Source organism: Dyella sp. 2YAF14, from assembly GCF_052114725.1.
Taxonomy (GTDB): Bacteria; Pseudomonadota; Gammaproteobacteria; order Xanthomonadales; family Rhodanobacteraceae; genus Dyella.
In genome coordinates this window covers 1-56450 of the sequence record NZ_JBFRFH010000021.1, presented here as the reverse complement: position 1 = coordinate 56450, position 56450 = coordinate 1, and the positions used below count along the sequence as shown (strand labels likewise).

45 protein-coding genes are annotated in these 56450 nt (G+C 63.9%); 6 read left to right on the top strand and 39 right to left on the bottom strand.

The genetic code is table 11. From position 1 onward, the window contains the following. Nucleotides 1–411: 411 nt before the first annotated feature. Nucleotides 412–1032 carry a hypothetical protein gene (locus AB4Y82_RS19645; protein WP_441605283.1) on the bottom strand — a complete coding sequence of 207 codons (621 nt, stop codon included), beginning with the start codon at nucleotides 1030–1032 and terminating at the stop codon, nucleotides 412–414. A 316-nt stretch (nucleotides 1033–1348) separates the two neighbouring features. On the opposite strand from AB4Y82_RS19645, the gene AB4Y82_RS19640 reads away from it, so the two are divergent. After that, complete coding sequence (locus AB4Y82_RS19640; protein WP_441605282.1) at nucleotides 1349–2158, top strand: SDR family NAD(P)-dependent oxidoreductase; 810 nt, start codon at nucleotides 1349–1351, stop codon at nucleotides 2156–2158. Nucleotides 2159–2321: 163 nt separating this feature from the next. Beyond that, nucleotides 2322–2699, top strand: a complete 378-nt coding sequence (locus AB4Y82_RS19635; RefSeq protein WP_441605281.1) for a DoxX family protein — start codon at nucleotides 2322–2324, stop codon at nucleotides 2697–2699. 54 nt (nucleotides 2700–2753) lie between these two features. On the opposite strand, the gene AB4Y82_RS19630 is transcribed toward AB4Y82_RS19635, so the two are convergent. The 15 genes from AB4Y82_RS19630 to AB4Y82_RS19560 all read right to left on the bottom strand — a co-directional run bounded on the left by AB4Y82_RS19630 (nucleotide 2754) and on the right by AB4Y82_RS19560 (nucleotide 25391). Next, nucleotides 2754–5222, bottom strand: a complete 2469-nt coding sequence (locus AB4Y82_RS19630; protein WP_441605280.1) for a tetratricopeptide repeat protein — start codon at nucleotides 5220–5222, stop codon at nucleotides 2754–2756. Nucleotides 5223–5338: 116 nt separating this feature from the next. Then, on the bottom strand, nucleotides 5339–6679 hold the full coding sequence (locus AB4Y82_RS19625; protein WP_441605279.1) for a BatD family protein: 1341 nt from the start codon (nucleotides 6677–6679) through the stop codon (nucleotides 5339–5341). Next, nucleotides 6676–8295: a VWA domain-containing protein gene (locus tag AB4Y82_RS19620; protein WP_441605278.1), complete on the bottom strand. Its 1620-nt coding sequence runs from the start codon at nucleotides 8293–8295 to the stop codon at nucleotides 6676–6678. Before AB4Y82_RS19620 ends, AB4Y82_RS19625 begins: the two co-directional genes overlap by 4 nt. A 1-nt stretch (nucleotide 8296) precedes the next feature. Continuing rightward, nucleotides 8297–9319 carry a vWA domain-containing protein gene (locus AB4Y82_RS19615; RefSeq protein ID WP_441605277.1) on the bottom strand — a complete coding sequence of 341 codons (1023 nt, stop codon included), beginning with the start codon at nucleotides 9317–9319 and terminating at the stop codon, nucleotides 8297–8299. Continuing rightward, nucleotides 9306–9806, bottom strand: coding sequence for a DUF4381 domain-containing protein (locus tag AB4Y82_RS19610; RefSeq protein ID WP_441605276.1), 501 nt, complete (start codon nucleotides 9804–9806; stop codon nucleotides 9306–9308). The genes AB4Y82_RS19615 and AB4Y82_RS19610 overlap by 14 nt, the downstream gene beginning before the upstream one ends. 3 nt (nucleotides 9807–9809) lie before the next feature. After that, complete coding sequence (locus tag AB4Y82_RS19605) at nucleotides 9810–10760, bottom strand: DUF58 domain-containing protein (protein ID WP_441605275.1); 951 nt, start codon at nucleotides 10758–10760, stop codon at nucleotides 9810–9812. Between the two features lie 16 nt (nucleotides 10761–10776). Continuing rightward, the gene (locus AB4Y82_RS19600) at nucleotides 10777–11757 is read right to left on the bottom strand and encodes an AAA family ATPase (RefSeq protein ID WP_441605274.1); all 981 of its coding nucleotides are present in this window, start codon (nucleotides 11755–11757) and stop codon (nucleotides 10777–10779) included. A gap of 28 nt (nucleotides 11758–11785) precedes the next feature. After that, nucleotides 11786–14308, bottom strand: coding sequence for a fused MFS/spermidine synthase (locus AB4Y82_RS19595; RefSeq protein WP_441611583.1), 2523 nt, complete (start codon nucleotides 14306–14308; stop codon nucleotides 11786–11788). A 202-nt stretch (nucleotides 14309–14510) separates the two neighbouring features. Next, a complete protein-coding gene (locus AB4Y82_RS19590; protein ID WP_441605272.1) occupies nucleotides 14511–16181 on the bottom strand; it encodes an arylsulfatase in 1671 nt (556 codons plus the stop codon). Between the two features lie 98 nt (nucleotides 16182–16279). Further along, entirely contained in the window at nucleotides 16280–17317 is a 1038-nt protein-coding gene (locus AB4Y82_RS19585; RefSeq protein ID WP_441605271.1) for an HAD family hydrolase, read from the bottom strand. A gap of 353 nt (nucleotides 17318–17670) precedes the next feature. After that, entirely contained in the window at nucleotides 17671–19107 is a 1437-nt protein-coding gene (locus AB4Y82_RS19580; protein WP_441605270.1) for a DUF1254 domain-containing protein, read from the bottom strand. A gap of 127 nt (nucleotides 19108–19234) precedes the next feature. Next, complete coding sequence (locus AB4Y82_RS19575) at nucleotides 19235–20764, bottom strand: CehA/McbA family metallohydrolase (RefSeq protein ID WP_441611581.1); 1530 nt, start codon at nucleotides 20762–20764, stop codon at nucleotides 19235–19237. A 73-nt stretch (nucleotides 20765–20837) separates the two neighbouring features. Then, the gene (locus tag AB4Y82_RS19570) at nucleotides 20838–23636 is read right to left on the bottom strand and encodes a TonB-dependent receptor domain-containing protein (RefSeq protein WP_441605268.1); all 2799 of its coding nucleotides are present in this window, start codon (nucleotides 23634–23636) and stop codon (nucleotides 20838–20840) included. 131 nt (nucleotides 23637–23767) lie between these two features. Beyond that, on the bottom strand, nucleotides 23768–24883 hold the full coding sequence (locus tag AB4Y82_RS19565) for a FecR family protein (RefSeq protein WP_441605267.1): 1116 nt from the start codon (nucleotides 24881–24883) through the stop codon (nucleotides 23768–23770). Then, complete coding sequence (locus tag AB4Y82_RS19560; protein WP_441605266.1) at nucleotides 24876–25391, bottom strand: RNA polymerase sigma factor; 516 nt, start codon at nucleotides 25389–25391, stop codon at nucleotides 24876–24878. The genes AB4Y82_RS19565 and AB4Y82_RS19560 overlap by 8 nt, the downstream gene beginning before the upstream one ends. A gap of 196 nt (nucleotides 25392–25587) precedes the next feature. Between AB4Y82_RS19560 and AB4Y82_RS19555 the strand changes: the two genes are divergently transcribed. After that, entirely contained in the window at nucleotides 25588–26112 is a 525-nt protein-coding gene (locus tag AB4Y82_RS19555; RefSeq protein WP_441605265.1) for a gluconokinase, read from the top strand. Nucleotides 26113–26475: 363 nt separating this feature from the next. Here the strand turns inward: AB4Y82_RS19555 and AB4Y82_RS19550 are convergent, their stop codons facing one another. Together AB4Y82_RS19550 and cynR are read right to left on the bottom strand one after the other, a co-directional pair. Continuing rightward, nucleotides 26476–27027 carry a cytochrome b gene (locus AB4Y82_RS19550; protein ID WP_441605264.1) on the bottom strand — a complete coding sequence of 184 codons (552 nt, stop codon included), beginning with the start codon at nucleotides 27025–27027 and terminating at the stop codon, nucleotides 26476–26478. 164 nt (nucleotides 27028–27191) lie between these two features. Continuing rightward, on the bottom strand, nucleotides 27192–28079 hold the full coding sequence (gene cynR, locus AB4Y82_RS19545) for a transcriptional regulator CynR (protein ID WP_441605263.1): 888 nt from the start codon (nucleotides 28077–28079) through the stop codon (nucleotides 27192–27194). Nucleotides 28080–28255: 176 nt separating this feature from the next. On the opposite strand from cynR, the gene AB4Y82_RS19540 reads away from it, so the two are divergent. After that, on the top strand, nucleotides 28256–29080 hold the full coding sequence (locus AB4Y82_RS19540; protein ID WP_441605262.1) for a fumarylacetoacetate hydrolase family protein: 825 nt from the start codon (nucleotides 28256–28258) through the stop codon (nucleotides 29078–29080). Nucleotides 29081–29232: 152 nt separating this feature from the next. Here AB4Y82_RS19540 and ssb read toward each other — a convergent pair whose 3' ends face one another. From ssb to AB4Y82_RS19515, 5 genes are all read right to left on the bottom strand, one after another. Continuing rightward, the gene (gene ssb / locus AB4Y82_RS19535) at nucleotides 29233–29802 is read right to left on the bottom strand and encodes a single-stranded DNA-binding protein (RefSeq protein ID WP_441605261.1); all 570 of its coding nucleotides are present in this window, start codon (nucleotides 29800–29802) and stop codon (nucleotides 29233–29235) included. Nucleotides 29803–30034: 232 nt separating this feature from the next. Next, nucleotides 30035–30727, bottom strand: a complete 693-nt coding sequence (locus AB4Y82_RS19530) for a response regulator (RefSeq protein WP_441605260.1) — start codon at nucleotides 30725–30727, stop codon at nucleotides 30035–30037. After that, complete coding sequence (locus AB4Y82_RS19525) at nucleotides 30724–33390, bottom strand: ATP-binding protein (RefSeq protein WP_441605259.1); 2667 nt, start codon at nucleotides 33388–33390, stop codon at nucleotides 30724–30726. Before AB4Y82_RS19525 ends, AB4Y82_RS19530 begins: the two co-directional genes overlap by 4 nt. A 576-nt stretch (nucleotides 33391–33966) precedes the next feature. Then, nucleotides 33967–37557, bottom strand: coding sequence for a DNA polymerase III subunit alpha (dnaE, locus tag AB4Y82_RS19520; RefSeq protein WP_441605258.1), 3591 nt, complete (start codon nucleotides 37555–37557; stop codon nucleotides 33967–33969). Between the two features lie 91 nt (nucleotides 37558–37648). Then, the gene (locus AB4Y82_RS19515; RefSeq protein ID WP_441605257.1) at nucleotides 37649–38170 is read right to left on the bottom strand and encodes a TlpA family protein disulfide reductase; all 522 of its coding nucleotides are present in this window, start codon (nucleotides 38168–38170) and stop codon (nucleotides 37649–37651) included. 190 nt (nucleotides 38171–38360) lie between these two features. On the opposite strand from AB4Y82_RS19515, the gene AB4Y82_RS19510 reads away from it, so the two are divergent. Next, entirely contained in the window at nucleotides 38361–39800 is a 1440-nt protein-coding gene (locus AB4Y82_RS19510; protein ID WP_441605284.1) for an amino acid permease, read from the top strand. A gap of 52 nt (nucleotides 39801–39852) precedes the next feature. Here AB4Y82_RS19510 and AB4Y82_RS19505 read toward each other — a convergent pair whose 3' ends face one another. The 15 genes from AB4Y82_RS19505 to rpsB form a co-directional block, all read right to left on the bottom strand. Continuing rightward, nucleotides 39853–40053 (bottom strand): hypothetical protein, encoded by a 201-nt coding sequence (locus AB4Y82_RS19505; protein WP_441605256.1) that lies wholly within the window; start codon nucleotides 40051–40053, stop codon nucleotides 39853–39855. 365 nt (nucleotides 40054–40418) lie between these two features. Then, nucleotides 40419–41057 (bottom strand): ribonuclease HII, encoded by a 639-nt coding sequence (locus AB4Y82_RS19500; RefSeq protein WP_441605255.1) that lies wholly within the window; start codon nucleotides 41055–41057, stop codon nucleotides 40419–40421. After that, nucleotides 41050–42261 carry a lipid-A-disaccharide synthase gene (gene lpxB, locus AB4Y82_RS19495; RefSeq protein ID WP_441605254.1) on the bottom strand — a complete coding sequence of 404 codons (1212 nt, stop codon included), beginning with the start codon at nucleotides 42259–42261 and terminating at the stop codon, nucleotides 41050–41052. Before lpxB ends, AB4Y82_RS19500 begins: the two co-directional genes overlap by 8 nt. Nucleotides 42262–42321: 60 nt before the next feature. Beyond that, nucleotides 42322–43095, bottom strand: coding sequence for an acyl-ACP--UDP-N-acetylglucosamine O-acyltransferase (gene lpxA, locus AB4Y82_RS19490; RefSeq protein ID WP_441605253.1), 774 nt, complete (start codon nucleotides 43093–43095; stop codon nucleotides 42322–42324). Continuing rightward, complete coding sequence (gene fabZ / locus AB4Y82_RS19485; RefSeq protein WP_046972869.1) at nucleotides 43092–43565, bottom strand: 3-hydroxyacyl-ACP dehydratase FabZ; 474 nt, start codon at nucleotides 43563–43565, stop codon at nucleotides 43092–43094. The genes lpxA and fabZ overlap by 4 nt, the downstream gene beginning before the upstream one ends. Further along, complete coding sequence (lpxD, locus tag AB4Y82_RS19480; RefSeq protein ID WP_441605252.1) at nucleotides 43558–44586, bottom strand: UDP-3-O-(3-hydroxymyristoyl)glucosamine N-acyltransferase; 1029 nt, start codon at nucleotides 44584–44586, stop codon at nucleotides 43558–43560. The genes fabZ and lpxD overlap by 8 nt, the downstream gene beginning before the upstream one ends. Before the next feature lie 157 nt (nucleotides 44587–44743). Beyond that, complete coding sequence (bamA, locus tag AB4Y82_RS19475) at nucleotides 44744–47215, bottom strand: outer membrane protein assembly factor BamA (RefSeq protein WP_441605251.1); 2472 nt, start codon at nucleotides 47213–47215, stop codon at nucleotides 44744–44746. A 219-nt stretch (nucleotides 47216–47434) separates the two neighbouring features. Beyond that, complete coding sequence (gene rseP / locus AB4Y82_RS19470) at nucleotides 47435–48781, bottom strand: RIP metalloprotease RseP (RefSeq protein ID WP_441605250.1); 1347 nt, start codon at nucleotides 48779–48781, stop codon at nucleotides 47435–47437. Between the two features lie 22 nt (nucleotides 48782–48803). After that, entirely contained in the window at nucleotides 48804–49991 is a 1188-nt protein-coding gene (locus tag AB4Y82_RS19465) for a 1-deoxy-D-xylulose-5-phosphate reductoisomerase (protein WP_441605249.1), read from the bottom strand. Next, nucleotides 49988–50806 carry a phosphatidate cytidylyltransferase gene (locus AB4Y82_RS19460; protein ID WP_441605248.1) on the bottom strand — a complete coding sequence of 273 codons (819 nt, stop codon included), beginning with the start codon at nucleotides 50804–50806 and terminating at the stop codon, nucleotides 49988–49990. Before AB4Y82_RS19460 ends, AB4Y82_RS19465 begins: the two co-directional genes overlap by 4 nt. Before the next feature lie 8 nt (nucleotides 50807–50814). Next, nucleotides 50815–51555: a polyprenyl diphosphate synthase gene (gene uppS, locus AB4Y82_RS19455; RefSeq protein ID WP_441605247.1), complete on the bottom strand. Its 741-nt coding sequence runs from the start codon at nucleotides 51553–51555 to the stop codon at nucleotides 50815–50817. Between the two features lie 25 nt (nucleotides 51556–51580). Beyond that, complete coding sequence (gene frr / locus AB4Y82_RS19450; RefSeq protein WP_441605246.1) at nucleotides 51581–52138, bottom strand: ribosome recycling factor; 558 nt, start codon at nucleotides 52136–52138, stop codon at nucleotides 51581–51583. Nucleotides 52139–52299: 161 nt separating this feature from the next. Next, on the bottom strand, nucleotides 52300–53022 hold the full coding sequence (gene pyrH, locus AB4Y82_RS19445) for a UMP kinase (RefSeq protein ID WP_441605245.1): 723 nt from the start codon (nucleotides 53020–53022) through the stop codon (nucleotides 52300–52302). Nucleotides 53023–53233: 211 nt separating this feature from the next. After that, nucleotides 53234–54112 carry a translation elongation factor Ts gene (tsf, locus tag AB4Y82_RS19440; RefSeq protein WP_441605244.1) on the bottom strand — a complete coding sequence of 293 codons (879 nt, stop codon included), beginning with the start codon at nucleotides 54110–54112 and terminating at the stop codon, nucleotides 53234–53236. Nucleotides 54113–54170: 58 nt separating this feature from the next. Next, nucleotides 54171–55061: a 30S ribosomal protein S2 gene (rpsB, locus tag AB4Y82_RS19435; protein ID WP_441605243.1), complete on the bottom strand. Its 891-nt coding sequence runs from the start codon at nucleotides 55059–55061 to the stop codon at nucleotides 54171–54173. Between the two features lie 347 nt (nucleotides 55062–55408). On the opposite strand from rpsB, the gene map reads away from it, so the two are divergent. Then, nucleotides 55409–56176, top strand: a complete 768-nt coding sequence (map, locus tag AB4Y82_RS19430) for a type I methionyl aminopeptidase (protein WP_046973047.1) — start codon at nucleotides 55409–55411, stop codon at nucleotides 56174–56176. Between the two features lie 56 nt (nucleotides 56177–56232). Here the strand turns inward: map and AB4Y82_RS19425 are convergent. Beyond that, nucleotides 56233–56450, bottom strand: a 218-nt coding sequence (locus AB4Y82_RS19425; RefSeq protein ID WP_441605242.1) for a hypothetical protein, incomplete at its 5' end; no start/stop codon positions are given.

Sequence of the window (56450 nt, the reverse complement as noted above, 5' to 3'; positions counted from 1 at the left end):
GTTCGGGCTTATCCCAGCACGATGCTGCGGGCGTTATCAGGCCATTTTCTTTGGGTTACTTTCGACGCGAAGCTAGTCCCGTGGGATCTTTTGGGCCAGCAAAAGAAAAGTGACTCGAGCGGCGGCAGCCGATCGAAACGCCCGCCGCGCAGGCGGCACCCTGGCGTCAACGCAACAACTAAGCACCGGGGCTCTGGATGACCAGCCATGCGGCGCTTGAAAAGCCCTTCCGGCCTGCGCCGGAATGACAAGCCAAGGTCCGGCCTCCGCCGGGATGTCGCGCAAAAAAACAACCTCGCCCACCGAGACACCAAGCAAAAACCAAATCTGCGCCCAGCATCAAGATCAACACCAGCCGCATAACGATACCAAGCAAGAAAGGGCCGCCACGCGGCCCCCTCAAGCCCCACCTTACTTCGCCGCCTTCCCCTTCGGCGTCACCGTCAACGCCAACGCCTCGACATAAGTGACGACCATCATATCGCCTACTTTCAGCTTGTTCAGTTGCGCCTGGCGCTCCGGATCCTTCACCTCGATCGTGCGGCTCTTGCCGTCCGGACCGGCCACGGTGATGGTGTGGTGCTTGAGGTCTACCGCAGTCAGCCTGCTCGTCACCGTGACGCTCTGACTTGCCTTGGCGCCCGGCTCGCTGCCCTTGGGTGCGGAAGACTGGCCTGCAGAATAATCCACGCCTGGCTGGGCGCTGTCTGCGGACATCACCTGCAAAGCCACCGCGGCCTGATAGTGCGCTGTCACCTGATCGCCGGCCTTGAGCTTGTCGAGGTTCTGCACATCGGGGCCAGCCTGCACCGTGACTTCCTTGCCCTTGGGACCCTTCAAGGTGACCAGGCGCTTTTCCTGATCGACGGATACGACGGTTGCCGTGATCGTCTTGTCCTCGCGACCCAGCTCGTGCACCGTTGAATTGACCGCAGACTCGGAGGCAGCCTGTTGTGCCGTCGCAAACATGGGCGCGGACATCGCCATCGCCGCGGCCAGCACACATGCCGTGGAATGCTGGAATGTCTTCATGAGCTTGTCTCCTTTGGGTGTCGATCGCCGTTTGGCGGTTGGTGCGTTGGAAGGCGGACGCCAGGCGCCGGCCAGTTTCCTGGAGGGCCCGCGTGACGGTGTTTCACGTCGGCGTGATGGGCGTCCCCTCGCCCGATCATGTTCGGTCAGGACGTCGCGGCCCACGAGCGTAAAACCACCCAAGAGTGCTAGGTACTTTTACGGCTCGTGCGAACCCCGCGGGGCGTGACAGCGCCGTCGACGGGGAGCAAGCTTGCCGGCATGCATCGCGGCGAGTCACGCGATCTGGCCATCCATACTTGCGGAGTCATCGCTCATGTCCGTTGCCGAACCGCTCGACACCGTCCTTATCACCGGCGCCTCCACCGGCATTGGCGCCACGTATGCCGACCGTTTCGCCCAGCGCGGCCACCCGCTGGTGCTGGTGGCGCGCCGAGTGGAGCGTCTGGAAGCACTCGCAACGCGACTTTCCCGTGAATATCACGTGAAAGTGGACGTTTTTGCGGCCGACCTGACCTCGCAATCCGAACTCGCCAAAGTCGAACAGCGCCTGCGCGATGATGCGGCCATCGGCATCCTGGTGAACAACGCAGGCCGCAGCGGCGGATCGGTACTCGCGCAGACCTCGCCCGACGACGTGCAGGCCATGATCGAGCTCAACGTCACCGCGCCCTCGCGGCTGGTTGCCGCCCTGCTCCCGCGGCTGGTGACGCGCGGCCACGGCAGCATCATCAATATCGCATCGGCGCTGGCCATTGCGCCCGAGCTGTTTGGTGGCGCCTATGCGGCGAGCAAGAGCTATGTGCTGACTTACACCCTCGCGCTGCACAAGGAGGTGGCCGAGCGCGGCATCCGCGTGCAGTGCGTATTGCCCGGCGTGACGCGCACTGAGATCTGGACCCAGGCGGGCCTCGATGCCATCCCCGCGCACATGATCATGGAAGTCGACGAAATGGTGGACGCCGCGCTTTCTGGTTATGACCAGGGCGAAGTGGTGACGATTCCTTCGCTGCCCGACATCGAAGCATGGAACCGCTACGACGAGGCGCGCCGCCGAATGGCTCCGGAGCTGTCGCGCGACGTGGCGGCCGATCGCTATAAGAGCGATATCCCCGAAGACGCCTGAACTGAGAACGCCGGCTACGCCATTGCACGCGTGCAGGCTTATAGTGTGCTCGACCGCACCGCGCATTGGTGCGATCCACGCGGGCCTCTTACCCGCATGCCTTGCGTAGAGTCATGGGAGAACGACCATGCGATATACGTTACTGGCAGACAGCAGGGACGGCATGCTTCTGCTTGCCCGCCTTCTGCTGATGGTTCTGTTTGTTATCTTCGGATGGAACAAGATCGAGGGCTTTTCCGCGACCGTCGCTTATATGGGTTCCGTTGGCGTCCCGATGCCAGCGGCCACGGCCGGCATCGCGGTGATCATGGAGTTCGTCGTGGGACTGGCCATCGTGGTGGGCTTCTACACGCGGCCGCTGGCCTTGCTGTTGGGCCTTTATACCTTGGCTGCCGCGGTGATCGGCCATCAGTTCTGGCATATGGTCGATCCCGAGCGCGTCGGCACGATGATCAATTTCTACAAGAACGTGAGCATCGCCGGCGGACTGTTGTTGCTGGTGATTGCCGGCCCCGGGAGGTACTCGCTGGACAAGCGATAAGGCGGTTCCACCGACCCTGGCGCGATAGTGCGCGCCAGGTGGCAGCTGGCCCGATCAATGGAAGACGGGCGTGTTGTCACCGCCCAGGCTTTGCAGCAGTTCGTGCGCTTCGCGCGAACGCGGGGCCACGGCCACCAGGCGCTCGGCGTACTCGCGGGCCTTGTCCGCATGGCCCGCATCTCGCTCCGCACCGGCCAGCGCAAACAGCAGCGACGCATCGTAGGGTGACGCGCGTAGGCTTGCTTCCCATAGCGTGCGCGCCTGCTCGTTCTTGCCTGCGGAATTCAACGCCACGCCATAGACGTAAGCGAACCGCGCATTGTCCAGTTCGGCGCGGTGGGCACGCTCGAGCCATGGCATGGCTTCTTTCGTCTCGTTCTGCCGGATCAACGACAAGCCCTTGGCGTGCAGGAGGTTGGCGTTGCCAGGAACCGCATGCAAACCCTCGTCGATGACGCCCTCCGCCTGTGCCTCATGACCGCCGTTTCGATACATGTCGGCGAGATTCACATAGGCCGGCACAAAGTCCGGCTGCAGCTTGAGGGCCTGACGAAACGCCTGTTCCGCTGCCGCCGTGTCGCCGCGCTCAACATAGACCACGCCAAGGTTGTAATGGGACTCCGGACGATCGGCAATCGCCGCCTGCGCCTGCTGATACGCGGTGAAGGCACGATCGCGCGCGCTGCGCTGCGTGACGTCGAGCTGCGAATCGGGCACGCCGGCCAGCACGCGGCCCGCTTTCACGCGCACATCGAGTACTGCATCGTCGGCCAGCGGCGCCGCCAGTGGTCCGCGTACCTGTGTCGGGAAGGCGAGCAAAGCATCGAGTGCGGCGGCGCGCATGAGCGGATCTGCATCGGCCAGTGCGGACTGGATCGCGGGCAACGCATCGGGGCTGGCGTAACGACGGAGCTCGTTGACCGCCGTGGCGCGTGCAATGACTGGCGAGCTGGCATCGGCCGCCAGTGTGGTCAGCAGGGATGACGCACCCGGTTTGCCACGACGCGCGGCATCCAATGCCTCGACGAAATGCTGGTAGCCCTTGCGCTCGGGACCATGCGCCTTGGCGATCGCATCGGCAGCCCACGGCGCGCCCTTGTCGGCGTGGCAGTTGGCGCAAGCGTTGGGCACGCCGTACTGCACGGTGAGATCGGGGCGCGGCACGCGGATGGAATGATCCGGACGTGCATTGATCACCATGTAATTCTTCGAGGGCATATGGCAGGCCACGCACTGCGAACCTGCGCTGCCATCCTTGTGCATGTGGTGTGCCGCGGTGTCGTATACCGCGGGGGTATGACAGCTCTCGCACAAGGCATTGCCCTGCGCGCGCGTCCTGCCGGTATGCGGATCGTGGCAGTCGCTGCAGGTCACACCCTTGGCGTACATGCGGCTTTGCATGAAAGAGGCATACACATACACCTCATCCAATTGCTGACCGTCGGCGTGATAGCGGCCTTCGGCCAGCAGCACGGGGTCGTGCGTATCCATCAGCCGACCGGTGGGCGCGGTGTCCTTGGCAATGATGCTGCGGCGCGAATGGCAGACCGCGCAGGTTTCCACCTCGCGATGCGTCGCCAGCGGTGCGCTGCGTGCGGGGTTGCCGCTGGCCGGGTTGGGAATCCAGCGCACGCCTTTGCGCTCGTCGAGCGCGATGGCCAGGCCCATCGATGGATCGGCATGCTGCGCCGCCTGCCCCGCCTTCGACCATTCCATATGACGCGAACCTGGACCATGGCAGGCTTCGCAGGCGACGTTGATCTCGTTCCAGCTCGTCTTGAAGGTGTTGCTCGCCAGGTCGTAGTTGCGCTGCACATGGGTGGAATGGCAGTCGGCGCACATGTAGTTCCAGTTCTGGTTCAGGCGCGTCCAGTGCAGCGTGTCGTGCGCGTCGATATGCTCGCCGGGATACAGATTGAACCAGCGCTGCCCGCCTTCGGCTGCCGGGCGCGCGTCCCATGACGCGCGCAGCGCCTGCAGACGGCCATCGGGAAACGCGACGAGATACTGCTGCAATGGATAGACGCCGAAGGTGTACTTCACTTCGAACTCGCCGGGCTTGCCGTCGGGACCGTCCGTCTTGACGGTATACGAGCTGCCTCGCTTGGAAAAACTGGCGACGGCGCCGTCTTGCTTCAGCGCACCTTCGAAATGACCTTCGACGGTCTGCTCATTGGCCACCTGCATGGCCAGCGCGTGATGCGATGACTGCCAGGCCTGGGTCTCTTTCGCATGGCATGAAGCACACGCTTGCGTGCCCACATAGTGCGCCGGCGGCAACGCGGCGGCAGGTGGTGTTGGCGCCGAGGCGACGGAGGCCACGGGCGTGGTGGCCACACCAGGTGCCGGCACGCGCAGCCACCAGATGCCCAGCACCACCAGCACCAGCAAGGCCACGCCGAGCGGAAGCCACCAGAGCCCGCGACGCTCTTCGGTCGACGGGGGCGCGCTTGCGGGTGCGGCGGGACGCGCGGACGCGCTCTTGCCAGAGCGCTTGCCGTGGCTCTTCCTGGAACGCCCCATGCCCTCTCCCCAAGCCTGTACGAGTGTATGCGCCGCTTCCCGTGGCGCTGTGTTTCAACAGCCGCGCGGGCATGGTAACGGGTATCTGCGATGACGCCGTGAATGCGCGCCGCGCTTCACGCGGCGGGATTGAGCGGCGGCAACGCCGACTGTTGTCGCCAGCGCCAGCGACTGCGCTTCCACTGGCGCCTTGCGGCGGCAAGCCCATCGACCAGTGCGTTGGCGGACCATGGCGAGCCGTTGCCGCCATACAGCGAATCCTGCAGCGCGTTCCACTGATCGCGCAGCGCGGCATCGCCATGGCGCGACACCCAGGCGTCGATGCTGGCGGGTGCGCCATCGTCCGCGGCCCGTCGCACCCACGCGTCGATGGCTTGCGACAGCGCGACCGCTGAAGCTTCGCCGCGCCGACGGCGAACGGCGCGGAAGGCGACGGCTTCACGATGGCGCCAGCGGTATCGCCAATCTTTCCACCGCTGCCATTGCCTCGCGCACCATGCACGGAAATACCAGCCAAGCCCCGCCAGCACGGCAAGCGTCAACACGGCCAGTCCTGCATCGCTGGAGAACCAGCCGATCAGCCGTGGCATGAAACCACGCTGCGGTAACGCAAATCGCGGCTTGTTCGCCGCTCCCCACCATGCATGGAAATGCACAGCTGGCACGGTGCTCTCGCGCCATTCGTGCGTGCGGCTGTCCATCCAGCGCACGCTGATCGGCGGCAAGGTGTAGCGACCACGGTGATCGATCACGTAGCTGGCCGTGTCCACGCGGGTGCCACCGACGAAACCGCCGTGGTTATCCACCGCATCGCGCACCACCGGCGAGGCCGGATACAAGGTCAACCCGTCCACCGGCGCGAACGTGCTGGGCGGCAACATCATCGCCGGCGCGCCTTCGGCGGATATCTCGATGCGACGCGTCAGTGTGTCGCCGACATGCAGCCCGCCGTCCTCCGGCGTGATGGTCTGGGTGATCTTGAGCGAGCGGGCGATGAGTGCCTCGGTGACGCCGGCTGGCAGCACCAGCGCCCTCACCTCCAGCGACAGGGGCTGGGTCTGCACGGCAACTGGCGTGCGTTGAGCGCCGAGATGGGCGGTGATCTCGAACGACGGAATGTCGATCGGCCCCGACATCAGGGGCGTGATCAGATACGTGCGTGAAACGCCGGACCACGACTGACCGTCCACCGTCTCGACCAAATGCCCCGGGGTTTCGGCCGACAACGACAAATAGGCGCCGTCGATGTGCAGCTCCGGCAGCACGGGTGCGTCGATGAAGAAATCCGACGTCAGTACATCCACGACGATGCGAGCCGTCTCGCCCTGCATCAGGGTGCCCACCGGCTCCTGGTGCACGCGTACCCGCACGGGCGGCGGTGCGGGTGGTGCTTGTGGCTCGTCGGCATAAGCAAGCACGACGCTCAGATACAGCAGGCATGCGATCAGCCACTTCATGGCTGCGGGCCTGCCGCACTGCTGGCGGGCGCGGGTGCCGGTTGGCCCTCTTCGATGCTGAACTTGGTGCGCAGGAAATCCGCAGGCGACACGCTCAGGTTGCGCATCCACACATCGGCGGGCAGCTGCGAGGGACGCTTGCCCGTCACCTGCATCTTGCCTTTTCCCTTGGCGCCCTCCTTGTCCTGCTTGACCTGGTCGGGGCGACTTTCGTCGTCCTCGTCCTCGGCCGGCACGCTCTCCCGCTGCTTCATCAGCGTGACCATCAGGCGCAGATTGGCTTCGGCGTCCGGGAAGGGATGACGCAGGCGCAGCGCTTCGTCGTAGGCTTCCTCGGCTTCCTCGTATTCGAACTGGTGGGCATAGCTGTTGCCAGTCATGAACTTCGCATCCGCACCCGGCAAGGTCTCGAAAATCTTGCGCGCATCGTCCCAGCGGCCATGCTGGTACAACGCCCAGCCCTTCCAGGTGGGATCCTGGAAATGCTGGGCCGCCTTCTCAAAATCGCGATGCTCGTAGTACCAGCGGCCTTGCTGATCGGGGGTGAAGAACCAGTCGGCCACATGCCAGTCCGCCGCCATCGCGGATGATGGATGCATGGCCAGCCCGGCAACGCCGAGCACGAACACCCAGCGCACCATCCAGCCGCGCCGGAACCAGAACAGCGCGATCAGCACCAGCGGGTAGCACAGGAAGTAGCCATACTCCTTCCAGTGCACCGACGATTTGTCCTTGACGATCTGCAGGTGATGCACGGCCTCGCGCTGCACCCATTGCATGTCTTCGCCACCTGAGGTGATGCTGGCCAGTGGAACATGCGCTTGCGCGGAGAGCCGCTGCAGCGCGCCGTCATCAAGCTTGGCGTTGAGTGGTGTGCCATCCGATCCCGTCTGGATCTGGCCATTGGCCCCGCGCAATGGACCGCCCTCGGTGGTGCCCACCGCCAGCATCAACACCTGCTGTCGCGAGTGCTGCCGATGCGCCACGAACGCCGGGATCTGTGCATCGTCGAACCCGCTGGTGAAGAACACGATGGTGCCCGGATCGCTTTCCGCGTTGAGCAGCTTGTCGGCCAGCGCGAGTGCGGCGCCTGCGTTGAGTCCCTTGCCGGCTGGCAGCAGGTCGGTGCTCAGCGCCGAAAGGAACATTTCCATCAATGCCGCATCGTCGGTGGGCGGCAACACCATATGTGCCGAACTGGTGTAGACGATCAGGCCGGTGCGGCCGCCCACGCGCAGGGCCATCAGGTCGCGCACCTTCTGCTTGGCGCGCTCCAGCCGCGTGGGCGAGACATCCATCGCGTTCATCGCCGCGGAGAGATCCATCGCCACGACGAGCGGCGCGCGGTCCTCCGCAAACGGCGGCGATTCCAGTTCCCACGTGGGGCCGGCGCAGGCAATGCTGCCCAGCACGAGCACAGCGCAGACCAGGTGAATGGGACGGGGACGCCAGCGCTCGCTGTCGCCGACCACCAGATGCGCCAGCAGGTGCGGCGCGATCATGCCTTTCCAGCGTTGCAGCGGATCGTTGCGACGGCCCCACCACCACAGCAGCAACGGCCCTGCCGGCAGCAACAGCAGCCACAGCGGTCGGATGAAATGAAAGCCCTGTTCCATCTCAGCTCTCCGACGTACCGGGCGACAGCCGGGACATGTCGCGGCGGCGTGCCAGCGGCGCCAACACGCCAAGCATCACCAGGTGATAGGCGATCATCAACAGCAGTGCAGCTCCCAGGGGAACGTAGTAGAGCCTGACCTTCGGCCGGTAGACCGAATGCTTCACCTTGCTGGGTGTCACGCGATCGAGCAGTGCATAGATGCCGGCCAGCTGTTCGCGGTTTTCGCCGCGGAAGGTGCGCCCGCCCGTGGCGCTGGCAATGCGCTTGAGTGCGTCCAGGTCGACGCGGTTTTCACCCTTGGCCATCGGATCGCCGATGCCTATGGTATGGATCACGATATGGCCGGCCTTGGCGATCTCGGCAGCCTTGTCCGCGGGAATGCGGCCCGCCGTATCGTTGCCATCCGTCAGCAGGATCAGCACGCGCTCGCGTTGCTGGGAATGTTCGGTCATCTTCACGGCCACGCCGATGGCGTCGCCAATGGCCGTCTGTTCGCCCGCCATGCCTACGCGCAGCTCGTCGAGCAACTCGCGCACGGCCACATGGTCGAGCGACAACGGCGCCTGCGGAAACGCGTTGGTGCCGAACACGATCAGGCCGATGCGATCGGTCGTGCGATGGGCGATGAAATCATCGACCACGCCCTTCACGGCGCTCAAGCGATCGATGCGCTGCCCTTGTGGATCCAGGAAATCAGGCGTGGCCATGGAACCGGACAGATCGATCGCCAGCAGCAGATCGCGCGCCGATTCAGTGCGTTCGATCGGCGGCTCCAGATGCTGCGGTCCGGCCAGGGCCAGCACGACCAACGCCCAGCACAATGGCGCCAGCACGCGGCGCAGCCAGTTGCCACGCAATACGACGGCACCACGCGCGGGCGTTTGACCTGTAGCCTTGGTCAATTCGTCGAAGAACGGCACGCGCACAGCGCGCGTGCGTTCGCCGTACGGCGGCAACAGCCACCACACCAGCAGCGGCAGAGGCAACACCAGCAGCAGCCAGGGGTGCTCAAGCTGCCACATGGTCGTCGATCCAGTGGCGCAGCAGTGCCATCAAGGCAGCGAGTTCGTCCTTGCCGAGCTCACGCGGCCCGTAAGCGAGTGCATCGAGCTGACGCCCCGGCCCTTGCACGAATCCACCGCGGGGATAGGTCCGATCGAGATAACGTAGCCACGCTTCGCCCGTCAGCGGCGCCACCTCTTGCCGTGGCGCCCACGACAGCACCGTGCGCTTGACCAGCACGGGCAGCGCGGCCAGTGCCTCATGGCGCGTGGCCGCATCGTTCGCCGCGCGCTCGATGGCGTCCAGCTCGACCTGCGCTTCGCGCCGATAGCGATTGCGCCGCCACCTGCGCCAACGAAAGAACGCGTACAGCAGCAAGCCGAGCACGATCAGGCCGCCGACTACCCACCATCCGGCGGTCTGCGGTGCGTAGGACACCGGCGGCGGCGCCGGAATATCCTTGAGATCCGCAATCGATGCCATCGGCTTGTCGGGAAGCAATAGCACCGCCTACCTCCCGCGCAGGGCGAAGCGCCCAAGCATGCGCGCCACCTGCAGGAGCGTGGGCTGTTCGGTATCGATGGCCAGCATGGGCACGCCGCAACGCTGCACCAGTTCGACGGTTTCCTGCAGGCGCCGGTCGAACATGACGCTCAGCGGCTCGCGAACCGTCTTGCGGTCGAAATCCAGCTCCACCTGCAGCTCGCCCTCGGTGACGACGATCTTGCCCCGGTCCGGTATCGCGCGGGCGGATGGATCAAACACCAGGGCGGCGACAACGTCGTTGTGCGTGGCCAGCTCACGGATCAGCTGCAGAGTCTCTTCGTCCGCCCCCAGGAAATCGCTGACGATGAAGACCAGGTAATCGTGCGTCGCCAGATGCAGTGCGGCACGCAGCGCGGCATCCAGTTGCCCGGGATTGATGCGCACCGGATCATCCGCGCGCAAGGCCTGGTTGCTGCGCGCCAACGCGCCAAGCATCGCAAGCAGGCGCGATCGGCTGCGATGGGCGCGGATGCTTTGGATATGGTTGTCATCGAACACTACCGCGCCGGCACGGTCGCCAGCCTGGAACGACATCCACGCGCCCAGTGCCGCCAACTCCGCCGCCACCACCGATTTCATCGCGCGGCGCGTGCCGTAGAACATCGAGATGCGCTGGTCCACCACGAACAGCGCGGGTCGATCCCGTTCCTCCGTGTACGAGCGCACCAGGGCATGACCCACGCGCGAGGACGCCTTCCAGTCCAGATGACGAAGATCGTCGCCCGGCACGTAGGCACGGATCTCCTCGAAATTGAGGCCGCGTCCGCGCAGGCGCGATGCATGTCTTCCCGCAAGAATGCTGTGATGCGGGCGGTGCGGCGTGGCTCGCAGGCGGCGCGCATCGAATTCCATCCGCGCCAGGTACGAAGGCGTGACGTAGACCGTACCAATGTCGCTGTCCGATACCGCTGCCATCGCACCGATCTCCCGCTCAGGCCGGCACGGCCACCAGCTCCAGAATCTTGTCGATCACCTGATCGGCATGGATGCCTTCGGCGCTGGCGTCGTAGGAAAGCATCAGGCGATGGCGCAGCACGGGATGCACCATCGCACGCACATCATCGGGCGTGACATGGTCGCGCCCTTCCAGCCATGCATGGACGCGCGAGGTGCGTTCCAGCGCAATGCCGCCGCGTGGACTGGAGCCGATCTGGATCCAGGTGGCCAGGGTCTTGTCGTAGTTGGCAGGATGGCGCGTGGCATCGACCAGGGCCATGATGTATTGCTCGATCGCCGGCGCCACATGCATGGCATGGATCTCGCCACGCGCTTCGAACACGCTGGCCGGTGCGATACGCGAATCCTGCCCCCCACCCGCACCATGGGATGCCCCCACTTCCTCGCTGCGCACCAGTTCGAGCACGCTGATCTCACTGTCCTTGTCCGGATAGTCGACCAGCACCTTCATCAGGAAGCGATCGAGCTGCGCCTCGGGCAATGGATACGTGCCTTCCTGCTCGATCGGGTTTTGCGTGGCCATCACGATGAACAGATCCGGCATCTTGTGCGTAGTGCCGGCGACGGTGATCTGCCGCTCCTCCATCGCCTCGAGCAGTGCGGCCTGCACCTTGGCCGGCGCACGGTTGATCTCGTCGGCAAGAATGACGTTGCCGAAGATCGGGCCCGGCTGAAACTGGAATACGTTCTGGCCGTCCTTCTGGTGCAGCACTTCGGTACCGGTGATGTCCGAAGGCAGCAGATCAGGCGTGAACTGGATGCGGCGCATCTGGGTATCGAGGTTCTTGGCCATGCTCTTCACCGCACGCGTCTTGGCCAGGCCAGGCAGGCTTTCGAGCAGCAGATGACCATTGGCCAGCAGCCCCACGATCATCTGACGGATCAGCTCGCGCTGCCCGATGATGGAGGTCTCCATCTGCGCCTGCAGCGTCGCAACGGCCTCTTTCGCATTCATGTCCACTCGCTCTCCGTCGCCCACCGCATCACGGTCCGCCGCCAGCGATCCAGCGGTAATAGGGGTTCTGGCCGTCCGCCTGCATGACCAGACCGAGGGCTTCTGACCAATGGTCGCGATCGCCCTGATACGCAGCCAACCCTGACGCGTAGAAAGTGAACAGCACGTCGCGTTGCGTGTGCATGGCATCGATCAGTTGGTCGTCGGCCCCGTGCAGCGGCGGCGCGGTGCGCAGCGTCACCAGTTCCGGCAGTACGCGGACGATTTCGTTGCGCCGCAGCCATGCCCCGTATTCGATGCTCGGACGGTCGTCGGTCACCGCGGTAGTGTCGCCGGCGTAGCGCTCCAGCCCGGCCCGATCGGTGACCCACGTCGCCAGCAGCGCAGCGGGCGTAGCCACGCCGACGTCGCCGAGCGATTGGGCCACAGACGGTTGGTTGAAGCGCTGCGCGATGCGTGCCGCATCCAGTTCGATCGGCTCGTTGGACCCAACCAGCAGCATTTCGTGAAGCTCGGTGGTCCACAGCGTGGCGTGCGGGAAGGCATCGAGGAAGGCGCGTACCATGGCGCGCGAATCCTCGTCGTTCTGCGTGGCGATGGGCCACCATTGCGCCAGGATGCCGCCCGGCGCGAGACGCCGCGATGCCAGCTGATAGAAATCGCGCGAATACAGATTCACCACGCCGGCGGCCGAAGGCGGCGGCGGCTCCAGCGTGATCACGTCATAGGTCTGCGGGTTGGCCAGCAGTTCGCGGCGCCCATCGCGCAGACGGATATCGAGACCCGGGTCGCTGCCCGCCTGGTAATTGCCCTTGAACTGCGCTGCGGCATGGACCACCGCAGGCAGAAGTTCGGCGCAAACGCGCGTGGTGAGGCCGGGATACTGCGACAGTGCGCCCGCCGTGATACCGGTGCCGAAACCAATCACCAGCGCCGAATGCGGCTCACCGCGATGGATGATCAGCGGCAGTAAGGCCTGCAGACGCATATAGCGCTGAGAAGGCAGCGTATCGCCGGAATTGGACACGCCCTGGATATAGAGTCGATGGAAGCGGCTGTCGCCCTGCCCCTGTGCCAGTACTGCCACCGTGCCGCCACGGCTCTCCTGATAATAGGTGAGCTCGCCCCCGCGTACCTGCGCCAACAACGTGGCGAGCTTTTGTGGCGGCGTCAGTATCGCGATCACCAACGTGCAGGCGCCCACGGCGAGCACGATCCAGCGCGATCGATCGCGCGATGTGGAACCCGCAAACACTGCAGTCACGCCCACCACCGCCGCCGCGATGGCAAGCAAGGCCAGTGAACGCACCAGTCCAAACGTCGGCACCAGCACGAAGCCCGTCAGTGCGGTGCCGGCAATGCCGCCCAATGTGTTCACGGCCACCGCGAAACCCACACTTCGGCCACTGCGTCCCGGTTGCGCGTATAGCCGCAGCACCGCCGGAAACGCGGCGCCAAGGAGCAGCGTCGGCAGCAGCACGACCACGATGGCGGCCACGACAAATCGCGCGCACATCGCAGCGAGGCGACTGCCGGTGAGGCTCGTCATCACATTGGCCGCCTGGCTCTGCAGCGCCGGCAACCACTCGCCCAGCACGCTGACCTGCAGCAAAGCCACGAGACCCGCCAGCGCGATAAGCGCGCCGAAGACGAACCATCCGTTGCGTACGCGATCGGCGAAACGCGCGTGGATCGCACTGCCCAGCATCAATCCGAACAGATAGACGGCCAGCATCATGGCGAACGCGAAGGCGCGCGTGGTCATGAACTGCACGACGGTCTGCGACCAGATCACTTCGTAACCCAGCGCGATGCCGCCGGCGATGGCATAGAGCGTTAGCGCGAGGCGCGCGGAACGACGGGACGCCACCGGCGCTTCCTTGCTGTCCGGCGGTACGAAGGCATGACGACGATCCAGCATCCACGCCACGGCAGCAGCAATCGCGTTGACGGCGGCCGCAGCCAGCGCCGTTCCTTGCACGCCAAGCGCTGGAAGCAATACAAACGGCGCGGCCAGCACGCCGGTAATGGCCCCTGCGGTGTTCGCCGCGTAGAGCCGCCCGCCCGTGCCGGCCACGCTGTCGCTGGCGCTGGCGCGTACCAGCACAGGCAGCGTGCCTCCCATCGCCACCGCAGGTGCGCCCACGAGCACGAAGGGAAGCAGCCAGGCGAGCCAGCCGACCCGTTGCTCCCACTGCGCAAAGAGCTCGGCACTGTGCGGCAGCAGCAGGGTCGCCCCCACCCCAAGCACACCGACTGCCACTTCAAGCCACGCATAAAGACGCAAGGGATGAGAGAGCCCGTCGGCGGTACGTCCCCACCACGCACCACCGATGGCCAGTCCCGCGAAGAAGGCGCTCACGGCAATGGTGACGGCATAGACCTCCACGCCCACCACCAGCGAGAGCTGCTTGATCCACAGCAATTGATAGACCAGCGACGCGGCGCCCGAGCCGAACAACAAGGCGGCCGACCAGTGCGCTGTGGCGACGTTGACGGGCAGCGCCACAAAGGCATGTTTTCCAACGCGTGGCGGCTTCATGGCGGGCATGGATCTCGCGCGGGACGGTATGTCATTTGAGTATACGGACCAGGCGCGCTGCGTAGAGCTACTTAAGTAACCGCGGGCAAGCGCGCCTTGCGCACCGTCACATCGAAGACAAAGTCACCTAAAACGCAGACTGCCCGCACGGATGCGGGCAGCCTGCCTTTGACTTAGGACAAGTGGCGTTGATGCCATCTCTCGCCAGTCATTACTTGCCCTGCTTCTGCAGTTCCATCTTCAGCTGCTGGACCGCCTTGTCGATGGTGAACGAGTCAGGCGACTGGCTCGGCGGATAGTCCTTGAACGTTGCCAGGAAACGCGCGGCGCGCAGGTTGGCTTCCACCGTGACGTAGGCGTTCTCGGTCTCCCAACGGTAGTAACCGGTGGTCGGACCAATATCGGCACGCTCGTACGGATCCATGCGCAGGTTGTAGAGCTTGGGCAAACGCAGGCAGGTGAACGGCTCCATCCAGATCTGCAGGCCACCAGGTGCGCGCTGTTCGCAGAACACGGCCTTCCAAGCATCCGGCGTGACGGCGCCGGGCTCCAGTGGATCCCATCGCACCGCGACGAGCTCCGCATCGTCGTCGAAATAGAAGAACTCATCGCGCGGTCTGGTGTTGTTCTGCCCTGTCAGATACGGCAGGAAGTTGTAGCCGTCCAGATGCACTTTGAACGACTTTCCACCGATGCTCAGGCCCTTGGCCAACTTGTTCACGATGTCGCCTTCGCCGGCCGCCGCCACAAGAGTCGGGAACCAGTCCAGGCCAGACATCAGCGCATTGCTCACCGTATTGGGACGGATATGACCCGGCCAGCGAACCATGGCGGGTACGCGGAAGGCACCTTCCCAGTTCGAATCCTTCTCGCTGCGGAACGGCGTATTGGCGGCATCCGGCCAGGTGAAGAAGTTCGGACCGTTGTCGGTGGTGAAGACCACGATGGTGTTCTTGGTGATGCCGGCGTCATCGAGTGTCTTGAGCAGCTTGCCGACATTCTGGTCCATCTCCCACATGCCATCGGCGTACTCATGGCCCTTGCCCAGGCCGGCCTTGCCGATGTACTCCGGACGCACGTGGGTAAAGATGTGCATGCGCGTGAAGTTCATCCAGACGAAGAACGGTTGCTTGGCCTGAGCCTGCTTCTGGATGTAGCCGATCGCCGCGCCCGTCGTCTCGTCGTCGATGGTTTCCATGCGCTTGACGGTGAGCGGGCCGGTATCCTGGATCTTGCCATCCGAGAAGGTGTGCATCACACCGCGCGGGTTGTAGACCTTCAGGAAGTTCGGATCATTCGATGGCCAGTACGGACGCTCCGGCTCTTCTTCGGCATTGAGGTGGTAGAGGTTGCCGAGGTATTCGTCGAAGCCATGCTTGGTCGGCAGAAATTCATCGCGGTCGCCCAGATGGTTCTTGCCGAACTGCGCCGTGGCATAGCCTTGACCCTTCAGCGCCTGAGCAATGGTGACATCGCGGTCCTGCAGACCGGCCTTGGCGCCGGGCATGCCGACCTTCGATAGACCCGTCCGCAATACCGTCTGACCGGTGAGGAAGGTCGAGCGGCCAGCCGTACAACTGTTCTCGGCGTAATAGTCGGTGAAGATCATGCCTTCGCGGGCGATGCGGTCGATGTTGGGCGTGCGATAGCCCACCAGGCCCATCGAATACGCGCTGATGTTCGACTGCCCTACGTCATCGCCGAAAATCACCAGGATGTTGGGCTTGCCGTTGTCCGACTGATTCTGCTGTTGGTCCTGTGCCGGCGGCTGTGCCTTGGCCGTGGGCGGTTGAATGGTCACGGCAGCCACGACGAGCAATGCCGTCGCGACCACCGTGGTGATCGATGTCAACAATCTGCTGCGCTGCCACGGGCGAAACATGGGAACCTCCTCATGTGCTTCACGACTGCGCAAGGCAGCCAACGGTGACACATCGTTCATGCCGCAACGGCGCCCAATGCCCTGCGCCGTCTCTTGCGCTACTGCTTTTCAGCGGGGTAGATGACTTTCCAATCGTTCTTCATGTCCACCACGGTCCAGTGCCTGGCCGTGGCTTCATCCAATGCCTTGTCGAGCTTGCCGATCTTCGACTGGCGGTCGTACGACCACTCGCGCGCCGCATCGGTGTGATGGACCAGGCCCGCAAAGCGCGCACCATCGCCCGAGGCCGTCCACTCGAGCATCTGCTGGTCGCCGTCGGAGTTGCCGAAGGCGAAGATGGGTTTGACGCCGAGCGAGCGCTGGATGCCGACAGGTTTGCCGGGGCCGTCGTCGATCAGCGCCACCTTGGGCAGCTTGATCAGCACAGGCTTGCCGTTCTGCATCTCGTACTTCAGTTCGCCCTGGCTGCCGATGATCTGTTCCGGCGGAATGCCGTACACCGCAGGGACCCATGCGCGCATGAAGTCCTGCCCGCCGCCGGACACGATGTACGTCTTGAAGCCGTTGTCGCGCAGGTAGTGCAGCAACTCGAGCATCGGCTGGTACACCATCTCGGTGAACACCCTATGCGTCTTCGGATGCCGGGCCGTGGACACCCATTGGTTCACGTTGCGCGCGAACTCATCGGTGGTCATGCCCGAATGCGTCGCCGCCACCAGTTCGAGTATGCCCTTCTCACCCGATGCCGCGAGACCCTTCATGTCGCCCGCGAGCGCGGACTTGAACGGCTCGGTGGTCTTCCATTCCGGGTGTTGGGGCGACAACGCCTTGACCTGGTCCAGCGCAAAGAAGAATTCAAAGTAGGCCGGTTGCTCCGCCCACAAGGTGCCGTCGTTGTCGAACACCGCGATGCGTTTGGCCGGCTCCACGAAATCGGGCGTACCGTCGGTGGTGACTTTCTTGACGAAGCTCTCGATCTGCTGCCTGGTCGCGCCATCGTTCCACGAAGGCAAGGGATCCTGCGCGGCCATGCAGGCGTTGGTCCAAGCCATGGCGACGAGCAGACAGAGTGCCGCCCAGCGACAGGCAAGCGTCCTGCGTGCCGGCGTCCCGCCGGCGCGGACTAGATCGTGCATTCGAAGTACTCCCGACATATCCGATCCTTCGCTGTATCAAGCGGCCGCCGTGCAAGCTGGCAGCTGAGATCCGTGATGGGCGCAGCCTAGGCTGGGCGCCCCGGCGCAGAGGCAGCGCGCCAGCCATCACGGTCGCGAATTTGGAGGGGTCTGACAATCCGAGAGACTACGTACGTGGTGTACGTAAAATTACTCGGCACGTCCCTTGTGCTGTATCGCGCGGCGTTCGCTGTCGAGGAGACTCGGGACGCAAGAAGATGCTCGCGAGGTCGCGCCGACCCGCGACGAATAAGTCCTGGGCTGACCCGTGCTGTCCAGGTCGCCGCTCTTGTCTGCGTCGGTGTCGCAGGCCCTTACGCCTGAGGCTCGACGTCCGGCAACTTCCAGAGCTTGTCGAAGAACGCCTTCTCCGGCCCGTAGAAGCGAAACAGCAATTCGAAGGGACGCGCGGGATCGGTAGGAACCCAGTTGGCCTCCTTCCCGCCCGGCGCCCTGGGGCCGAAATAGATATCGACCGATCCATCGGCATTGGTTTGCAGGCCCGGCGTATTCGAACCGCGGCTGCCCCAGCGCATATTGCGGATAAGTGCGTGTGTTTCGCCGTCGTACGCCGTCACCGACCAATAGAGTTTGACAGGCACCTTGGCCGGCACATGCAGGCGGTAGTGTTTCCCGCCTTCCATGCGTTTGCCCTGGGCATCCTTGATCGCCAGCAGATAGAACTGCCCGGCGCCCAGATGTTTGGTGCTGAAATACGCCATGGAGTAAATCACGGCGCGGCCATCGATCGGATAGCTATCGGGGTTGCTGAAGGTGGTCATCATCCCTGCCAGCGTGTCCTGCGCGGCGGGCAACGCCCAATGGGTGTTGTCGAAGAACGGCGGGACGAACGCCTGCTCGTATCCCAGATCGATCGCCGCCTTCGCCTCCAGCGCAGCTGCATCGAAGGCCTGCCTGGTCTCGGTGGAAGGGTTGAACGACTTGCCCTTCTCGATGCCCAGCGACTTGAGCATGTCGATCATCGCCTTGTCGCGTGTGATCCAGGGCTCGGCCTGCACGAAGCGATTCAATGCCTCGAAGAATCGACTGTCATAAGGGATGGTGGCATCGAACGGCTTGTCGTACACATCCACGAACCTGGTCTCGGCGCCGCCAGCCTTGTTGGCCGTCGACAGCGGATAGAACTTGACGCGCCTGCCGTACGTCACGGCCTTGTCGATATCGGCGTCGCTGCCGCTCTTGAGGTTGGAGCGCAGGATGGCAAAACCGCGATAGGTGTCGGACGGCATCGGGATATAGCCCGCCGGTACCTTGTCCTTGTACCCCGGCGGAAGGATCAGATACTTGCCGCCTTTGCCTTTGTCGACACCGGCCGGGCCCACATCTTCCAGCGCGTTTTGCCAACTGTCGTCCACGCTACCCGTAATGGTCGCGCCCTCCTCGGCCGGAGGGATCTCCATCACGACAGGGCCGTTCCTGGTGTCGTAGAACGGCATGAAATAAATAGTGTCGGGATTGGGCGTGAGCGTCTGGTCTTTCCAGTTGACCGGCCGCGACCAATAGGCGACCTGGTTCGCACCGCCCTGCAGCTTCTCGAACGCATCCTGCATCAACTGATAGTTGACTGCCGGCATGCCCCAGATCACCGCCTCAGCCGCCCGCCGGGCAATCGTGCGTTGCTGGATATCCTTGGGGCTTGACGCTTGTGCTGCGAGAGCTGTGCTCCACGTCGCTGCCGACGCAAGAGCCAGACTGGTCACCATCGCGGTCGACAGCAGGAGCGCTTTCATGGCCTCAATCCTCGTCATCAAACGAGTGGTGCTTGCACCAGTTTGAGACAAGCCGCCCGGATCATGCCTCCGTAGTTCTACCTAATCAGGGCCGGGAGGAAGCGATTGACGGCGGCCATGCGCGCCATCAATTGAGGTAGATCGGATTGCCGACGATCAACAGGCTGCCATCGGCGCCACGCACATTGACCCGCAACCAGTGTCGCCTTCCATCGCTGCTCCAATCGAACGACAAGCTCTGCTTGGCTTCACGAATGGCCAGATCTTCCTTTGGCTGGAAGGGCTTTCCATCCACGATGATCTCCGCATGCGCCTGATCCAACGCGTCGGCACGCATCGTGATGCGAACCGTGCTTCCGGCCGGCGCGCTCAACGCATCGCCCATTTCCGCGGAATGCTCACCCACGGTCGCCACGACATCGATCGTCCGGTCGCGGGTGCCTTGCACATCAATGAAAACATGCCCGGCGCGAATGCCATCAAGGATGGCCTTCATCGACAACTCGCTTGCGTGAACCACCGTGGTCGGCAGACCGATCGCCATGCTGCCGCCGGGAAACGGCAAGGCCACCTTCGCATTGTGGTTGTCGCTGCCGCCGATCCCGGTCAGGTGGTAGCCGTGGTTAAGCTGCTCCTCCCAAAACGGAATGCCGGTGTGCTGCGGGCTCCTGGCGTCGATGCCGTTGACCGCCTCGATGGCCTGCACCAGATGCATGTCGACCGGCTTTTCCGGCGTCCAGCCGCAACCCATGCAGGTTTCGTCGTTGGGACGGATGGGATGGTTGATGGAAAACACGCCGTGCAAAGCTTCAGCCTGCGTCAGCAAGGCATTCCAGTCAGGCACGGACTTGCTGCCCAGGCGGAAATCCAGCGGCTCGGTGGTGCCGAACAGGTTCGCGTGCCCCTGGAAGGTGGTCACCTCGCGCGCAGGTATCAGCAACAGATGGTCGAAGTACGGCTGCAGTTCGCGGATGTCGTTGGCCTGCGACACCGTGTTGTGATCGCTCAGCGCGATAAAGTCGAGTCCGCGCCTGGCGGCATCTTCCACGGTGAAGACCAGCGGGCACGGTGCACGCCCGTCGCCGCTCTGCGTGGGACAACTGCCATCGCTATGCGCGCCATGCATGTGCAAGTCGCCCCGATACCAGCCCGCCTCCTTGCGCAGCGGTGGATTGAGCACGGCAGGCAACCACGCCGGATCGCCCGGATGGCCAAACCAGATCTTGGCCGTGTACTGAGCCTTCGACGCGGGACGGATATTGGGGATACCGAGCAGTAGCGCCCAGCGTCCCGGCTGGATTGGACCCGGCGCGAATGACGGCGTCGCATCGACCGCGCCCACGGTGAACAGCTGCTTGCTACCGCCCGTCCAGCCGCGCAGTCCTTGCTGGCTGTGAAAGCCATCGGGATCTTCAAGGCCCAGATCGATCGTGCTGTGCTCGGCGCGCCCTGTAGACTCGAACTGCACGGTGATGCGATTGACGCCCGCCGGCACCTGGAACGGCACCTCGCGGTAGCTATGGTTGTCGCTGCCGATCAACTCGCCGTGCAACACCACGTCCGGCGCGCTCTCCGTGGCACACGCCACGCCCAGCAAGGCCAGCCACAGCGCCACCAACGCCAGATACCCAAGACGGCCACGCGTACTCTCATTCATTGCTTGCTTCCCGAAACAGGACAACCGTCCCGCGCGCCGCCATGCGGTGCGACGCGCAGGACGTCAAACGAGGTCAGAACCGGTACATGACCGAGGCGCGGAACGATCGACCGAGCAGCGGTCGTGCGATGAACACGCTCTTGGTCGCATCGCTGCTCGCCAGTTCGCCGGCACGTGGATTGCCTTCGGTGAGGCCGAGCGAATTGTTGAGGTTGTCGGCGTACAGGAAGAACGACAACTCCGGTGTCATCTGGTAACGCGCGCTCAAACCGATGGTGTGGTACTGCGGCAGCACCACCGAGTTGGCCGTATCCACATAGCGCCGTCCTTCATACTCGTACGACATCTGCAGGCGCAGCTTGTCGTCGAACAGGTTCACGCCCGGCACCACGCGGAAGCTGTTCTTTGGCACGCGGATCAGCTGGTTGTCGTCGTAGTCCAGCAGCACCGGCGCACCCGCCGTCACCGTGGTATAGGTCAGCCCCTTGTACTTGGGATCCTGCACGGTCGCGGTGTACTGCACGTCGAAATACTTGGACGGATAGAACGTGCCTTCCAGTTCCACACCGTAGGTTTCGGTGTTGGCGTAACCCGTCTGCGGGGTCGACACGCCGCTGTTCGGATCGAACACGTAGTTGCTGAAGCTGACGTTGTTGTACTTGGTGTAGAACAGCGTGGCGTACGCATCCATGTAACGGTTGCTGTACTTGTAGCCCATCTCCGGCAAGATCATCGTCTGCGTGATCGGCGTGGCGGTCGGCGTGGTGATGTACGAGCTGAGGTTGGGCAGGCGGAAGGTTGAGGTGTAACGCGCGAACACACCCTGGTGCTCGCTGAACTGATAGTTCGCACCCAAGGTCCAGCCCAGCTTGCTGAAGCTGTGGTCGTAATCCACGAACTGGCCGGTGCCGGTGAGGATATTGTTGGTCGGCGGCGTGCCAAGATTCACATTCTGCGACAGCTCGGTCCAGCCCGTGGTGTTAACGCGCTCCCAGCGCGCACCACCGTCGATGCGCAGCTGGTCGTTGATCTGCCATTCGTCGGACGCGTAGAAGGCATTGGTGTTGGATGTGCCGCTGGCGTGCGCCCACTCGTAGCCGTAGCCGTAGATGCCATTGTTGGTCAGCTTGCCCAGTGCGTTGCCCTTGGCATCCACGGCCACCACGTCGAGCAGGCGCGCATTGTCGGTCGCCGTGAGGATGGCGGTAGACGAATAGCGGTCGAAACTCTGGTTGAAGTGCGCGTAGTAGTAACCAAACGTCACATCGTGCGTCTGGTCGCCGAATTCGAACTTGCGCAGCAGGCGCGTGTCGCTGGTGAACTCGTTCATCGGCATGGTGATGCCGCGCAGACCACCAGTCACGACCAGGCCGTTGTTGGGACTGGCGTTGTAGGCCTGGCCGTTGTCGACATATTGCAATCGCATGCCGGCGGCGTTCGGGTAGTACTTGGTGAGCTGCTTTTGTGCGGTGGTGAAGAAATCGCCCGTGGTCTGCACCGCGTTCGGATAGACGCCGTTGCGCACGGTATCCGTATCGCTGTAACGCAGGTCTTCGGCAATTTTCCAGCCGTCGCCCAGGTTGTAGTCGAACTTCACCGTGAACTGCGTGCGCTTGACCTGCGTGCCCAGGCTGTTGTCGAAGTTGTACAGGCTGCCGTTGCCCTGGATCATCTGGATGTGTTCGGTCTCCGGACCGGCCAGCGTGCCGTAGTTGCCGTTGAAGCCCGGCACGGCCTGCAGGTCGCCACTGGCATTGCGATACATCGGGATGCCAAGGTCCAGCGCGACCTTGTCGTCCAGGCGCTTGATATCGAAACTGAGGCTGCCGTTCTCGAACTGCTTGGACAGCGTGGCGCGCAGCTGGCCACCCTGGTCGTTGGTAAAGCCCGGGCTGCGGATGCCGTTGTCCTGGCGATAGAAACCACCGGTGCTCAGCTTCCAGCCATCGCCGATCGGCGTGCCATACCAGAAGTCCAGACGGTTGAGCCCGTAGTTGCCCAAGGTGTACTTCACCAGGCCCTCGGCGGATTCACCCACCTGGCGCGGTATGAAGTTGATCGCACCGGCCGGCGCATTCGAATAGAAGATCGACGACGGACCACCGCGCACCACTTCGATGCGATCGATGGTTTCATCCAGGCGGAACGCCTGATCCGCATTGAGATAACCAAGCGCCGGATCGTGCTGCACCGGAATACCGTCTTCGAGCAGGTTCACCGAGCCAAAACCGTCCACCGGAATACCGCGGGCGCGGATATTGCCGCTCGCTTCGCCGCCCGACGCTTCCACCCAGAAACCCGGCACCGACTTCAGCGCCTCGGTGACGCTGGTGGGGTTCTGCATGCGCAGGCGATCTTCGTCGATGGTGGTGATCGAGTAGCTGGTCTGGGCCTTGGTGCGCTCATCCACGCCGGAGCGCGCCGTCACCACGACTTGATCCAGATCCTTGGTCGTCTTGCCATTGCCGGACGCGACCGTCGCATCACTCGCCGCTGCAACGCCTGCACTACCGGCCGTCGTCACCGCAGCGGAGGCCGGATTGCCCGCATTGGCTGCCACGTTTCCCGGGACGATCGTCACCGTGTTCGGCGTGACCAGGCGGTAGCTCAGGCCCGTGCCTGCCAGCAATTGACGCAACTGCTGCTCCGGCGGCAGACCGGCGTCGGCACCGGGACTGCGGATGGTGTCGGAGATCTCCGAACCATAGACCACCTGCATGCCCGCTTCGTGCGAGAAATTCTCCAGCGCCTTGGACAGCGGCATCGCTGCGATGGCGGTGGTGTGCACCGTGGCGTTGGCTTGGGCGAACGTGGCCAGCGGAAGAGTGACGCCGAGCACGAGGGCGATATGTAATGCCAATCGATTGCGCATGAGGAGTAACAACCTTGAGTGAGGTAGATGACTGGCCGGTCTGTGACGCGCTTGCTGCGTTTTTTTCGGCCTATACCTTTCAAGAGCCTCGTTTTGCGCAACCGGGCACCTCCGATTGCATGAATCTTTTCTTACAGGCGCCCGGCTTTCGTGTCAGTTTGATTCGAGGCGACGATGCGCACGCGGTTGCCCTCTTCCACGACGCGCACATCCGGCAGCGTGGCAAGGTAGGCCGCGAACGCCTGCGGATTGTTGGCGTGGAAGATGCCGCTGATGCGTTCATCGGCGATGCTTGCGTTCTCGATCACCAGGGGTTTGCTGGTGTAGGCATTGAAGCGCCTCGCCACATTGCCGATGGTTTCGTGCTGGAAGCGAATCTCCGATGGCAGCCACGCAATGACCTTGGCCACCTGCGCAGGCTGCTTGATGATCTCGCCCGAGACGTTCAGTGAAATCTGCTGCCCCGTGGTGAGATCCGCCACCGGATCGGCGTTCAACAGCGCCGCGAGCCCGCCCTGCTTCGATTCGTCGGCGGCATTGAGCACGCGCACGCGACCGCTGATCACGGTGAGCGTGTCGCCGCTGGCATCGCGCTTCACATCGAAGACGGTGCCGATGTCCTGCAACACATGGCCGCCCACGTTGACCAGCATGGGTCGACGCGCATCCTTGCCCACGTCGAACAACGCGTTGCCCTTGATCACCTCGATGCGCCTGAAGCGTCCATCGAAATGCACGTCGATCACGCTGTTTCGATCCAGCTGCACCAGGGTGCCGTCGGGCAAGGTGACGGCACGTACCGCCGCCACGTCGCCCTTGAAGCTCCGCTCCACCAGGCCGTTGGCATCGCGCCAGTAGCCGACGCCAAGCCATGCCATCACTACCGCCGCCGCCAGTGCGGCCACGCGCATCGCCGCCCGGCGTGCCCGTCCGGGCCGCGCGACGTTTTCCTTGCGAATGGCGCTGCCCACCAGGGGAAACATCACCACCGGATTATCGCGGCCAGCCTGATCCACCAGCTGCTCGACCGTGAGCGTCTTCAGCGCGGCTGCGGCCTTGAAGTCGCCGTGCATCTGCACCACCGCGAAATACTCCGCCACGTGGCGCGGCGAAGCGCGCAGCCAGCCGAGGAAGGCCACGCGTTGGCGTTCCGTCAGCGGCTCCTGTTGCTCGATATACCAGGACACCGCCTGCTCGGTGATGCGACGCGCCTGCCGGGCGGCATCAAATTGCGAGGAATTATTCATAGTCGGCCATCCTTTGCCGGCACGCCGCCAGGCCCTTCACGACGTATTTCTTCACCATGCTGGTCGAGATGCTCATGCGATCGGCGATCTCGCGATACGACATCTCGTCGCGGTAATGCATGATCAGCACAGCCTTGCACTTGGGCGACAGGCGATCGATCAGCACGCCGAGGCGCTGCTTGCGAAGGTCGCTGTCCATGTCCGCTTCGAGATTGGTGGGTGCAGCCAGCTGCTCCACCACCTGCTCCAGCTCATCGCTGCCCAGCGGCGCCTGCTGCCGGAGCACGGCATGCTCCTTCACCAGGTTCGCGGCCACCGTGAACAGATAGGCCTCCGGGCTGCGGATATTGGCCGCATCCGCCGGCTCGATCCGCAACAGGCGCAGATAAACCTCCTGCACGAGGTCTTGCGCATCCCAGCGATGCGCCACGCGGCGCAGGAAGTACTTGCTCAGCGTCGCGCCCTTCTCCGCGAACAACGCCGACCACGCCCCATGCTTTTCCCGCACCGCTCCTCCTTCGACCGTGTTCGCCGAGGAAGGCTACGGCACTCAGACGGCACGGAGCCTAGGGGGGTGTTGTGACGGCTTCGTGACTTCGATGGCCTGTGCATGACAATGGTGGTGTTGGTCACAGTATCCTCGGGGTGCTCGGCGCGACGCCGGGCCACCACTCAGTCACGGGATGTCATGCATGCAAAACCCGATGCGCGCAATCGTCGTCATGGGCGTCTCCGGCTGCGGCAAGACCAGCGTTGCCACCGCCCTGAGCGAACGCATCGGCGCACGCATGATCGAAGGCGACGCCTACCATCCCGAATACAACGTGCAAAAGATGAAGGCCGGCATCGCGCTCACCGATGCCGACCGCCAGGGCTGGCTGGAGCAGTTGGCCGCGGAGCTCGCCAGTGTCACGGCCACCGGCCAGGTCGCCGTCCTCGCCTGCTCGGCACTCAAGCGCCGCTATCGCGATACGCTGCGCGCCGGCGTGGCGGAGCTCGGCTTTGTCTATCTTGAAGTATCACCCGAAGCCGCCGCCGAGCGCGTCAGCCTTCGCTCCGGTCATTTCATGCCCGCTACGTTGGTTGAGAGCCAGTTCCGTGATCTCGAATCTCCAACGGCGGAGCCGCGGGTATTGAGCGTGAGTGGCACCGATCCACTACACGTCATCATCGATCAAGCCCAGCGCTGGTGGAACGCAGGCAATGCGTTGACCCCACGCGATCGCTGACGCTATCTGCAGCGCGCCGATGCTCCCTTCAGCAAGTGGCACCTGAGTAAGCCGATCCGCCTTTTTGCGAACCGATGGAACGCCCATGCGTGGCTCGCGATGGCGACCTGTGCTGCCGATCGCCCCGTGACGTGGTAGATGATGAATCCAGCTATCACCAAGAAGACGTCGACACCGGATCTAGCCAGTACGCTCGCCAGTGGCTTCGCCCCATGCGTGCGCATCGGCTGGATGTCGCTGTAGAACGCCTTGAGTGAGGCGATGTCACGCAAATCCCAGACTGTTTCGGTAGCGCATGCCTCGACCCTCCCTTCAATTTCGTGCGATCTAATGCGGCAGCAGGCGAACGTCACTTGCAGCCAATCACAACATCCGCTTGGCAACGCCATCGCGATTGATCACCAGATGCTTCAGCACGGCGCCCAGATGAAGGATGAGAAGGCCGCCGAGCGCCAGAGCGAGATCGACGTGGATGGTCCCGAACAGAACGCGCAGCGACTCGCTGGGGGCGAAAAGATCAGGCCAATTCCACAGACCGAAAAAACTGACCGGGTGATCACCGGCGACGCGATGCGCGTAGCCGGCAAGCGGCAGCACCAGCATGGCCAGATAAAGCAAGCCATGGACGCTGTGCGCTATCCCCACCTGCCAGGACGGGATACTGCCCGGCAGCGGCGGCGGTCGGTGGCCCAGACGCCAGATGATCCGCGCTACCGCCAGCCATAGCACGACTGCTCCGATCGAGCCGTGCCAGAACAAGATGCTGTTCCACTCCGGCGACTTGTGAGAGTAGCCAGGGAATCGCTCCATCCGCAGCCCGATGATCAGGTTGGTCAGTATGAACAGAGCCACCAGCCAATGCAGAACTTTGGCGGTGCGTGTGTAGCTTGGGGCGGCAGATACGGGAACCAGCATGGGGATAGGGACCTTGTCGAATGGACTGAGCGCCAAGCCCTTCGATGCCAGGCGCTATCCACATAACCGGGCCGCGGTCCGATTTATTCCAGCAAGCGCAAGCGCGGCTGAGCGCGCGTCCCTGAGAGGATCGGGTGCCCGAGGCCACCCGTCCTTGAGCCGCCCTACTTCCCGACAAATCCTTCGGCGACATCCTGCGCGATGGCAATGAAGGCACGCGTCGCTGCAGAGCAATAGGCACTACGGCGGCGCAGCAGAGCAGCGCGACGCGCCCCCAGTGCGGGCTGCAGTTTTATCGACACGAGCCCCGGCCGTACGACATTGGCTGGCAGGAGCGTTGCCAGGTCATTGTGGCGCACGATCTCCATCAGAGCCTCGATCGAGTTTGCTTCGACGATGATGGTCGGCCGAAGATTCTTCCCATGGAAATACTGGTCAGCCAGCCTGCGCGTGGAGAACGATGTATCGAGTATGGCCAAGGGCATCTGTGCCAACTCCTTGGCCGTTACCATCGCTTTATGCGCGTCCCTGTGCCCCTTGCCGACGATCAACATCGGACGCTCTTCGTGCAACGGCGTCGCCTCGATGTCTTCCGCGGGAAAGTCTCCAAAGCCTATGCCCAGATCCAGCGCATCGTCACGTAGTGCCGGTTCGATGACTTCCTGCGATGAAACGCGGACCGTCAGCGTTATGCCGGGGTAGCGCTTGCGGAAGCGCTGAAGCACCGGCCCGATGAAATAGCTGGCGACGCTGGGTGTCACGCCCAGTCGCAATGCTCCCGTGGAAAGATCCTCGACATCGCGGACCGCACGCGTCGCCTGATCCAACTCCTCCAAAGCGCGCGCCGCATGTTGAAGGTAGATTGCTCCCAGATCCGTAGCGCGGACCTTGCGGCCGGAACGGTCGAGCAGTTGCGCGCCCACGCGCTCTTCCAGCTCCTTGATCTGTTGCGACAGCGCTGGCTGCGAAACATGCAGCGCCTGGGCCGCGCGGGTAAAGCTCCCATGCTCGACAACCGCCTTGAGATAGCGGACATGGCGCAGGACGGTCACCTATAACCCCCAGATTATGGCTACGCTAATAAATCGGTCTTGGACAGTTATAGCTCGACGCCGTAACTTTTTCACCAGGCGAGCACTGGGTGCATCGTCTGCCTATCCAGAGCCATGCTTAGCCTCGCTCACGTCCGCCATGCGGAACGTAGCCATCGATCAGCGGAGATTTGACCATGCAACAGTTTGCGCGAGTCCTCACCAGCAACGGCGTCGTCCCGGTCATCCTGAAGGATGGCAAGCACCTGGATCTTCGTCCCATCCTGCCTGACATCACCGCGGATGCCATTGGCAGCGGCATTTTGAATGCGGTCGATACGACCGGCCTCTCTCCTGTCGAGGGCGACTTCAGCTTCCTCTCGCCCATCGCGGATATTCGCCAGGTTGCCGCTACCGGCTTCAATTACCGCAAGCACATCGAAGAGTTCAAGATGACGCCGCCGACCGAGCCGGAAGTCTTCATGAAGGCCACCAGTTCGTTGTCAGGCCCGAATGACCCGATCTCGCGCGGCCCCAATCCCAATGTGAAACTTGACTGGGAGGTGGAACTGGCGATCGTGATCGGGCGCGAAGCGACCGATATCACGGCCGGGGATGCACCTGGCCATATCTTCGGTTTCGTGTGCATCAACGACGTTTCCGATCGCGATACTCAGGTCGACCAGCAAGGCCAGCAGCATTTGGTACGCGCCAAGTCGCGCCCCGGTTATTCGCCGGTGGGCCCGTACCTGACCACCGGCATTGATGGCATGGCGCTCGATCTGTGGACCAAGCTCAACGGCAAGTACGAGCAGCAGGGAAATACCGGCGACATGCTTTTCCCGATCAACGACCTGCTGGCCTATTTCTCGACCCACATGACGCTGTTGCCCGGCGACCTGATTGCAACAGGCACGCCCCCTGGCGTCGGCTTCGGCAAGAATCGCTTCATGCAGGTGGGCGATGTTCTTGAATGCGGCATCACGCATCTGGGTGCGCAGCGGCACGAGATCCGCCGCTGAGCGTTCGCGATCATGGATCTTGACGGCGCTCCGTCGCCAGGCGAGACGAACGCATCGCCACCGGCGCAGAAAACGCCAGTCGCAAAAAAGCAAAACCCCCGAAAAATCGGGGGTTCATGCTTCAAGACCGTCTGGCCGTTCCAGGGTATGCCTTAGAACGGGATATCGTCGTCATCAAAGCTGTTGTTCTGTGCCGGCGGAGCCGACTGGCGCTGCTGGTTGCCCTGGTTGTCGCCACCACGCGAGCCGCCGCCGAAATTGTCGCCGCCGCGGGCCTGGCCGCCACCGTAGTTGCCGCCGCCCTGGCGCGGCTGGCCACCGCCACCGCCGCCACCCTGGGCGCGCTGGAAGTTGCCGCCGCCGCTGCCGGCCGCGCCGCCTTCGGTACCGCCGCCGAGCATCTGCATTTCTGCGGCGATGATGTCGGTGCTGAAGCGCTCGACGCCGTCCTTGTCGGTGTACTTGTCGGTGCGCAGCGAGCCTTCGATATACACCTGGCGACCCTTCTTGAGGTATTCGCCGGCGATTTCAGCGAGGCGGCCGAACAGCTTCACGCGGTGCCACTCAGTGCGTTCCTGCTTTTCGCCGCTCTGCTTGTCGGTCCAGTTCTCGGAGGTCGCGATGCGGATGCTGGTAATGGCCGTGCCATTGCCGGTGTAGCGGGTTTCCGGGTCGGCGCCGAGATTGCCGACGATGATGACTTTGTTGATGCCACGTGCCATGGATGGGTTTCCTCTGTGAGCCGGCGCTGCGTTCTTGGGCAGTCAGCACCGGGATGTTGGTCCGGCGGCCATCATAACCGTGCCCCGGGCGTGGAAGACAGGATTGACCTGCGCCGGGGAACCGTGAATCGAGCCAGCCTTCGCCCTGCCCCAACGTGCGGGGTGGACGAAAAAACGTCCGGGAATCAGATCACTAAGCGCTCTCAGGGGCTGCGACACCCGAGCAGGCGACTCAGACCCCGCTGATAAACCGGTAGCCCACCCCCGGCTCGGTCTTGAGCCAGCGGGGGGTGGTCGGGTCGTCGCCCAGCTTCTGGCGCAACTTGCCCACCACGATGCGCAGATAGTGGCTGTCGTGGGTATGGGTGGCGCCCCAGATCTCGCGCAGCAGCAGCTGCTGGGTCACCACGCGACCGGCGTGGCGCAGCAGCAGCGCGAGCACGGCGTATTCCTTGCGCGTCAACGAGAGCTGCGCGCCCTCGAGCCACACTTCGCGGCGACCGAGGTCGATGACGAGCCTGCCGTCGTCGTAGCGCTGCATCGCTTCGGGCTCACCCTGACGGGTACGCAGCAGTGCGCGCAGGCGTGCCATCAACTCCTGGATGCCGAAAGGCTTGGTCACATAGTCGTTGGCGCCGGCGTCAAGCGCCTTTACCTTTTCGCTTTCCGAATCGCGAACGGAAAGCATGATGACGGGCACGTGCGTCCACTGGCGCAACTCGGCGAGCACTTCATGCCCTTCGCGGTCCGGCAGGCCGATGTCGAGTATCACCAGATCGGGCGAACGCGTCGCGGCCAGGGCAAGGCCTTCCGCTGCATTGGCCGCGAGCAATACCTCGTAGCCCTCGGCGCGCAGGCCGATGTCGAGGAACTTGCGGATCTGTGCCTCGTCGTCGATGACCAGGACACGTGCGGCGGAGGTCATGCGTGGTTGGTCGGCGGCGCCGGCAGCGGCAAGGTGATGCGAATGGTGGTGCCAATGCCGTCGCCCGGCAAGGCCTCCACACTGCCGCCATGCGCGCCGATCATGCCGCGGCAGATCGCCAGGCCAAGGCCGGTGCCCTGCGGCGCGCGATCGCCGCGCGAAACGGAGTAGAACATGTCGAAGATACGCGCGCGTTCGTCTTCCGGGATGCCCGGCCCACGATCGACCACATCGATCTGTATCTGCTCGCCCTTGGGACGCACGACCACGCGCACGGCCTGGCCCGGCGGCGAGAAGCGCGCGGCATTCTCCAGGATGTTGAACAAGGCCTGCTCGATCAGGGCCGGATGCACGTAGAGCAGCAAGGTCTGCGGCGGCAGCTCAATGTCGACCTTGAGGTCGGGAAACAGCTTGCGCAAACGAGTGGTGGCCGCGGCGACGATTTCGGCGGCATCGGTCCAGTCGCGATTGAGCTTGAGCGTGCCGTGCCCCAGCTTGGTCATGTCGAGCAGGTTCTGGATGTAACGGTCCAGCCGCTGCCCTTCGCCAAGAATGGCTTCCAGCAATTCCTGGCGTTCACTGGGCGGCAATTGGTCGCCATAGCTGGACAACGTGCCGGCAGAACCAATCATCGAGGCCAGCGGCGAACGCAGGTCGTGCGACACCGAGGAAAGCAGCGCATTGCGCAAACGCTCGGTCTCGCCCTGCACGCGCGCGCCCTCCAGTTCCTCGGCCAAGCGTGCACGCTGCAGCGCCTGGCCGATGTCCTGCACCATGGTCAGTGCCAGGCTGCGCTCGTCGGTGGACGGTTCGCCCTGTCCCGCGGGTAGGCGCAGTGCGGCGACGCCCAGATGATTGTCATCGCTCCCCAGTGGCAACACCCAGCAAGGCGCCGCGTTGAGCGTGTCAGTAAAGCGGCCCGCTTGCTCCGAGTGCTTTTCGCTCCACTCGGCCGCACCCAGATCCTGCGAGGTCAGATCGAAATCACGCGGCGACGACGCCACCACGCGCAACACCTGGCTCGCGTCGCGCGCCAACACCGCCACCTCACAGCGCATGACATGCGCCAGCGCCGAAGCGCCCACGCGTCGGATACCTTCGGCATCGGTGCTGGTGGAAAGCCGCTGCCCGAGCGCGAGCAGGGCGCGCGCCTGCGCATGGGCGGTGCGCAGGGACTCGACCTGACTGGCCAGCTTGGTAGCCAGGCGGCTCGCCACCAGGGCGGCGACGAGGAACAGGCTGACCGCCAGCACATCGTCGAAGTTGGCGATCATCAAGGTGTAGCGTGGCGGCGCAAAGAAGAAGTTGTAGCCGATGAAGCACAACAACGCCGTATACACCGCCACCGCCATGCGCGTCCTCACGGCCACCACCAGCACGGCGGTGAGAAAGATCAGTGAGAGGTTGGCGACGGACAGGTAACGGTCGGCGATGAACGACAACCCGAATGCCACCAGCGTGGCGAGCGTCGCATAGATGTATTCGCCGCGACGTCCGGACCCTCCCGGCATACGCAGGCGCAGCCGCGACTTTGCCCGCTCGGCCGGCGTAGCGATGATGGTGAGTTCCAGATGCGCGCCACGACGCAACAGCAGCTGGGTCAGCGAACGGCCGAGCATGCGTGCAAGCGGACGTTCGCGCGTACGGCCAAGGATGATCTGGCCGATGCCTTCGCGATCGGCATGGGCGATGAGTTCATCCGCGATGGCGTGACCGCGCAATATCACCGTATCGCCGCCGAGCCGACGCGCGAGACCCATGGCCGCATCCAGTCGCTCGCTGCGCGCCTTGTCCAAAGCTGCGCCCGTATCGACGAAGGCTACGCTCCACGGTGCGCCACGCCGTTCGGCAATGCGGCGAGCGATACGCACAAGATATTCGCTCTGCGAATGGCCATCGATGGCGGCCAGCACGCGCCGGCGCACCGGCATCGCGCCGCCGCGTGCGAGCATGTGCTCGCGCAAGTCGCTATCCACATGGCCGGCAACGGTATCGACAGCCAGCTCGCGCAGCGCAACGAGGTTAGTCGGCGAGAAGAACGCATCGAGCGCCGCGGCCGCCGTCTCGGGCACATAGACCTTGCCTTGCTTCAGGCGCTGGATCAGCTCGCGCGGCGGCAGGTCGACCAGCACGATGTCGCGTGCACGATCGAGAAAGGCATCGGGCACCGTTTCGCGCACGGTCACGTTGGTAATGCGCCTCACCTGATCGTTGAGACTTTCCAGATGCTGCACATTGAGCGCGGAATACACCTCGATGCCGGCCTCGAGCAGCTCGGCAATATCCTGCCATCGACGCTCATGGCGACCGCCCGGCAAGTTGGTATGCGCCAGTTCGTCGACCAGGATGATGTCGGGGCGTCGCGCGAGCGCCGCATCAAGATCGAACTCGGTGAAGTCGCGCCCCTTGTAATTCACCTTGCGGCGCGGCAGCTGCTCAAGCCCCTCGAGCAGCGAAGCCGTTTCCTGCCGCCCATGCGTCTCCACCAGACCAATCACCACATCGATGCCCTGGCGCTTTAGCTCCCGCGCCGCAGACAACATGGCGTAGGTCTTGCCCACACCCGGCGCCGCACCAAGGAAAATCTTCAAGCGACGCGTGCGCTCTTCCTGCACGGCATCCAGCAGGGCATCGGCACGTGCTTCGCGAGTAGGTTCGGACATGGGTGTCGTTGGGGATGTGATGGGATAAGGGTAGGACTTGGGGTTCGGTGCGGATAGTGCTTCAAGCAGATAGCAACGTTACCGCGAGCACCCGCCCCTCACCCCAACCCTCGACCCACAGGGGAGAGGGAGAAGTGCAATGCACCGCGAAACCTGGCAAACAAAGGGCAATGCGAAGCGAGCCTCCGCTTTAAGTCCTCAGGGATTCGGTCGCGTTGCGCAGCGCTTTGGAGTATCCCCTGTGTACCCTTGGAGGTTGTCCGATCACGACGCACCTCAAGCGTTCGGGCTTATCCCAACACGATGCTGCGGGCGTTATCAGGCCATTTTCTTTGGGTTACTTTTCTTTTACTCCGGGCATCCTGCCCTCCGCCCTTCGGGCCGGCTTCGCCGTTCGCACGCGCTCCTGCGCGTGCGTGGGCCAGCAAAAGAAAAGTGATTCGGTCGGCGGCAGCCGATCGAAACGCCCGCCGCGTAGGCGGCACGCTGGCGGAGAGGCAACAACCGGAGACCGACGAAACTGGATTCCGGCCTGCGCCGGAATGACGACTAGGAAAGGACGCGCCGACCGGTCAATCAATCCCCCCGCGGCCGATCATCCGTCTTCACAATCCTCAACTTGGCAGCCTCCACCCCAGGCACCGCCCGAATCGCCCGCAACAACTCCGGAATAGCATCCACCCGCCATTCCTCGCCCAATTCCAGGTCCGCCTGCGCCGTAGCGTTGTGATACCCGTAAAGAATCACGCTAGCGCGCCCACCCCGGTACCCAGCCAACGTCCGCCGCAGGTCCTCGATAAAACCCGGATTGACCCCGTTCAGTTTTAAACGCAACAGGCGCGCATAGCGGCGGCAGCCGTCGCCGAGGGTGTAGGCGCTGCGGGCGCGCAAGGCGAAGCCGCCGCCAGAGAAATCGTCGATGCGCAGGCCGCCTTCCACCACCAGCATTTCGTCGCGCGTCAGCAACGGCGCCACCTGCTGGTAGAGCTCGCCAAAGAAGCTCACCTCGATGATCCCGGTGCCGTCTTCCAGCCGTACGAAGGCATCGCTATCGCCGCGCTTGCGGATGGCCGTGACCATGCCGGCCACGGTCCACGGAGTATCCGGGCCCCGACGGAAACGGTTGTTGTCGCCGTCGTCGTTCTTGCGCGGCTTGGGCGGCTGGTAGCGATCGCCGATCTCGCCCAGGGGGCAGGTGGACAGCTGCGCCAGCTCGTCCTTCCACGGATCGGTGGGATGACCGGAAAGATAATGGCCGAGCGTGTCGCGTTCGCCCTGCAGCAGTTGTTCCAGCGGCCATTCGGGCACGGTGGGCAGATCGACCTGCACGACCGGTGCGACGCTGCCCATCATGGCGCCGAACATATCGTTCTGGCCGCTCTGTCGATCGCGCAGATGCTGCTCGGCCACCTTCATCGCGTTCGGCAGCTGCGCCATCAGGCTGGCGCGATTCTCGGCGAGTGCATCGAGCGAGCCGGAAAGAATCAGCGCTTCGAGCACGCGACGATTGAGCTTGGTCGAATCCACGCGACGGCAGAAGTCGGGCAGGTCCTTGTACGGGCCGTTGCGCTTGCGTTCGTCCGCGATCGCTTCGCACGCGCCCTGGCCAACGCCCTTGATCGCGCCCAGGCCGTAGCGAATCGTTCGCGCGCCCTGGCGCCCCGTCGACGATGAGCCGTCTGCTTCCACCGCCACGAACATGAATTCGGACGCGTTGACGTCCGGCGGCAGCACCTTCAGGCCGATCGCCTTGGACTCGTCGATGAAGGTGACGGCCTTGTCGGTGTTGTCCATGTCCGACGAAATCGTCGCGGCCATGAACTCAGCCGGGTAGTGCGCCTTCAGCCACGCTGTCTGATACGAAACGAGCGCGTACGCCGCGGCATGCGACTTGTTGAAGCCGTAGCCGGCGAACTTTTCCATCAAGTCGAAGATGGCGTCGGCCTTGTCGCCGGTCAGCCCGTCCTTGGCCGCACCCTCGCGGAACTTGGCGCGCTCCTTCGCCATTTCCTCCAGTTTCTTCTTGCCCATCGCGCGGCGCAGCAGGTCGGCGCCGCCGAGCGAATAACCGCCCACGATCTGCGCCATCTGCATCACCTGCTCCTGATAGACCATGATGCCGTAGGTCTCTTTCAGGATCGGCTCGACGCGCGGGTCGGGATAGATCACATCCTCGCGGCCATGCTTGCGCGCCACGAAGCTGGGGATCAGATCCATCGGGCCGGGGCGATACAAGGCCACCAGCGCGATGATGTCTTCGAAGCGGTCGGGCTTGGCGTCCTTGAGCATGCGCTGCATGCCGGAGGATTCGAGCTGGAACACAGCCACCGTCTGCGCTTTTTTCAGCAGATCGTAGGTGGGCGCATCGGTGAGCGGCAGCGCGGCGATATCCAGCGGTGCTTCGCCGCAAGTCTCGCGACGCAGATTGATCGCCTTCACCGCCCAATCGATGATGGTCAGCGTGCGCAGGCCGAGGAAGTCGAACTTCACCAGGCCGACCGCTTCCACGTCGTCCTTGTCGTACTGCGTCACCACACCCGCGCCGCCCGGTTCGCAGTACAGCGGTGCGAATTCGGTGAGTGGCTTGGGACCGATCACCACGCCGCCGGCGTGCTTGCCGACGTTGCGGGTGAGGCTTTCCAGGCTCAGTGCCAGGTCGATCAGCGTGCGCGCTTCTTCGTCCTGCTCGTAGAGTTCGCAGAACTCCTTGACGATGCGATCAGGTTCTTTCTTGGCTTTTTCCGAACGTCCGAGCGCGCACTGCAAGGTGAGATCGAGCGGACGCGCGGGAATCAATTTGGCGATGCGGTCGACCGCGTTGTAACCCATGCCGAGCACGCGGCCGGAGTCGCGCAGCACGGCCTTCGCCGCCATCGAACCGTAAGTGATGATCTGGCTGACGTGGTCGCGGCCGTATTTGCGCGCGACGTAGTCGATCACCTCATCGCGGCGATCCATGCAGAAGTCGATGTCGAAGTCGGGCATCGACACGCGTTCGGGATTGAGGAATCGCTCGAACAGCAGGTCGAACTGGATCGGATCCAGGTCGGTGATCTTGAGCACCCACGCCACCAGCGAACCCGCGCCCGAACCGCGGCCCGGTCCCACGGGAATGCCGTTCTGCTTACCCCAGTTGATGAAGTCCGCCACGATGAGGAAGTAGCCGGGGAAGCCCATCTTGATGATGACGTCCAGCTCGCGTTCCAGTCGCGTTTCGTATTCCTCGCGCGTGCGGCCCGGCGCGACGCCGGCGAATTCGAGTCGCTCGCGCAGACCCTCGCGCGAGATTTCGCGGATATAGCTGGCCAGGTCGTGGCCTTCCGGCACCGGGAAATCAGGCAGGTAGTACGTGCCGAAATCCAGTTCCAGCGAGCAGCGCTTGGCCAGCTCGATAGTGTTTTCCAGTGCCTCGGGAAGGTCGGCGAACAGCGCCTCCATTTCTTCCGGCGACTTCAGATACTGCTGGTTGCTGTAGTCGCGCGGACGCTTGGGATCGGCCAGCACGCGACCCTGGTTGATGCAGACGCGCGCTTCGTGCGATTCGAAGTTGTCCGCCTTGAGGAAGCGCACGTCGTTGCTGGCGATCACCGGCAGGTCGAGCTCGCTGGCCAGGGCCAGGGCGGCGGCGTTCCAGTTTTCCTCGCCGTCGCGACCGGTACGGGTCAGCTCGAGATACAGGCGATCGGCCATTTGCTGGGCGAACGGTCGCAGGCGCGCGGCCGCGTTGGTCACGCCCTGATTCACAGCGATGCGTCCGGCTTCGCTTTCTCGGCCGAGCAGGGCGATCAAGCCACGCGTCGCATCCTCAGTCAGCCAGCTGGCGTCCACCAGCGCACGACCGCTGTGCTGGCCGTCGCGCCACGCGCGCGACACCAGACGGGACAGGTTGAGATAACCCTCGCGGTCCTGGCAGACGACCGTCAGACGCCAGGGGCGCGGATCGTCCGGCGCGCTCACCCACAGGTCGCAGCCACCGATCGGCTTGATGCCGGCGGCGCTGCAGGCCTTGTAGAACTTCACCAGCGCGAACATGTTGCTGTCGTCGGTCAGCGCGACGGCCGGGATACCCAGACGCACACAGGCTTCGACCAGTCCCTTGATGCGGACAGTCGAGTCGACCAGCGAGTATTCGCTGTGCAGGTGGAGGTGAGCGAAGCGAACGGACATGGCGCACGCGCGAGATGGATGTTCAGCCTAACGGTGCGGCAGGGGAGGGGCAAGATTGACATTGCCGCCCCTACGACTTTTCCCCATGGGATCAGGAAGAAGCCGGGCCTGCGACCGCTGCCTTCGTCGCGTCCGGCGCGGGTTGGGCGAGCAATTCGTCCACTTGCGCCATGATGGTGTCCAACAAGTCTTCGCCGTAGCCGGTGTAGATGTGGGCAATACGACCGTCGCGCCCGATCATGACCATGAAGGGCAGGCCGTTGATGGCGTACGGCTTGCCGATGCGGTTGTCGGGGGCATCGTAGGTCAGGACCACGTCGAGGTTCTGCCAGCGGCGGCGCAAGTCCTTGAACTTGTCGTACTCGTCGGCGTGATTGACGCCGATCACCTTGAGCTCGTCGGCGCCCTTGAGCTTTTGCAGCACGGCCAGCACGGGCAGCTCTTTGCGGCAGTAGGCGCACCAGGAGGCCCAGAAGGAAACGATCACGACTTTGCCGCGCATGCCCGACACAAGGACGTCGTGCCCGTCGCGATCGTGGCCGAGATAGTCGGGCGGGATATCGCCGGGTCCGGGTCGGGCCTGGACCAGGGTCGCAACGGCAAGCGCCAGCACGGCCAGCGTCGTTCGGATCGAGTGTCGCATCGCATCTCCCCCTGGATGGGCGAAGCATAGCCGAGGCCCGGGCCGGAGCCATGGCGCCGCGCAGCCGGACCTATGGCGGTTGCAGGGAGTGGCCGGGACTGGCATGGTCGAACGCTTTATCCATCTGCACGGCGGCCTGGTGCTCGCCGGGGAAACACTGATGTCACTGATCCGATCGCTGTTCACCGCCAAACCCATCGAGGCATCGCTGACCGCCAGCGACAACCTGCGGCGTACGCTGGGCCTCAAGGATCTGATCGTGTTGGGCGTGGGTGCGGTGATCGGCGCAGGCATCTTCGTGATCACCGGGCAGGCAGCGGCTGAGCATGCCGGTCCGGCCTTGACCCTTTCGTTTGTACTGGCGGGACTCGCCGCCGCACTGGCCGCGCTGAGCTACGCGGAGTTCGCCGCCATGCTGCCGGTCTCCGGCAGTGCCTATGTCTATGCGTACGCCACCTTCGGCGAATTGCTGGCCTGGTTCATCGGCTGGAACGTGGTGGCCGAATACCTGCTGGCGGTGTCGTCGGTGGCGGTGGGCTGGTCTGGTTACGGCGTGGGCCTGCTGCACAGCATGGGCATCGATGTCCCCAGCGTGCTGGCCAATGCGCCACTGGCTTTTCACGACGGTCACTTCGTGGTGACCGGTGCCTGGATCAACCTGCCGGCGCTGCTGGTGGTATCCGCCATCACGGCCTTGCTCTACACGGGAACGCGGCAATCGACCTTGTTCGCCAGTGTGGTGGTGGTGGTCAAGGTCCTGGTGGTGATCCTGTTCGTGGTGTTTGGCCTGCAATACATCGACACCTCGCTGTGGCACCCCTATGTGCCGGCCAACCAGGGCGGCGACCATTACGGCTGGAGCGGCGTGTTCCGCGCGGCGACCAGCGTGTTCTACGCGTACATCGGCTTCGACGCGGTGGCGACGGCGGCGCAAGAGACGCGCAATCCGCAGCAGAACGTGCCCGCCGGCATCCTGATCTCGCTGGCCGTGTGCACGGTGCTCTACATCATCGTGGCGGCGGTGCTGACGGGACTGGTACCGTTTGCCCAGCTCGCCACCGCCGAGCCGGTGGCGACGGCGCTGGCGGCACATCCACAGCTGGCCTGGCTCAAGCTGCTCACGCAGGTTGGCGCGGTGGCCGGCCTGACCTCGGTGATCCTGGTGATGCACCTGGGCCTGGCGCGCATTCTCTACAGCATGGCCGGCGATGGTTTGTTGCCGCGCATGTTCAGCGCCGTGCACGAGCGCTTCCAGACGCCGCATCGCACGACCGTGCTGGTCGGCCTGGTCGGCGGCGTGCTGGCGGCGGTGTTCCCGCTGAGCCTGCTCGGCGACCTGCTCTCGATGGGTACGCTGCTGGCCTTTGCCACGGTATGCGTCGGCGTGCTGGTCCTGCGTCGCACGCGTCCTGACTTGCCGCGCGGTTTCCGCGTGCCTGCCGCCGCGGTGGTATGCCCGCTGGGCGTGGCGGTCTGCCTGTTCCTGCTCGCGCAGATGAATGCCGGCAACTGGATGCTGCTGGCCGGCTGGACGGCGCTCGGCATGCTGATCTATGTCGGCTACGGCTATCGCCATAGCTTGCTGCGGGCGCGCGACTGATTTCCCATTCCAAGGCGACGATGGCGCTCCATCGTCGCCTACCTTGACGGCATCACCAGATGTGAAAGCGTTCGCTGGCGTCGTAACGGTCGAGGTAGTGCTCCAGTCCGTCCACCCTCAGCGGATGGCGGTCGTAGTCGACGTGACGGTATTCGGCCTCGGCGATCGCATTCATCTCTTCAAGCGTGAGTTGCGAGTGGGGCGTGAGGTTGGGGCTGATGTCAGGCTCGTTGGGGCGGCGGGTGGTGCTCATGACACAACTCCTGCGGTCGAATGCGCGCTTGGAGCTTGAGTGCCATGCGGCTGGGGAGACCGCATGGGCCTGCATCCCTGCATACAGGAGACACCGCACCGCGTGGAACGTTCAGCGGGTGAGGGAGCAGGCGGTGGCTTTGGCTTCCTTATCCATTCGGATGCAGCGGCGGCGAAAAAGGTTGCCTCGCCATGACTGTCGCGTGCGGGCCGCTGCTCCATGTTTCGAGCCTAGCGTAGCGCTATTGCGAGCCGATGACGTGGGTCAATGGACATGCATGTACAGCCGCTATTTGGCCTCATCGATGCATCGCCAGACGCGACTCACAAGGAGTGAGTTGGACGTCCATTCCCCTTTGGATCGTTCTAGAACAGCACGCCCTGATCCACCAGGATCTTTACCGGCGCGAAGCTGCGTCGATGATGCGGGCACGGTCCCAGCCGCTGCAGCGCGGCCAGATGGGCCGGCGTACCGTAACCCTTGTGCTCGGCGAAGCCATAGCCGGGATGCTGGCGATCGAGTTCCACCATCCAGCGGTCGCGGGTGACCTTGGCGAGGATGGATGCTGCACTGATGGCAGGCTCCAGCGCGTCGCCGCCGATGATGGCGCGTCCTGCGCAGGGCAGGTCGCGCGGTAGTGCATTGCCGTCGATCCAGGCTTCGTGAGCGCTCGGCGTAAGCCCCGCCAGCGCGCGGCTCATGCCCGTCATGGTGGCCTGGAAGATGTTGATGCGGTCGATCTCGTCGGACATCACCATCACGATGCTATAGCTCAGCGCGCGCTCGACGATTTTCTCGTACAGCGCTTCGCGTTTGGCATGCGTGAGTTTCTTGGAATCGTCCAGGCCGCGGATGCGGGGCCTGGAGGGATCCAGGATCACCGCCGCCACCGCCACCGGACCTGCCAGCGGTCCGCGGCCGGCTTCGTCGACACCGGCGATAAAGCGCACGACGGCATCGGCGTCTGGCGCTACACGACGTGTCCTGGCCTTTGCTTCAGGCACGATGCGCCTCGATCAGCTCGGCGACCGCGTCGGCCGCCAGGTCGCCGGCATGGCCTTGCAGATCGCCGCGCAGGGCAAGATGCAACTGCTCGAACGCGGCGACAATGGCGCCACGACGCTCGCTGTCCTGGAACAGCGCCAGCGTGGCGTCGGCCAGCTTGTCAGCGGTGAAATCGTCCTGCATCAATTCGGGCACCAGTATCACGTCCTCGCCCATGCCATTGGCGCGAGCCAGGATATTGGGCAGCGAATAGACGTCCGTCTTGAGCATGTTCAGTGCGCGCGCAATGCGGTAGCTCACCGGCGAGACCCGGTAACCCACCACCATCGGACGCTTGGCCAGCATCGCCTCCAGCGTGGCCGTGCCGGAGGCGAGCATCACCACGTCGGCGGCGAGCATCGCTTCGTGCGCATGGCCGTCGATCAGCTGCGGCGCGCTTTCGTCGTCGGCATGGCCGATGATTTGCTTCAGGCTGGCATGCACGCGTTCGTTCGCGGCCGGCACGATGATGCGCAGGCCCGGCATCTGCGCGGCGACCTTGCGCGCCGCTTCGATGAAGGCGCTGCCAAGTTGTTTGATTTCGGAACCGCGGCTGCCCGGTAGCACGGCCAGCACAGGAACGCTGAGCGGAATACCGAGAAAATCGCGGGCGCCTATGCGATCGGAGACCAGCGCGAAACGGTCCGCCAGGGGATGGCCGACGAAGCGCGCATCGACGCCGTGACGTGCATAGATCGCCGGTTCCATCGGGAACAGGCATAGCACGCGATTCGCGCTGCGTCCGATTTTTTCCGTGCGCTTTTCGCGCCATGCCCAGACCGAAGGGCTGACGTAGTGCACGGTGCGGATGGCGGCTTCGCGCAGGCGTTTTTCCACGCCGAGGTTGAAGTCGGGCGCATCGATGCCGACCACTACATCCGGTCGTGCAGCGATGATGCGCGCCACCAGTTCCTTGCGCAGCTTCAGCAGCCGGGGCAGATGCGAGATGACCTCGGCGAAGCCAAACAGCGAGAGCTCCTTGATGTCGTACCAGGAGTCGAAGCCGGTGGCCTGCATGCGCGCGCCACCGATGCCGACGAAGCGCGCCTCCGGGTAGCGGCGGCGCAGCGCGGCGACCAGGTCGGCGCCCAGCTGATCGCCGGAGTCTTCGCCGGCGATGATGGCGATGGTGGGAGCGCGTCGGGTCACCTGGTTTTCAAGCATGTCGCGACACCCTCAAAGCCAGAGCCCGTACCCGATGGGTTGATATGAGCGAAGCTCATATCAACGTGCCAGCGAGCGCTCGCTGCGATCAAGGAACTCGAGCATGGCGCGCACGTCATCGCTGTCGTTGGCCTGCGTGCTCAGCTGCTCGCGCGCGTCGGCCAGCGTCAGGCCGGCCATGTACAGCGTGCGGTAGGCGCGCTTGATGGCGGAGATGCGCGTGGTGTCGAAACCGCGACGCTTGAGGCCTTCGCTGTTGATGCCGCGCGGACGTCCACGTTGTTCGTTGGCCATCATCACGAATGGCGGCACGTCCGAGCCCAGCAGGCAGCCCATGCCGATGAACGCGTGCGCGCCGATCTTGCAGAACTGGTGGGCGCCGGAGAAGCCGGCCATCACCACCCAGTCGCCCACTTCCACGTGGCCGGCGAGGGCGGAGTAGTTGGAGAACACCGTGTTGTTGCCGATCTGGCAATCGTGGGCGATGTGGACGTAGGCAAGAATCCAGTTGTCATTGCCGATGCGCGTGGCGCCGCCGCCGTCGCTGGTGCCGCGGTTGATGGTGACGAACTCGCGGATCAGGTTGCGATCGCCGATGATCAGCTCGGTCGGCTCGCCCTTGAACTTCTTGTCCTGCGGCGCGCCACCCAGGGAGGCGAACTGGCTGATCTGATTCTCGCGTCCGATGCGCGTGGGACCTTCGATCACCACGTGCGGACCGATCACCGTGCCTTCGCCGACATGCACGTCAGCGCCGATCACGCTGTACGCGCCGATGCTCACGTCATTGCCAATGACGGCGGAAGGATCGATCTGCGCGGTGGCATGGATCATTTGTCGGACCTCGCGGCGCACATCAGTTCGCAGCTCGCCACTTCCTTGCCGTTGACGATGGTGCGTGCCTCGAACAGGCCCATGCTGCGCAGCAGGCGCTTGAGTTCGACCTCAAGGCGCAGCTGATCGCCCGGTACCACCGGCGCGTTGAAGCGCGCGTTGTCCACCTTGGCCAGGTAGAACAGCGGACTGCCCGTGGTGCCCTTGAGGCGGCTGGAGATCTGCGTGAGCAGGCCGGCAGCCTGGGCCATGGCTTCCACGATGAGCACGCCCGGCATCACCGGGTGGCCCGGGAAATGGCCCTGGAAGAACGGCTCGTTGATCGTCACGTTCTTGATCGCCACGGCGCTCTTGTCAGGCACCAGCTCGATCACGCGGTCGACCAGCAGGAACGGATAGCGGTGCGGCAGCAGCTGCTGGATTTGTTCCACGTTCACGGGAAGGTGGAAGGGCACGGTCAGGTCACTCATTGTTGCTGTCCTTCTCCAGCGCCGAAAGGCGGCGCACGTATTCATCGAGATGCTTGAATCGGGCTGCGTTGCGCCGCCATTGGCGGTTTTCCTGCAGTGGGACGCCCGAGGAGTATTCACCGGGCTCGCGTATGGAGTGCGTGACCAGGCTCTTGGCGGTAATGGTAACCCGGTCGGCGACTTCCAGATGGCCAAGCACGCCCGCATTGCCGCCGATCATGCAGTAACGGCCGATCTTGGCGCTGCCGGCCACGGCGGCGCAGCCTGCCAAAGCCGTGTGCGCGCCAATGTAAACGTTGTGGGCGATCTGGATCTGGTTGTCCAGGCGCACGTCTTCCTCGAGCACGGTGTCGTCCAGCGCACCGCGGTCGATGGTGGTGTTGGCGCCGATTTCGCAGTCGTCGCCGATGCGCACGCCGCCCAGTTGCGGCAGCTTGATCCAGTGGTCGCGGTCGAAGGCGAGGCCGAAGCCGTCCGAACCGATCACCGCGCCCGGATGGACCAGCACGCGCTTGCCCAGGGTGACGCGGATCACCAGGGTCACGCGGGCGACCAGGCGACATTGGGCGCCTACGGTGCACTCGGGGCCGACGATGCAATGCGGGCCGAGTATCGCCCCGTCTTCCACCACGGCGCCGTCCTCGATCACGCAGCCCGGACCGATGCTGGCGGTCGGCGCCACGCGAGCGGTGGGCGCGACCACGGCCGTGGGATGGATGCCCTGCGGCGAGGCGGGCAGGCGTTCGAACAGGGCGGCGATCTTGGCGTAGGCCACATAGGGATCACGCGCCACCAGGGCGATCACCGGGCTGTCGGCCACGTTCTCTTCGCGCATCACCACCACGCCGGCGCGGGTAGCCGTCAGTTGCGAGGCGTATTTGCTGTTGGAGAGGAAGCTCAGCTGGCTCGGGCCGGCGCCGGCAAGGGTGCCCACGCCGTCGATGACGCGGGAGCCGTCGCCGTGACACACCAGGCCAAAACGCTCGGCCAGCTCGGATACGGTGGTTTGAAAAACGCTCATGTCAGCTCCCTGCAATCGGGCCATTGTAGGGCTCCCCGCCGGGGGCATCAAAAGTGCCCGGCGCGACGCAGTCGTCGCATCAGCGATGGTGGCCACAAAAAAGAAGGCGCGGCATGGCCGCGCCTTCTGCTGTTTCAACCTTGAGCCGGTCAGCCGATCAGAACTGGCTGCCGAAGGTGAACTGGATGCGCTCCTCGTAGTGACCGTCATCCGCCTGGGTGCGCAGCGGCACGGCGAAGTTGATGATCAGCGGGCCGATCGGCGCCTGCCAGTGCAGCGAGAGACCCGTGGAGACGCGCAGCGTCTTGGCCGTGAAGCTCTGGTAATCCTGGTAGGCGTTGCCGACGTCCACGAACCACGACACGCGGGCCGTGTTGATGTCCTTGAGGAACGGCAGCGGCAGGTACAGCTCGGCCGTGCCCAGCACCTTGAACGCGCCACCCAGCGGCTGTGCGTAGCTGTACACACTGCCTTGGCAGGTGCCGTTCGGCAGCGGGGTGATCGGCACCTGCTTGCCCGTGGCCGGATCGGTCACGGTGCCCACGCAGACGCGCGGACCCAGCGTGTTGTCCTGGAAGCCACGAACGTCGCGCACACCGCCGGAGTAGAAGTTCTCCCAGAACGGGAAGGTGATCTTCTCGCCGGCCGTGTAGGTGGTGCCGCCATCGTTGTCGAAGGTCTGGCCGTAGGTCTTGCCGTAACCGACCTGGCCGTCCACGTAGAGCACGAAGCCCTTGCCGATCGGCCAGTAATGGTTCGCCTCACCCATGATCTTGTAGTACTGCACGGTGGAGCCGGGCAGTGCGATATCGGTCGACAGCGAGATCAAGCCGCCGCGGGTCGGCGCCCAGTAACCGTTGCGTGTGTCGTGGTTCCAGCCCAGCGTGGCATCCCAGGTGTGGATGGTCTGGTGGCCCAGCGCGTTCTGGTAGTCGATCAGCACCTGCGGCGAGTAGTTGGCCGTCTGCGTGACGGTGTTGCCGTTCTCGTCGACGGTCAGGTACTGGTAGCTGAGGTTGATCTTGTTGCTACTGAGGCCCAGACCCGCGCGGATGTTGTCCGTTTCGGAAATCGGGAAGCTCAGGAAGCTGGAGAACGACTTCATCGAACTTTCGTAGTTCACGAAGTCGCTGTTGGTATCGCCGTAGTTGCTCTTGGTGTAACCGGCGTTGTAACCGATACCCACGCCGCTATCGGTGAGGTACGGGTTGAAGTAGCTGGCGTTGATGCTGGTGGAGTAGTCGCTGCGCGATGCGCCCACGGTGAAGCTGTCACCGGTGCCCATGAAGTTGTTCTGCGACACCGACGCGGACAGGATGATGCCCGAGTACTGCGAATAGCCCACGCCGAACATCAGGCTGCCGGCGGACTGTTCTTCCACCTTCACGGTCAGGTCGACCTGGTCTTCGGTGCCCGGCACCAGCGCCTTGTCGATGTTGACCGTCTTGAAATAGCCCAGGCGCTGCAGGCGGATCTTGGAGCGGTCGATCGCCGGCTGCGAGAACCAGCTGCCTTCCAGCTGGCGCATTTCGCGGCGCATCACGTCGTCTTCCGTGCGGGTGTTGCCCTGGAAGATCACGCGGCGCACGTACACGCGCTTGCCCGGCTCGATGTAGAGCGTGAGGTCGACGGTACGCTTGTCCTTGTCCAGCTTCGGCACCGGCGTCACCTTGGCGAACGCATAACCGATGCTGGCCAGGATGGTCTTGATCGCGTTGGTGCTCGCTTCGATCGCCTTGCGATTGAAGGTGTCGCCCTTGTGCACATACACCAGCTGATGCAGCGAGTCCTCGGGGAGGACCAGCTCACCAAGCAGATGCACGTCGGAGATGGTGTAGATATCGCCTTCCTTGACGCTGGCGGCGATGTACATCGAGCGCTTGTCCGGCGCGATCGTCACCTGCGTGGAGTCGACGCCGAAGTCGGCGTAGCCGCGGTCCATGTAGTAGGACTGCAGCTTTTCCAGGTCGCCGGAAAGCTTTTCGCGCGAGTACTGGTCGTCCTTCGAATACCACGACAGCATGTTGGACGTGCTCGACTCGAATCCCTTGCGGATTTCCTTGTCGGTGAACGCCTTGTTGCCGACGATGTTGATTTCCTTGATCTTCGCGACCTTGCCTTCGCGAATTTCAATGTCGACGGCCACGCGGTTGCGATCGAGGTTAGTCACGTGCGGATCGACCGACACGTTGTACTTGCCGCGGTTGTAGTACTGGCGAACCAGTTCCTGCTGCACGCGATCGAGCGACAGGCGGTCGAAGGTCTCGCCTTCGGACAGGCCGATTTCCTTCAGGCCCTTGCGCAGATCCTCTTCTTTGATGTCCTTGTTGCCGCGCAGGGTGAGCTTGGCGATCGAGGGACGCTCGACCACCTTGATGACCATGATGTCGCCTTCGCGATCGATTTCGACATCGCTGAAGAACTTGGTCTGATAAAGCGCACGGATGGCGCGCTGGGCGCCATCGTTGGTCAGGCGGTCGCCACGGTTGACCGGCAGGTAGTTGAGTACCGTACCGGCTGAAATGCGGCTGAGGCCATCGATGCGGATATCGGAAACGACGAAGGGCTCGAAAGCGAGGACATTGGCGGACAGTGAGGCAAGCAGGATCAGGGCGGCGATACGCTTCATCGTCGATTCCGTTGGTTTATTCCGATAGGACGGCTTTTTAGGGCCGCCCCGATCAATACGTGAAGCCAGGACAAGCCCAGCCTTGAAAGGGTGCTTGCATCTTCCCCAGATGCACCGGGTAAACCACCGCCATGTTTCCGTAGCAAGCGCGTGATCGCGCACGCTGCAGATACGGCTGTCCGTCGGACGTCGCGCGACTTTCGGCAAAGCCGGTGCGCGTCACGAGGGCAGGAAGCGATGGATGTCGTTGTAGAAAGCCAATCCCATTAACGTGAACAACATGACCAGGCCGACATACTGACCTGCCATCATCGCACGTTCGCTGACGGGACTGCCTTTGACCAACTCAATAAGGTAATACAGCAGCCAACCACCGTCCAAGACCGGTATCGGCATCAGGTTGAGGATCGCAAGACTTAGCGACACCATGGCCAGGAAGCTGAAGAACCAGCCGATCCCCATGCTCGCCGAGGCGTTGGCCACCTGGGCGATGCCGATGACGCCGGAAAGGTTCTTGGTGGATGCCTGTCCGGTCAGCATCTTGCCGATCATGTTGAAGGTGGAGGCGGCGCTGTTCCAAGTGGTTTCCAGCGACGCACCGACGGCCTTCAGCGGGCCATAGCGAAGTACGGCCGGTTCGCGCTGGGCGAACTGCACGCCGATCACCCAGTTGGTCGGCTGACCTTCCAGCGACTCCATGCGGGCCGTGACGGACAGCGGAATGGTCTTGCCGTTGCGCTCCACCACGATGGCCAGGGTCGGCGACTTGGCCGCCTGCTCCGGCACCAGTCGCTGGAATTGCTCGTAGCTGTCCACGGCGGTGCCGTTGAGACTGATGACGCGGTCGCCGCCCTGCATGCCGCCCACCGAGGCAGGCTTGCCCGGAAGCACGATGCCAACGAGAGCTGGCGAAGGGGCCAGCTTGAGGCCGAGCTGGTCCAGGTATTGCCCGATGTCCTGACCGGCCGGCAGCTGGTTCAGCGGCAACGTGAGGTTGCGCGTGCTGCCGTCCGTGCCGCGAACTTCCATGGGCAGCGGATCGCGGCCGAGCATGGCGTTGGCGACGACATCCATGGAGTCGCTCCAGGTGGCCACCACGTGGCCACCCACACTCAGGATGCGGTCACCGGTGCGCACACCGGCGTCGGCGGCCATGCTCTTGGGCGCAGCGTCGACGACCGGCGCAACGTCCGGCTTGCCCACCAGGAACATCAGCCAGAACGCAAACAGGGTGAAGATCAGATTGAAGGCGGGGCCGGCGGCGACAATCGCAATGCGCTGCCATACCGGCTTGGCGGTGAATTCCTGGCCGGCGAGGGCGGGATCGACCTCGCCTTCGCGGGCGTCCAGCATCTTCACGTAGCCGCCCAGGGGGATCATGGCAACCTGGTACTCGGTGCCGTCCTTGCCGATGCGCTTCCAGATCGCCTTGCCGAAGCCCACGGAAAAACGCAGCACCTTGACGCCGCAACGCCGTGCTACCCAGTAGTGTCCAAATTCGTGAAAGGTCACCAGCACGCCTAGCGTGACGAGTAACCAAAACACTGAGCCAAATACACTATTCATCGGTGAGAGCTTATCAGGCTTGTCAGCAAGCGTTGCGAAGGATGCGGCGGGCGGCCTCGCGGGCCGTGCGGTCGCGTTCATTCAGGGTCTGGACATCGACCACAGCTTGCGGCGGCAGTTCCGTAAGCACGCTCTCAACGAGATCGGCGATACCCAGGAAGGGCAGCCCGCCGGCCAGGAAAGCCTCGACGGCAACCTCGTTGGCGGCGTTGAGAATGGCCGTGGCATCGCCGCCCGCCCGCAGCGCCTGGAAGGCCAGCGCAAGGCAGCGGAACGTGGCCAGATCAGGCTGCTGGAACGTCAGCGGAGCGCAGGCGGCCAGGTCCAGCGGCGCCACACCCGCTTCGATGCGCGCCGGCCACGCCAGCGCATGGGCGATCGCCGTACGCATGTCCGGATTGCCCAGTTGGGCCAGCACCGAACCGTCGACGTATTCGACCATCGAATGCACCAGGCTCTGCGGGTGCACCAGCACGTCGATCACGTCCGGGGCGGCGCCAAACAAATGGTGCGCCTCGATGACTTCCAGGCCCTTGTTCATCAGGGTGGCCGAATCCACCGAAATCTTGCGTCCCATCACCCAGTTGGGGTGCTTGCAGGCCTGCTCCGGGGTGACCCCTGCAAGTTCGGCGCGCGTACGGCCACGGAACGGGCCGCCGGAGGCAGTCAAGATGAGACGGCGCACGCCGCTGGCGGCCAGGTTGGGACGGCCGCCCGGCAGGCACTGGAAGATCGCGTTGTGTTCCGAATCGACCGGAATCAACTCGCCGCCGCCGACCGCCAACGCGTCCAGCAGCAGCGCGCCGGCCATCACGATGGATTCCTTGTTGGCCAGCAGCAGGCGCTTGCCGGTACGTGCGGCGGCGAGCGTGGAGTCCAGTCCGGCGGCGCCGACGATGGCCGCCACCACGGTGTCGCACAGGTCGCCCGAGACAGCCTGGGTAACAGCGTCATGGCCGCTGGCAACGTCACAGCGCACGCCAGCCGCGGTTAGGCGGCGAACCAGCTCGGCTTCGAGCGACGGATCGGCAATGACGGCAAGTTCAGGACGGAAACGGACGCACAGCTCGGCCAGCGCAGCGACATTGCTGTGCGCCGCAAGCACGGTGGCGCGAAAACGGTCGGGATGGCGGGCAATCACATCCAGCGTGCTGCCACCGATCGAGCCGGTCGCACCCAGTACCGCCACCTTGCGCAAGCTATGACTCATAGACCCAGCAGAAGCATGCCGGCAGCGAACACCGGCATCGCGGCGAACACGCTGTCCAGGCGATCAAGCAGGCCGCCATGACCGGGGAACAGGTTACCCGAATCCTTCACGGCGGCATGGCGCTTCATCAGGCTCTCGAAAAGGTCGCCCACGATCGAGACCACTACGACGAACACCGACAGCACCAACAGGCCAATGAGCTTGCCGCCACTGACGCCGAGCAGCGAACCACCCACGCCGGCGACGATGGCGCCAGCCACGAAGGCGCCGTAGACACCCGCCCAGGTCTTGCCGGGGCTGATGGTGGGAGCGAGCTTGCGACGGCCGAACTGGCGGCCGCTGAAATACGCGCCGATATCGGCAGCCCACACGATCAACAGCGCGAGCATGGTCCACCAGTTGCCGCGGTCTGCCGCGCCATGAATGGTCACGGCGGCGATCCACGCCGGCACGATGGTCAGCAGGCCGGCGCCCAGCTTGATCAGCATATTTTCGCGCGTGGGCGCGGCACCGAAGGCGAAGTGGCGCAGCCATTGGCCGACCACGATCCACCAGCTCACGCCGATGCCGATCAGCACCGGCCAGGTGATGCCGGCGCGCACGTACCAGCACAGCGCGAAGATCGCGGCGGTGAGCACCAGCAGGGCGGCGCGTGCGGCGTTTTCCTTCAGGCCCGACAGCCGGGTCCATTCCCACATCGCGGCAAGAAAGGCGAGAGCGACGATCGCCGCAAACAGGCCCGTCGGCGCCAGCAGGATCAGGGCGATCACCAGCGGGGCGAGCAGCAGTGCGGTCAAGGTGCGCTGGAGCAGCATGAATGTCCTTACGCCTGTTTGGCGACTTGGTCGCCGGTCTTGCCGAATCGGCGTTCGCGGCGTGCGTAATCGTCGATGGCGCTCTTCAAGCAAGCCTCGTCGAAATCGGGCCACAGGGTATCGGTAAAGTGCAGCTCCGCGTAGGCAAGCTGCCACAAAAGAAAGTTGCTGACGCGGCACTCGCCGCCGGTTCGGATAAACAGATCCAGCGGTGGCAGTTCGGCCAGGCACATGCCCTGGCCAAGCGTGGTTTCGTTGATGTCCTCGGCGCGCAGCTCGCCGCGTGCCACCGCTTCGGCGGCCTTGCGCGCTGCCTGCACGATGTCCCAGCGACCGCCGTAGCTCACGGCAATATTCAGATGCAGCGCCTCGTTGCCGGCGGTGCGCGCCATCGCGACCAGCATGCGCTGGCGCAGGCCAGCTTCGAAACTGTCCAGGTCACCGACGAAGCGAATGCGCACGCCGTTGCCGTGCAGTTCGTCCACTTCCTTGTCCAGCGCGCGCACGAACAATTCCATCAGCGCGCCGACTTCATCCTGCGGGCGCTGCCAGTTCTCGCTGGAAAACGCGAACAGCGTGAGCACCTTGACGCCCTGGCGCAGACAGCTTTCGACCACGTTGCGCACGGCCTTGCGGCCGGCGTTGTGGCCGAACGTGCGCGGTCGGTGGCGCAGCTTCGCCCAGCGACCGTTGCCATCCATCACGATGGCAACGTGGCGCGGTGTCCGCGCGGGATCGGCGCTGGTCATGGGCAGGCGCTCAGAGCGATGGCGCTTAGAGCGCCATCAGCTCCTCTTCCTTGTTCTTGACGACACCGTCGACGTCTTTGACGAAGCGGTCGGTCAGCTTCTGGATTTCGTCCTCGGCCTTGCGCTCGTCGTCTTCCGTGATCAGCTTTTCCTTGAGCAGATCCTTGACCTGCTGCATGGCGTCGCGACGCACGTTGCGGATGGCGATCTTGGCGTCCTCGCCTTCATGCGCCACGTGCTTGGCCAGCTCGCGGCGGCGCTCTTCGGTGAGCGGCGGCATGTTGAGGCGGATGGTGAGGCCCGAGGTGTTCGGCGTGATGCCGACGTCCGAGGCCATGATGGCTTTTTCGATCGGGCCGACCAGGGTCTTTTCGAACGGAGTGATGATGATGGAGCGCGAATCGCCCAGCGCCACCGTGGCCACCTGGTTCAGCGGCATGTCCGAGCCGTAGTACGGCACCTTGATGCCGTCGACCAGGGCGGTGCTCGCGCGACCCGTGCGCAGGCGCATCAGGTTGTGCTTGAGCGAGTCGATGCTCTTGCCCATGCGGGTCTGGGCATCGTTCTTGATGTCGTTAAGCATGGGAAACCCCTCAAACCGTGCAAGCCCGCGAGTATAGCAGGGGCCCATGAGGGCGGGGCGGGGGAGTGGGTCGTGGCGACGGCTCGGGGTGAGGGATGGTTGCCAGGGATGTGGGGTGAGCAGCGTCCGCGCGACTCACCCCCAGCTGCTCACTCAATTCCTCAGTCGTCTGACACCAGCGTGCCGATCGCCTCGCCCTGCATGATGCGCATGAGGTTGCCGGGCACCGTCATGTCGTAGATGCGCAGCGGCATGCCGTGGTCGCGGCACAGCGCGATGGCGGCGGTATCCATCACGGCCAGCTTGCCCTCGATCACCTGGTCGTAGGTGAGCGTGTCGTAGCGCGTGGCGTCCTTGTGTCGAGCCGGATCGGCGGTGTAGACGCCATCCACCTTGGTGGCCTTCAGCAGCAGGTCCGCGCCCACTTCCACGGCGCGCAGCGCGGCGGCCGAGTCGGTGGTGAAGAACGGATTGCCAGTGCCGGCCGCGAACAAGACGATGCGGCCCTTTTCGATATGGCGGATCGCGCGGCGGCGGATGAAGTCTTCGGATACGTCGTGGATCTGGATCGCACTCATCACGCGGGCAAAGCCGCCGCGACGCTCGATGGCGTCCTGCATGGCCAGTGCGTTCATCACGGTGGCCAGCATGCCCATGTGGTCGCCGGTGACGCGGTCCATGCCGGCGGCTGCCAGGCCCGCGCCGCGGAAGATGTTGCCACCACCGATGACTACGCCGATCTGGATGCCTGCCCTTTGGACTTCGATGATTTCGTCGGCGAGGCGGCCGATCACTTTCGGGTCGATGCCGTAGTCGGCCTCGCCCATGAGGGCTTCACCGGAGAGTTTGAGCAGGATGCGGCGGTAATTAAGCGGTGCGCTCATGGGGTCTCCGGATTGTGTGGGCAAAACGCGCGTATTGTAACGGCAGTGACGCGAACGGGTAAGGGTTGCGTGCCGTGACGGGGGAAGAAAAGCCGGCTGCACCGTGGGGGCGGGGGAGGGGCGCCGCACGCTTGGCGCGGCGGCAGGCTTTCATAAAAAAAGAAGCCGCGGTTGCCCGCGGCTTCTTCGAGGCTTCCTGCAATGGGAGGCCTTAGACCTGCATCGCCTTGGCCACTTCGGCCAGATAGTCTTCCTGCACCTTCTCGATGCCTTCGCCGACGGCCAGGCGGACCACGGCCACGACGTCAGCGCCTTCCTTCTTCAGGACATCGCCGACGGTGACATTGGTGTCCAGCACGTAGGGCTGGCCGACCAGGGTCACTTCCGACACGATCTTGTTGATCTTGCCGGAGATGATCTTCTCCAGGATGTCGGCCGGCTTGGCCTTGTCCTTGTCGGTCATCTGGCTCAGCGCGATGTCCTTTTCCTTCGCGATGAACTCGGCCGGGACGTGCTCCGGCTTGATGTGCGGCGGGTTCATGGCAGCCACGTGCATGGCGATGCCCTTGGCCAGCTCTTCCGAGCCGCCCTTGAGCGCCACGATCACGCCGATCTTGCCGCCGTGCGAATAGGTGGCCAGCGGGCCATCGTTCGCGACGTGGGCGATGCGGCGCACTTCGATCTTCTCGCCGATGGTGGCGGTCTGGGACTTGGCGGCAGCTTCGACGCTGTCGGCGCCCGGGAAGGCGGCAGCCTTGGCGGCGTCGATGTCGGCAGCGCCCGAGGCCAGCACGGCTTCGGCCACTTCGTTGGTGAACTGCACGAAATTCGGCGCCTTGGCGACGAAATCGGTTTCGCTGTTCACTTCGACCAGCACGGCGTTGCCGTTGCCCTGGGCGGTCGCGATGCGACCTTCGGCGGCGACGCGGTCAGCCTTCTTGTCGGCCTTGGCCAGGCCGGTCTTGCGCAGGTATTCCACAGCGGCGTCGATGTCGCCGTTGTTCTCGACCAGCGCCTTTTTGCAATCCATCATGCCGGCGCCGGAGCGCTCGCGCAGTTCGCTAACCAGTTTTGCGGAAATGGCGGTCATCTGGGTTCCTCAAAAGCTTTGATGCGCCCCGACCCTTGCGGGCCGGGGCAGGGAAGGCTTACTCGCCGTCCGACGACGGCTCGTCGGCGCGACCGCGGCCACCACGGCCACCGTCACGACGCGGCGCGCCAGCGCCCTTCTTGGCCGGACCACGGTTGTTGCGGTCGTCACGGCGCGGGGCAGCCTTGCGCTCGTCCTTGGCCACCGGGTTGCCTTCTTCGTCCAGCTCAACGAACTCGTTGGCGTCGCCCTGGGCGGCAGCCGGCGCAGCGGCCTTGCCTTCCAGGATCGAGTCGGCAGCGGCACGGGCGTACAGCTGGATGGCGCGGATGGCGTCGTCGTTACCCGGGATGGCGTAATCGACCAGTTCCGGGTTGTAGTTGGTGTCGACCACGGCGATCACCGGGATGCCAAGCTTCTTGGCTTCCTGCACGGCGATGTCTTCGTGACCGATGTCGATGATGAACAGCGCGTCGGGCAGACGGTTCATGTCCTTGATGCCGCCCAGCGAATTCTGCAGCTTGTCGCGCTCGCGGCGGCGAGCCAGCACTTCGTGCTTGACCAGCTTCTCGAAGCTGCCGTCGGTTTCAGCGGCTTCCAGTTCCTTCAGGCGGGCAACCGACTGCTTCACGGTGCGGAAGTTGGTCAGCATGCCGCCGAGCCAGCGGGCGGTCACGAACGGCATACCGGCGCGCGCGGCTTCTTCAGCCAACGGCTCACGGGCCGAACGCTTGGTGCCGACGAACAGGACGGTGCCACGCTTCTGGGCGATGGCCGACAGGAAATTCATCGCGTCGGTGAAGAGCGGGAGCGTCTTCTCGAGGTTGATGATGTGGATCTTGCCGCGGGCGCCAAAGATGTACGGAGCCATCTTCGGGTTCCAGTAACGGGTCTGGTGACCGAAATGCACGCCAGCTTCGAGCATTTGGCGCATGGTGACTTGAGCCATGGTGTAACTCCAATTTGTTGGGCCGGCCCTGCGAGAGGGGGAATGGCCCGGGGGTTGGGACCTCCACGCATCCCCGACTTCGACCCCGGCAGCCCGTTATGATTGGGTAGGCTGACCAAGGCACCCCGAAGACGGTGCCGATGCGTGTGTGGCGTTTAAGTGTCCGATCAAGGACTTGTGGGGGTTGCACCGCAAGGCGGTTACAATCTCCCTCGCTCTGCGACGACCGTCTGGACCCATGGAAAGGGACGCGTCGGGTCAGCAAAACTTCGAAATTGTAGCCGGTGCGCCGGCGATGCGGCAAGTCGCTGGATTTTCAGCAGGTTTGCCGCCATGTGAGTAGAACTATGGCAGTCACCCTTAAAACCCCCGAAGACATCCAGGCCATGCGCGAGGCCGGCAAGCTGGCCGCCGAAGTGCTTGCCATGCTCAAGGAGCATGTAAAGCCCGGCGTGACCACCGAAGACCTCGATCGGCTGGCCTACGAGCACATCGTCAATGTGCAGAAGGCGATCCCGGCCAACGTGGGCTACAACGGCTTTCCCAAGACGTTGTGCACCTCGGTCAACCATGTGATCTGCCACGGCATTCCGACGCCGGGCAAAGTCCTCAAGGACGGCGACATTATCAATCTCGATGTCACCGTCATCAAGGACGGCTGGCACGGCGATACCAGCCGCATGTATTTCGTCGGCACCCCGTCGGTGCTGGCCAAGCGCCTGGTGGACACCACTTATGAAGCGATGATGCACGGCATCCAGGCGGTGCGCCCGGGCGCGACGCTGGGCGACATCGGCGCGGCGATCCAGAAGCACGCGGAAGCGGCCGGTTTCTCGGTGGTGCGCGAGTACTGCGGGCACGGCATCGGCAAGGTCTATCACGATGAGCCGCAGATCCTGCATTACGGGCGTCCGAGCACGGGCCTGGAGCTGAAGAAGGGCATGACCTTCACGGTCGAACCGATGATCAACGCGGGCAAGCCGCAGACCAAGCAGTTGCCGGATGGCTGGACGGTGGTGACCAAGGATCACTCGTTGTCGGCGCAGTGGGAGCACACGATTGCGGTGACGGATGATGGGTTTGAGATTTTGACGCCTTGGCCGGATGCGGCTTGATTCCGCGTCGGTATTTTTAAGGTGTGAGGAAAGGTCGCTACGGCGGCCTTTCTTTTTCAGCTCGTCATCCTGGCGCAGGCCGGGATCCAGTACCGATGCGACACGGTTGTCGCCTTATCGCCAGCGTGCCGCCTACGCGGCGGGCGTTTCGATCGGCTGCCGCCGACCGAGTCACTTTTCTTTTGCTGGCCCAAAAGATCCCACGGGACTAGCTTCGCGTCGAAAGTAACCCAAAGAAAATGGCCTGATAACGCCCGCAGCATCGTGTTGGGAT

What these genes read in the sequence shown, in the direction of transcription:
- map (WP_046973047.1), top strand. Translation starts at nt 55,409, where the DNA reads ATGGCAGTCACCCTTAAAACCCCCGAAGACATCCAGGCCATGCGCGAG.
- AB4Y82_RS19460 (WP_441605248.1), bottom strand. Translation starts at nt 50,806, where the DNA reads ATGCTGCTCCAGCGCACCTTGACCGCACTGCTGCTCGCCCCGCTGGTG.
- bamA (WP_441605251.1), bottom strand. Translation starts at nt 47,215, where the DNA reads ATGAAGCGTATCGCCGCCCTGATCCTGCTTGCCTCACTGTCCGCCAAT.
- AB4Y82_RS19580 (WP_441605270.1), bottom strand. Translation starts at nt 19,107, where the DNA reads ATGAAAGCGCTCCTGCTGTCGACCGCGATGGTGACCAGTCTGGCTCTT.
- AB4Y82_RS19565 (WP_441605267.1), bottom strand. Translation starts at nt 24,883, where the DNA reads ATGAATAATTCCTCGCAATTTGATGCCGCCCGGCAGGCGCGTCGCATC.
- AB4Y82_RS19510 (WP_441605284.1), top strand. Translation starts at nt 38,361, where the DNA reads ATGTCACTGATCCGATCGCTGTTCACCGCCAAACCCATCGAGGCATCG.
- AB4Y82_RS19600 (WP_441605274.1), bottom strand. Translation starts at nt 11,757, where the DNA reads ATGAATGCGAAAGAGGCCGTTGCGACGCTGCAGGCGCAGATGGAGACC.
- AB4Y82_RS19530 (WP_441605260.1), bottom strand. Translation starts at nt 30,727, where the DNA reads ATGACCTCCGCCGCACGTGTCCTGGTCATCGACGACGAGGCACAGATC.
- rseP (WP_441605250.1), bottom strand. Translation starts at nt 48,781, where the DNA reads ATGAATAGTGTATTTGGCTCAGTGTTTTGGTTACTCGTCACGCTAGGC.
- lpxB (WP_441605254.1), bottom strand. Translation starts at nt 42,261, where the DNA reads ATGCTTGAAAACCAGGTGACCCGACGCGCTCCCACCATCGCCATCATC.
- AB4Y82_RS19615 (WP_441605277.1), bottom strand. Translation starts at nt 9,319, where the DNA reads ATGTGGCAGCTTGAGCACCCCTGGCTGCTGCTGGTGTTGCCTCTGCCG.
- AB4Y82_RS19505 (WP_441605256.1), bottom strand. Translation starts at nt 40,053, where the DNA reads ATGAGCACCACCCGCCGCCCCAACGAGCCTGACATCAGCCCCAACCTC.
- ssb (WP_441605261.1), bottom strand. Translation starts at nt 29,802, where the DNA reads ATGGCACGTGGCATCAACAAAGTCATCATCGTCGGCAATCTCGGCGCC.
- pyrH (WP_441605245.1), bottom strand. Translation starts at nt 53,022, where the DNA reads ATGAGCGCACCGCTTAATTACCGCCGCATCCTGCTCAAACTCTCCGGT.
- uppS (WP_441605247.1), bottom strand. Translation starts at nt 51,555, where the DNA reads ATGACCAGCGCCGATCCCGCGCGGACACCGCGCCACGTTGCCATCGTG.
- AB4Y82_RS19640 (WP_441605282.1), top strand. Translation starts at nt 1,349, where the DNA reads ATGTCCGTTGCCGAACCGCTCGACACCGTCCTTATCACCGGCGCCTCC.
- AB4Y82_RS19575 (WP_441611581.1), bottom strand. Translation starts at nt 20,764, where the DNA reads ATGAATGAGAGTACGCGTGGCCGTCTTGGGTATCTGGCGTTGGTGGCG.
- frr (WP_441605246.1), bottom strand. Translation starts at nt 52,138, where the DNA reads ATGCTTAACGACATCAAGAACGATGCCCAGACCCGCATGGGCAAGAGC.
- lpxD (WP_441605252.1), bottom strand. Translation starts at nt 44,586, where the DNA reads ATGAGCGTTTTTCAAACCACCGTATCCGAGCTGGCCGAGCGTTTTGGC.
- fabZ (WP_046972869.1), bottom strand. Translation starts at nt 43,565, where the DNA reads ATGAGTGACCTGACCGTGCCCTTCCACCTTCCCGTGAACGTGGAACAA.
- dnaE (WP_441605258.1), bottom strand. Translation starts at nt 37,557, where the DNA reads ATGTCCGTTCGCTTCGCTCACCTCCACCTGCACAGCGAATACTCGCTG.
- rpsB (WP_441605243.1), bottom strand. Translation starts at nt 55,061, where the DNA reads ATGGCTCAAGTCACCATGCGCCAAATGCTCGAAGCTGGCGTGCATTTC.
- lpxA (WP_441605253.1), bottom strand. Translation starts at nt 43,095, where the DNA reads ATGATCCATGCCACCGCGCAGATCGATCCTTCCGCCGTCATTGGCAAT.
- AB4Y82_RS19540 (WP_441605262.1), top strand. Translation starts at nt 28,256, where the DNA reads ATGCAACAGTTTGCGCGAGTCCTCACCAGCAACGGCGTCGTCCCGGTC.
- tsf (WP_441605244.1), bottom strand. Translation starts at nt 54,112, where the DNA reads ATGACCGCCATTTCCGCAAAACTGGTTAGCGAACTGCGCGAGCGCTCC.
- AB4Y82_RS19635 (WP_441605281.1), top strand. Translation starts at nt 2,322, where the DNA reads ATGCTTCTGCTTGCCCGCCTTCTGCTGATGGTTCTGTTTGTTATCTTC.
- AB4Y82_RS19605 (WP_441605275.1), bottom strand. Translation starts at nt 10,760, where the DNA reads ATGGCAGCGGTATCGGACAGCGACATTGGTACGGTCTACGTCACGCCT.
- AB4Y82_RS19645 (WP_441605283.1), bottom strand. Translation starts at nt 1,032, where the DNA reads ATGAAGACATTCCAGCATTCCACGGCATGTGTGCTGGCCGCGGCGATG.
- AB4Y82_RS19625 (WP_441605279.1), bottom strand. Translation starts at nt 6,679, where the DNA reads ATGAAGTGGCTGATCGCATGCCTGCTGTATCTGAGCGTCGTGCTTGCT.
- AB4Y82_RS19630 (WP_441605280.1), bottom strand. Translation starts at nt 5,222, where the DNA reads ATGGGGCGTTCCAGGAAGAGCCACGGCAAGCGCTCTGGCAAGAGCGCG.
- AB4Y82_RS19550 (WP_441605264.1), bottom strand. Translation starts at nt 27,027, where the DNA reads ATGCTGGTTCCCGTATCTGCCGCCCCAAGCTACACACGCACCGCCAAA.
- AB4Y82_RS19595 (WP_441611583.1), bottom strand. Translation starts at nt 14,308, where the DNA reads ATGCCCGCCATGAAGCCGCCACGCGTTGGAAAACATGCCTTTGTGGCG.
- AB4Y82_RS19555 (WP_441605265.1), top strand. Translation starts at nt 25,588, where the DNA reads ATGCGCGCAATCGTCGTCATGGGCGTCTCCGGCTGCGGCAAGACCAGC.
- AB4Y82_RS19620 (WP_441605278.1), bottom strand. Translation starts at nt 8,295, where the DNA reads ATGGAACAGGGCTTTCATTTCATCCGACCGCTGTGGCTGCTGTTGCTG.
- AB4Y82_RS19590 (WP_441605272.1), bottom strand. Translation starts at nt 16,181, where the DNA reads ATGTTTCGCCCGTGGCAGCGCAGCAGATTGTTGACATCGATCACCACG.
- AB4Y82_RS19465 (WP_441605249.1), bottom strand. Translation starts at nt 49,991, where the DNA reads ATGAGTCATAGCTTGCGCAAGGTGGCGGTACTGGGTGCGACCGGCTCG.
- AB4Y82_RS19525 (WP_441605259.1), bottom strand. Translation starts at nt 33,390, where the DNA reads ATGTCCGAACCTACTCGCGAAGCACGTGCCGATGCCCTGCTGGATGCC.
- AB4Y82_RS19585 (WP_441605271.1), bottom strand. Translation starts at nt 17,317, where the DNA reads ATGCACGATCTAGTCCGCGCCGGCGGGACGCCGGCACGCAGGACGCTT.
- AB4Y82_RS19570 (WP_441605268.1), bottom strand. Translation starts at nt 23,636, where the DNA reads ATGCGCAATCGATTGGCATTACATATCGCCCTCGTGCTCGGCGTCACT.